Annotated in this window: 42 protein-coding genes, 14 tRNA genes, 4 rRNA genes and 1 riboswitch (2 of these 61 cut by a window edge); of the genes, 54 read left to right on the top strand and 6 right to left on the bottom strand. The window is 48.1% G+C overall.

Annotation, left to right across the window (positions count from 1 at the left end):
- On the top strand, positions 1–224 hold the 3' end of the coding sequence (locus tag JRJ22_RS26005) for a PPK2 family polyphosphate kinase (RefSeq protein ID WP_206102147.1). 598 nt of this gene lie to the left of the window's left edge; only the last 224 of its 822 coding nucleotides appear in the window; the start codon falls outside the window, past its left edge; the stop codon is at positions 222–224.
- A gap of 45 nt (positions 225–269) precedes the next feature.
- On the opposite strand, the gene pdaB is transcribed toward JRJ22_RS26005, so the two are convergent.
- Positions 270–1,076 (bottom strand): polysaccharide deacetylase family sporulation protein PdaB, encoded by an 807-nt coding sequence (gene pdaB, locus JRJ22_RS26000; protein WP_206102146.1) that lies wholly within the window; start codon positions 1,074–1,076, stop codon positions 270–272.
- Between the two features lie 118 nt (positions 1,077–1,194).
- Here pdaB and JRJ22_RS25995 point away from each other — a divergent pair, with 118 nt between their 5' ends.
- The 31 genes from JRJ22_RS25995 (at position 1,195) to JRJ22_RS25845 (ending at position 26,948) form a co-directional block, all read left to right on the top strand.
- A complete protein-coding gene (locus JRJ22_RS25995) occupies positions 1,195–1,806 on the top strand; it encodes a stage II sporulation protein M (protein ID WP_206102145.1) in 612 nt (203 codons plus the stop codon).
- A gap of 247 nt (positions 1,807–2,053) precedes the next feature.
- Entirely contained in the window at positions 2,054–2,284 is a 231-nt protein-coding gene (locus tag JRJ22_RS25990) for a hypothetical protein (RefSeq protein WP_054943997.1), read from the top strand.
- Positions 2,285–2,650: 366 nt separating this feature from the next.
- Positions 2,651–4,198, top strand: a 16S ribosomal RNA gene (locus JRJ22_RS25985).
- Between the two features lie 114 nt (positions 4,199–4,312).
- A 5S ribosomal RNA gene (rrf, locus tag JRJ22_RS25980) occupies positions 4,313–4,429 on the top strand.
- Between the two features lie 44 nt (positions 4,430–4,473).
- Positions 4,474–4,550, top strand: a tRNA-Ile gene (locus JRJ22_RS25975).
- A 29-nt stretch (positions 4,551–4,579) separates the two neighbouring features.
- Positions 4,580–4,655 (top strand) — tRNA-Ala (locus JRJ22_RS25970).
- A 143-nt stretch (positions 4,656–4,798) separates the two neighbouring features.
- Positions 4,799–7,725, top strand: a 23S ribosomal RNA gene (locus JRJ22_RS25965).
- A 56-nt stretch (positions 7,726–7,781) separates the two neighbouring features.
- Positions 7,782–7,898, top strand: a 5S ribosomal RNA gene (gene rrf / locus JRJ22_RS25960).
- The 16S, 23S and 5S rRNA genes sit together here with 14 tRNA genes alongside, the layout of an rRNA operon.
- Before the next feature lie 9 nt (positions 7,899–7,907).
- A tRNA-Asn gene (locus tag JRJ22_RS25955) sits at positions 7,908–7,983 on the top strand.
- Between the two features lies 1 nt (position 7,984).
- Positions 7,985–8,060 (top strand) — tRNA-Thr (locus JRJ22_RS25950).
- Between the two features lie 11 nt (positions 8,061–8,071).
- Positions 8,072–8,146, top strand: a tRNA-Glu gene (locus tag JRJ22_RS25945).
- 36 nt (positions 8,147–8,182) lie between these two features.
- A tRNA-Val gene (locus tag JRJ22_RS25940) sits at positions 8,183–8,258 on the top strand.
- 52 nt (positions 8,259–8,310) lie between these two features.
- Positions 8,311–8,384 (top strand) — tRNA-Gln (locus JRJ22_RS25935).
- 5 nt (positions 8,385–8,389) lie between these two features.
- Positions 8,390–8,462: transfer RNA gene (locus JRJ22_RS25930), tRNA-Lys, on the top strand.
- Positions 8,463–8,484: 22 nt separating this feature from the next.
- Positions 8,485–8,568 (top strand) — tRNA-Leu (locus tag JRJ22_RS25925).
- Positions 8,569–8,575: 7 nt separating this feature from the next.
- A tRNA-Gly gene (locus tag JRJ22_RS25920) sits at positions 8,576–8,650 on the top strand.
- 7 nt (positions 8,651–8,657) lie between these two features.
- A tRNA-Arg gene (locus JRJ22_RS25915) sits at positions 8,658–8,734 on the top strand.
- A 35-nt stretch (positions 8,735–8,769) separates the two neighbouring features.
- Positions 8,770–8,843, top strand: a tRNA-Pro gene (locus JRJ22_RS25910).
- 11 nt (positions 8,844–8,854) lie between these two features.
- Positions 8,855–8,928 (top strand) — tRNA-Gly (locus tag JRJ22_RS25905).
- 16 nt (positions 8,929–8,944) lie between these two features.
- Positions 8,945–9,018, top strand: a tRNA-Pro gene (locus JRJ22_RS25900).
- A 378-nt stretch (positions 9,019–9,396) separates the two neighbouring features.
- Positions 9,397–12,189: a phosphoenolpyruvate carboxylase gene (gene ppc / locus JRJ22_RS25895; protein ID WP_206102144.1), complete on the top strand. Its 2,793-nt coding sequence runs from the start codon at positions 9,397–9,399 to the stop codon at positions 12,187–12,189.
- Positions 12,190–12,815: 626 nt separating this feature from the next.
- The gene (sigW, locus tag JRJ22_RS25890; protein WP_054943560.1) at positions 12,816–13,382 is read left to right on the top strand and encodes an RNA polymerase sigma factor SigW; all 567 of its coding nucleotides are present in this window, start codon (positions 12,816–12,818) and stop codon (positions 13,380–13,382) included.
- Positions 13,383–13,503: 121 nt separating this feature from the next.
- Positions 13,504–14,118, top strand: coding sequence for a zf-HC2 domain-containing protein (locus tag JRJ22_RS25885; protein WP_206102143.1), 615 nt, complete (start codon positions 13,504–13,506; stop codon positions 14,116–14,118).
- A 207-nt stretch (positions 14,119–14,325) separates the two neighbouring features.
- Positions 14,326–15,156, top strand: coding sequence for a diadenylate cyclase CdaA (cdaA, locus tag JRJ22_RS25880; RefSeq protein WP_206102142.1), 831 nt, complete (start codon positions 14,326–14,328; stop codon positions 15,154–15,156).
- Positions 15,149–16,594: a CdaR family protein gene (locus JRJ22_RS25875; protein WP_206102141.1), complete on the top strand. Its 1,446-nt coding sequence runs from the start codon at positions 15,149–15,151 to the stop codon at positions 16,592–16,594. The genes cdaA and JRJ22_RS25875 overlap by 8 nt, the downstream gene beginning before the upstream one ends.
- Positions 16,595–16,704: 110 nt before the next feature.
- A complete protein-coding gene (glmM, locus tag JRJ22_RS25870) occupies positions 16,705–18,045 on the top strand; it encodes a phosphoglucosamine mutase (RefSeq protein WP_206102140.1) in 1,341 nt (446 codons plus the stop codon).
- A gap of 643 nt (positions 18,046–18,688) precedes the next feature.
- Entirely contained in the window at positions 18,689–20,521 is a 1,833-nt protein-coding gene (glmS, locus tag JRJ22_RS25865) for a glutamine--fructose-6-phosphate transaminase (isomerizing) (RefSeq protein WP_206102139.1), read from the top strand.
- A 495-nt stretch (positions 20,522–21,016) separates the two neighbouring features.
- Positions 21,017–21,595, top strand: a complete 579-nt coding sequence (locus JRJ22_RS25860; protein WP_206102138.1) for a sensor domain-containing protein — start codon at positions 21,017–21,019, stop codon at positions 21,593–21,595.
- Between the two features lie 48 nt (positions 21,596–21,643).
- Positions 21,644–22,984: an erythromycin esterase family protein gene (locus JRJ22_RS25855; protein ID WP_206102137.1), complete on the top strand. Its 1,341-nt coding sequence runs from the start codon at positions 21,644–21,646 to the stop codon at positions 22,982–22,984.
- A gap of 197 nt (positions 22,985–23,181) precedes the next feature.
- Positions 23,182–24,972 carry a helix-turn-helix transcriptional regulator gene (locus tag JRJ22_RS25850; RefSeq protein ID WP_206102136.1) on the top strand — a complete coding sequence of 597 codons (1,791 nt, stop codon included), beginning with the start codon at positions 23,182–23,184 and terminating at the stop codon, positions 24,970–24,972.
- 236 nt (positions 24,973–25,208) lie between these two features.
- A complete protein-coding gene (locus tag JRJ22_RS25845) occupies positions 25,209–26,948 on the top strand; it encodes an ABC-F family ATP-binding cassette domain-containing protein (protein WP_206105310.1) in 1,740 nt (579 codons plus the stop codon).
- A gap of 305 nt (positions 26,949–27,253) precedes the next feature.
- On the opposite strand, the gene JRJ22_RS25840 is transcribed toward JRJ22_RS25845, so the two are convergent.
- A complete protein-coding gene (locus JRJ22_RS25840) occupies positions 27,254–27,967 on the bottom strand; it encodes a hypothetical protein (protein ID WP_206102135.1) in 714 nt (237 codons plus the stop codon).
- Between the two features lie 290 nt (positions 27,968–28,257).
- On the opposite strand from JRJ22_RS25840, the gene JRJ22_RS25835 reads away from it, so the two are divergent.
- The 15 genes from JRJ22_RS25835 to JRJ22_RS25765 all read left to right on the top strand — a co-directional run bounded on the left by JRJ22_RS25835 (position 28,258) and on the right by JRJ22_RS25765 (position 47,100).
- The gene (locus JRJ22_RS25835; RefSeq protein ID WP_206102134.1) at positions 28,258–29,796 is read left to right on the top strand and encodes a response regulator transcription factor; all 1,539 of its coding nucleotides are present in this window, start codon (positions 28,258–28,260) and stop codon (positions 29,794–29,796) included.
- 33 nt (positions 29,797–29,829) lie between these two features.
- Complete coding sequence (locus JRJ22_RS25830; RefSeq protein ID WP_206105309.1) at positions 29,830–31,587, top strand: sensor histidine kinase; 1,758 nt, start codon at positions 29,830–29,832, stop codon at positions 31,585–31,587.
- Positions 31,588–31,864: 277 nt separating this feature from the next.
- Positions 31,865–33,175, top strand: a complete 1,311-nt coding sequence (locus JRJ22_RS25825) for an ABC transporter substrate-binding protein (RefSeq protein WP_206102133.1) — start codon at positions 31,865–31,867, stop codon at positions 33,173–33,175.
- A gap of 110 nt (positions 33,176–33,285) precedes the next feature.
- Positions 33,286–34,173: a carbohydrate ABC transporter permease gene (locus JRJ22_RS25820; RefSeq protein WP_206102132.1), complete on the top strand. Its 888-nt coding sequence runs from the start codon at positions 33,286–33,288 to the stop codon at positions 34,171–34,173.
- Complete coding sequence (locus JRJ22_RS25815; protein ID WP_206102131.1) at positions 34,173–34,997, top strand: carbohydrate ABC transporter permease; 825 nt, start codon at positions 34,173–34,175, stop codon at positions 34,995–34,997. Before JRJ22_RS25820 ends, JRJ22_RS25815 begins: the two co-directional genes overlap by 1 nt.
- Positions 34,998–35,018: 21 nt before the next feature.
- The gene (locus tag JRJ22_RS25810; protein WP_206102130.1) at positions 35,019–38,072 is read left to right on the top strand and encodes a beta-galactosidase, LacZ type; all 3,054 of its coding nucleotides are present in this window, start codon (positions 35,019–35,021) and stop codon (positions 38,070–38,072) included.
- A gap of 154 nt (positions 38,073–38,226) precedes the next feature.
- Positions 38,227–38,317: riboswitch (cyclic di-GMP riboswitch) on the top strand.
- 41 nt (positions 38,318–38,358) lie between these two features.
- Positions 38,359–39,258, top strand: a complete 900-nt coding sequence (locus JRJ22_RS25805; RefSeq protein WP_206102129.1) for a DUF6612 family protein — start codon at positions 38,359–38,361, stop codon at positions 39,256–39,258.
- A gap of 189 nt (positions 39,259–39,447) precedes the next feature.
- Positions 39,448–40,860: an ABC transporter substrate-binding protein gene (locus JRJ22_RS25800; RefSeq protein ID WP_206102128.1), complete on the top strand. Its 1,413-nt coding sequence runs from the start codon at positions 39,448–39,450 to the stop codon at positions 40,858–40,860.
- A 63-nt stretch (positions 40,861–40,923) separates the two neighbouring features.
- Positions 40,924–41,892 (top strand): carbohydrate ABC transporter permease, encoded by a 969-nt coding sequence (locus JRJ22_RS25795; RefSeq protein WP_206102127.1) that lies wholly within the window; start codon positions 40,924–40,926, stop codon positions 41,890–41,892.
- 3 nt (positions 41,893–41,895) lie between these two features.
- Complete coding sequence (locus tag JRJ22_RS25790; protein WP_206102126.1) at positions 41,896–42,750, top strand: carbohydrate ABC transporter permease; 855 nt, start codon at positions 41,896–41,898, stop codon at positions 42,748–42,750.
- A 129-nt stretch (positions 42,751–42,879) separates the two neighbouring features.
- A complete protein-coding gene (locus JRJ22_RS25785) occupies positions 42,880–43,371 on the top strand; it encodes a cysteine hydrolase family protein (protein ID WP_206102125.1) in 492 nt (163 codons plus the stop codon).
- 151 nt (positions 43,372–43,522) lie between these two features.
- Positions 43,523–44,659: a copper amine oxidase N-terminal domain-containing protein gene (locus JRJ22_RS25780; RefSeq protein WP_206102124.1), complete on the top strand. Its 1,137-nt coding sequence runs from the start codon at positions 43,523–43,525 to the stop codon at positions 44,657–44,659.
- A gap of 30 nt (positions 44,660–44,689) precedes the next feature.
- A complete protein-coding gene (locus JRJ22_RS25775) occupies positions 44,690–45,574 on the top strand; it encodes a hypothetical protein (protein ID WP_206102123.1) in 885 nt (294 codons plus the stop codon).
- Positions 45,575–45,606: 32 nt separating this feature from the next.
- Positions 45,607–46,410 carry a phosphotransferase gene (locus JRJ22_RS25770; protein WP_206102122.1) on the top strand — a complete coding sequence of 268 codons (804 nt, stop codon included), beginning with the start codon at positions 45,607–45,609 and terminating at the stop codon, positions 46,408–46,410.
- Positions 46,411–46,434: 24 nt separating this feature from the next.
- On the top strand, positions 46,435–47,100 hold the full coding sequence (locus JRJ22_RS25765) for a type 1 glutamine amidotransferase family protein (protein WP_206102121.1): 666 nt from the start codon (positions 46,435–46,437) through the stop codon (positions 47,098–47,100).
- Between the two features lie 231 nt (positions 47,101–47,331).
- Here JRJ22_RS25765 and JRJ22_RS25760 read toward each other — a convergent pair whose 3' ends face one another.
- Complete coding sequence (locus JRJ22_RS25760; protein WP_206102120.1) at positions 47,332–47,802, bottom strand: MarR family winged helix-turn-helix transcriptional regulator; 471 nt, start codon at positions 47,800–47,802, stop codon at positions 47,332–47,334.
- Positions 47,803–47,963: 161 nt separating this feature from the next.
- On the opposite strand from JRJ22_RS25760, the gene JRJ22_RS25755 reads away from it, so the two are divergent.
- The 3 genes from JRJ22_RS25755 to JRJ22_RS25745 all read left to right on the top strand — a co-directional run bounded on the left by JRJ22_RS25755 (position 47,964) and on the right by JRJ22_RS25745 (position 50,543).
- Positions 47,964–48,926 (top strand): alpha/beta hydrolase family protein, encoded by a 963-nt coding sequence (locus JRJ22_RS25755; RefSeq protein WP_232380956.1) that lies wholly within the window; start codon positions 47,964–47,966, stop codon positions 48,924–48,926.
- A gap of 335 nt (positions 48,927–49,261) precedes the next feature.
- The gene (locus JRJ22_RS25750) at positions 49,262–49,681 is read left to right on the top strand and encodes a hypothetical protein (RefSeq protein ID WP_206102118.1); all 420 of its coding nucleotides are present in this window, start codon (positions 49,262–49,264) and stop codon (positions 49,679–49,681) included.
- 94 nt (positions 49,682–49,775) lie between these two features.
- Complete coding sequence (locus JRJ22_RS25745) at positions 49,776–50,543, top strand: formylglycine-generating enzyme family protein (RefSeq protein WP_206102117.1); 768 nt, start codon at positions 49,776–49,778, stop codon at positions 50,541–50,543.
- Between the two features lie 18 nt (positions 50,544–50,561).
- On the opposite strand, the gene JRJ22_RS25740 is transcribed toward JRJ22_RS25745, so the two are convergent.
- The 3 genes from JRJ22_RS25740 to JRJ22_RS25730 all read right to left on the bottom strand — a co-directional run bounded on the left by JRJ22_RS25740 (position 50,562) and on the right by JRJ22_RS25730 (position 53,035).
- On the bottom strand, positions 50,562–51,185 hold the full coding sequence (locus tag JRJ22_RS25740; RefSeq protein WP_206102116.1) for a hypothetical protein: 624 nt from the start codon (positions 51,183–51,185) through the stop codon (positions 50,562–50,564).
- Positions 51,166–51,786 (bottom strand): hypothetical protein, encoded by a 621-nt coding sequence (locus tag JRJ22_RS25735; RefSeq protein ID WP_206102115.1) that lies wholly within the window; start codon positions 51,784–51,786, stop codon positions 51,166–51,168. The genes JRJ22_RS25740 and JRJ22_RS25735 overlap by 20 nt, the downstream gene beginning before the upstream one ends.
- A gap of 208 nt (positions 51,787–51,994) precedes the next feature.
- Complete coding sequence (locus tag JRJ22_RS25730) at positions 51,995–53,035, bottom strand: LLM class flavin-dependent oxidoreductase (RefSeq protein ID WP_206102114.1); 1,041 nt, start codon at positions 53,033–53,035, stop codon at positions 51,995–51,997.
- 197 nt (positions 53,036–53,232) lie between these two features.
- Here JRJ22_RS25730 and JRJ22_RS25725 point away from each other — a divergent pair, with 197 nt between their 5' ends.
- The 4 genes from JRJ22_RS25725 to JRJ22_RS25710 form a co-directional block, all read left to right on the top strand.
- On the top strand, positions 53,233–54,498 hold the full coding sequence (locus JRJ22_RS25725; RefSeq protein ID WP_206102113.1) for a peptidase G2 autoproteolytic cleavage domain-containing protein: 1,266 nt from the start codon (positions 53,233–53,235) through the stop codon (positions 54,496–54,498).
- Positions 54,499–55,041: 543 nt separating this feature from the next.
- Positions 55,042–56,052, top strand: coding sequence for a WG repeat-containing protein (locus JRJ22_RS25720; RefSeq protein ID WP_232380955.1), 1,011 nt, complete (start codon positions 55,042–55,044; stop codon positions 56,050–56,052).
- Positions 56,053–56,073: 21 nt separating this feature from the next.
- Complete coding sequence (locus tag JRJ22_RS25715; protein WP_206102112.1) at positions 56,074–56,910, top strand: stalk domain-containing protein; 837 nt, start codon at positions 56,074–56,076, stop codon at positions 56,908–56,910.
- Between the two features lie 40 nt (positions 56,911–56,950).
- A protein-coding gene (locus JRJ22_RS25710) for a tetratricopeptide repeat protein (protein WP_206102111.1) crosses the window boundary here: on the top strand, positions 56,951–57,671 show its beginning. 842 nt of this gene lie beyond the right edge of the window; the window shows 721 of its 1,563 coding nt (coding positions 1–721); it begins with the start codon at positions 56,951–56,953; its stop codon lies beyond the right edge, outside the window.

Here is a 57,671-nt window from a genome sequence, read left to right as displayed (position 1 = left end):
AGCGGCAGTACTGGAATGATTATCAAAAGGCTTATGAAGATGTTTTTCATGAGACAGGTACGGAAGAAGCCCCATGGTATTGGATCCCGGCCAATCACCGTTGGTACCGCAATTATCTGGCCTTGGCTATCGTGGTGAAGACACTGGAAAGCCTTGACCTGAGTTATCCGAAGCTGGATACCCCCACACCAGAGATTTCGGAGCTCATATCCCCGCGCCACTGATAAAGGTTCTGCCAGAAAACTTGCGGTACTGTACGGTTTACGGAATTATAGTTCTGCGGCGTCTTCCAGCCCTTTATTCAGTGAAGCGGAATCCCGGACTTCTGTACCGTCGGCACTGCTTTGGCTGATCAATTCAGAGACCGTGACGAATTCATAGCCTTGACTGCGGAGATTGTCGATAATAAGCGGAAGTGCCTCATGTGTCTGTTTACAGGAATCGCTGGCATGGAGCAGAACAATATCTCCAGGATGGGCTTTGCTGGTTACGCGCTTTACGATATTATCTACACCGATGTTTTTCCAGTCCAGGGAGTCGGTATCCCATTGAATGACCTTGTAGCCCAGATCGCTGGCCACCTGAAGCACTCTTTTATCAAAATCACCATTCGGCATGCGGATCAAATTTGGTTCTTTACCCGTTAATTCGGTTAAGACGGTATGTGCTGTTGAGATTTGAGTACGGATCTCCTCGTTGCTCAAAGTACTGTAGTTAACATGCTTATGACCGTGGCTGCCGATTTCAAATCCTGCCTCTTTGATACTTGTAACAATTTCCGGGTGCGTTTTGCTCCAGGGCGAGGAGAGGAAGAAGGTGGCCTTATCCACTTTTTTGTCCTCCAGCACCTTTAGAATCGGTTCAGGCCTCTTTTCACCCCAGCTAATGTCAAAAGTTAAGGCGATCAGCTTCTTCTCCGTTGGTACACTGTAAATCGCAGACGGGGCCGGCGAATCCGAAAAAACAGTAATATTGCCCCTCTCGACATACACAACACCAGCGGCAAGAAGCGCAGCGGCAAAGATATAAATGAACCGTTTTATCTTTTTGCCGCTGAATACATAAAAAGAATTCATACTTGCAGCGCTCCTCTCCCATGCGAAATGGCTTGTTTGTTCTAAATGTATGCTCGTACCTACCGCTTATGACCTCATCTGTCTCACAAATCGGATTAATAACTTATAGGAGGAACCTATGTTTTCATTTTCAACATTTGTCAAAGATGTAGGCACAATCCGCAAAACCTTGCTGGTTGCGCTGATTCTATTCCTGGCAGGAGGAGTGCTCGGCTGGATAGGTACCGGAAGTCTGCAGAAACTGCTCGCCCAGCAGTTAGAGGGATTAAGTGAGATCAGCGGGAATCTCAGAGATTCAGAGCACCCGCAGTGGAGCTTTTTCATATTTATATTTGCGAACAACAGCATCAAAAGTGTTGTGGTTATCTTTCTGGGTGCACTGTTCGGAGTCATACCGGCTGTATTCTTACTGATTAACGGAGGTGTTATCGGCTACTTGATTCATTTGTCAGCTATGCAGGGACAGGATCTATTTCAACTGATCGTAAAAGGACTGCTTCCACACGGAATTATCGAGATACCGGCAATAATCATCGCTTGTGCTTTTGGTCTTCATTTTGGCGGTAAAGTGATACTCAGCTTATTCAGCCCATCCCGCGGAAAAGAACAGGGAAACGGGAACTGGTCCGGGTTTATGCAGCAGACATTTACAGCTTCGGTGTGGATTGTAATTCTTCTGTTCATTGCTGCAATTATTGAAAGTACAATTACATTGTCTCTTTTATCATAAAAATTCAGGGAAATGAGCATAACATTAAAGCCATTCGAATTTGGGGGATCCTGTCAACACGACGCGCAGGCATAAGAGGCGAGGCCATAAGGGAATTTTGGAGATTATGGTTATAGTTCTTATACTCCGGTTAATTTAGTGTATCGGGTATATTCACAGCTATTCCCACCAGATGGACTAACTTCTATCACACAAACAGCAGCATTTTAGGTTTTGATCTTAAAATACCACGAAGGAGGCCAAGCATATGTTGGGAATGTTGTTCAATGAAAAGGAGTGCAAGGAGCTGGACTATGTTTTAAGAAAAGAGCTTGACGAGATGCTCCTTGACTTAAGTGATCAGCGTTTGGACCAGAATATCAGGCATGCTATTGCTAACCGATATAAAACCGTATTCCGCATGTACGCGCGTTTTGCTCCGCAGAAAGAGTTGTCGAAGTATGCCTGGGGCGGCCGTACATCCCAGTTCAAACATTGAAATAATGAGCTGCTGCTTACAAGTTTGTGTGCTTGGCCATTTAATTTAATCAAATAGGTTGACTAAAAGGGAGCGTCCGTGATACATTATATCTCGCGCTCCTTTTCGATGTTTGAATAGTAGCTGCACGGCAAGGAAAAATGAAAAATAACTTTTTTCAAAAAAACACTTGCCAAAATGATAAACACTGTGATATATTATAAAGGTCGCTGCTGAGACGCGGCGAAGTGTTAAAAAGAGAGATATTGATCTTTGAAAACTGAACAACGAGTGAGTACCTGGAGATCACTTCGGTGAGATCCAAAATTAGAGAATGCAAATTCTCGTCAGATGTTTCAAAATGAGCAATCGCTCTTTCTAAATACCAATTTGGAGAGTTTGATCCTGGCTCAGGACGAACGCTGGCGGCGTGCCTAATACATGCAAGTCGAGCGGAGCTTATCCTTCGGGATAAGCTTAGCGGCGGACGGGTGAGTAACACGTAGGCAACCTACCCCTCAGACTGGGATAACTACCGGAAACGGTAGCTAATACCGGATAATTCCTTTCTTCTCCTGAAGAAAGGATGAAAGGCGGAGCAATCTGCTACTGAGGGATGGGCCTGCGGCGCATTAGCTAGTTGGTGAGGTAACGGCTCACCAAGGCGACGATGCGTAGCCGACCTGAGAGGGTGAACGGCCACACTGGGACTGAGACACGGCCCAGACTCCTACGGGAGGCAGCAGTAGGGAATCTTCCGCAATGGGCGAAAGCCTGACGGAGCAACGCCGCGTGAGTGATGAAGGTTTTCGGATCGTAAAGCTCTGTTGCCAGGGAAGAACGTCCGGTAGAGTAACTGCTACCGGAGTGACGGTACCTGAGAAGAAAGCCCCGGCTAACTACGTGCCAGCAGCCGCGGTAATACGTAGGGGGCAAGCGTTGTCCGGAATTATTGGGCGTAAAGCGCGCGCAGGCGGCTATTTAAGTCTGGTGTTTAAACCTTGGGCTCAACCTGGGGTCGCACTGGAAACTGGATGGCTTGAGTACAGAAGAGGAAAGTGGAATTCCACGTGTAGCGGTGAAATGCGTAGATATGTGGAGGAACACCAGTGGCGAAGGCGACTTTCTGGGCTGTAACTGACGCTGAGGCGCGAAAGCGTGGGGAGCAAACAGGATTAGATACCCTGGTAGTCCACGCCGTAAACGATGAGTGCTAGGTGTTAGGGGTTTCGATACCCTTGGTGCCGAAGTTAACACAGTAAGCACTCCGCCTGGGGAGTACGGTCGCAAGACTGAAACTCAAAGGAATTGACGGGGACCCGCACAAGCAGTGGAGTATGTGGTTTAATTCGAAGCAACGCGAAGAACCTTACCAGGTCTTGACATCCCTCTGAATCCTCTAGAGATAGAGGCGGCCTTCGGGACAGAGGAGACAGGTGGTGCATGGTTGTCGTCAGCTCGTGTCGTGAGATGTTGGGTTAAGTCCCGCAACGAGCGCAACCCTTGACTTTAGTTGCCAGCAGGTAAGGCTGGGCACTCTAGAGTGACTGCCGGTGACAAACCGGAGGAAGGTGGGGATGACGTCAAATCATCATGCCCCTTATGACCTGGGCTACACACGTACTACAATGGCCGGTACAACGGGAAGCGAAACCGCGAGGTGGAGCCAATCCCAGCAAAGCCGGTCTCAGTTCGGATTGCAGGCTGCAACTCGCCTGCATGAAGTCGGAATTGCTAGTAATCGCGGATCAGCATGCCGCGGTGAATACGTTCCCGGGTCTTGTACACACCGCCCGTCACACCACGAGAGTTTACAACACCCGAAGTCGGTGGGGTAACCCGCAAGGGAGCCAGCCGCCGAAGGTGGGGTAGATGATTGGGGTGAAGTCGTAACAAGGTAGCCGTATCGGAAGGTGCGGCTGGATCACCTCCTTTCTATGGAGAATCGTCACCTGCAACGGTGACATTCAAATCGGAAGTATAACTTCCAAATAGCTTCAAACACTCACTCGTGTTCAGTTTTGAAAGAGCAAGTCTCTTTCGTATGCGTTTGGTGGCGATAGCGGAGGGGTTCCACACGTACCCATCCCGAACACGACCGTTAAGTCCTCCAGCGCCGATGGTACTTGGACCGAAGGGTCCTGGGAGAGTAGGACGCTGCCAAGCGGACAACCATTCATTGGTTGGTTCAAATGTTATATATGTTATATGGGCTTTTAGCTCAGTTGGTTAGAGCGCACCTCTGATAAGGGTGAGGTCGGTGGTTCGAGTCCACCAAGGCCCACCATATAACAATTATAACTTCATACCTTTTATGGGGCCATAGCTCAGCTGGGAGAGCGCCTGCCTTGCAAGCAGGAGGTCAGCGGTTCGATCCCGCTTGGCTCCACCAATAATTTCATTACTTGTAGTACCTTGATCCTTGAAAACTGGATACCGAAACGAATTTGCGTTTTAGAACATTCTTTAAGCTGAACTTGTGTAAACAAGTTTCAATTATAGCAATGCTGGCGATTTTCCTAACGGAAAACGCATGGTTAAGCTAATAAGAGCACACGGAGGATGCCTAGGCGCCAGGAGCCGACGAAGGACGTGGCGAACAACGAAACTGCCTCGGGGAGCTGTAAGCAAGCTTTGATCCGGGGGTGTCCGAATGGGGAAACCCAGCTGTGGTAATTCGCAGTTACTCACACCTGAATACATAGGGTGTGTAGAGGCAGACCAGGGGAACTGAAACATCTAAGTACCCTGAGGAAGAGAAAACAATAGTGATTCCGTCAGTAGCGGCGAGCGAACGCGGAACAGCCTAAACCAAGGGGCTTGCCCCTTGGGGTTGTGGGACGTCTCACATGGAGTTACAAAGGAATATGGTAGGTGAAGAGGTCTGGAAAGGCCCGCGATAGAGGTAAAAGCCCTGTAACCTAAACTGTATTCCCTCCGAGACGGATCCCGAGTAGTGCGGGGCACGTGAAACCCCGTATGAATCCAGCAGGACCATCTGCTAAGGCTAAATACTACCTGGCGACCGATAGTGAAACAGTACCGTGAGGGAAAGGTGAAAAGCACCCCGGAAGGGGAGTGAAATAGAACCTGAAACCGTGTGCTTACAAAAAGTCAGAGCCCGTTTTAGGGGTGATGGCGTGCCTTTTGTAGAATGAACCGGCGAGTTACGTTTAACATGCAAGGTTAAGGTGAGAAGCCGGAGCCGCAGCGAAAGCGAGTCTGAATAGGGCGATATAGTATGTGGACGTAGACCCGAAACCGTGTGATCTACCCCTGTCCAGGGTGAAGGTGCGGTAACACGCACTGGAGGCCCGAACCCACGTATGTTGAAAAATACGGGGATGAGGTGGGGGTAGCGGAGAAATTCCAATCGAACTCGGAGATAGCTGGTTCTCCCCGAAATAGCTTTAGGGCTAGCCTCGGTGAATGGAGTGGTGGAGGTAGAGCACTGATTGGGTGCGGGGCCCGCAAGGGTTACCAAGCTCAGTCAAACTCCGAATGCCATTTACTTCTTGCCGGGAGTCAGACAGTGAGTGCTAAGATCCATTGTCAAAAGGGAAACAGCCCAGACCATCAGCTAAGGTCCCCAAGTGTGTGTTAAGTGGGAAAGGATGTGGAGTTGCACAGACAACCAGGATGTTGGCTTAGAAGCAGCCACCATTGAAAGAGTGCGTAATAGCTCACTGGTCGAGTGACTCTGCGCCGAAAATGTAACGGGGCTAAACACACCACCGAAGCTATGGCTAGATGCTTATGCATCTGGGGTAGGGGAGCGTTGTATGTGGGTTGAAGGTGTACCGTAAGGAGCGCTGGACAGCATACAAGTGAGAATGCCGGTATGAGTAACGAAAAGATCAGTGAGAATCTGATCCGCCGAAAGCCCAAGGTTTCCTGAGGAAGGCTCGTCCGCTCAGGGTAAGTCGGGACCTAAGGCGAGGCCGAAAGGCGTAGTCGAAGGACAACAGTTTGAAATTACTGTACCACCGTAATCCGCTATGAGCGATGGGGTGACGCAGGAGGGTAGTGACGCGGACTGATGGATGTCCGTCTAAGCAGTGAGGCTGGTGTGTAGGCAAATCCGCACATCGTAAGGCTGGGCTGTGATGGGGAGCGAAAATTACAGTAGCGAAGGTCATGATCTCACACTGCCAAGAAAAGCCTCTAGCCAGGAGAAGGTGCCCGTACCGCAAACCGACACAGGTAGGCGAGAAGAGAATTCTAAGGCGCGCGGAAGAACTCTCGTTAAGGAACTCGGCAAAATGACCCCGTAACTTCGGGAGAAGGGGTGCCTCGGTAGGGTGAATAGCCCGAGGGGGCCGCAGTGAAAAGGCCCAAGCGACTGTTTAGCAAAAACACAGGTCTGTGCGAAGCCGCAAGGCGAAGTATACGGGCTGACGCCTGCCCGGTGCTGGAAGGTTAAGGGGAGTGGTTAGGGGTAACCCGAAGCTATGAACCGAAGCCCCAGTAAACGGCGGCCGTAACTATAACGGTCCTAAGGTAGCGAAATTCCTTGTCAGGTAAATTCTGACCCGCACGAATGGCGTAACGACTTGGGCGCTGTCTCAACGAGAGATCCGGTGAAATTTTAATACCTGTGAAGATGCAGGTTACCCGCGACAAGACGGAAAGACCCCATGGAGCTTTACTGCAGCTTGATATTGAATTTGGGTACGATCTGTACAGGATAGGTGGGAGCCGTAGAGGCAGGAGCGCAAGCTTCTGCGGAGGCGCCGTTGGGATACCACCCTGATCGTATCTAGGTTCTAACCTGGTACCCTAAGCGGGTACGGGGACCGTGTCAGGCGGGCAGTTTGACTGGGGCGGTCGCCTCCTAAAGAGTAACGGAGGCGTTCAAAGGTTCCCTCAGAATGGTTGGAAATCATTCGAAGAGTGCAAAGGCATAAGGGAGCTTGACTGCGAGACCTACAAGTCGAGCAGGGACGAAAGTCGGACTTAGTGATCCGGTGGTACCGCATGGAAGGGCCATCGCTCAACGGATAAAAGCTACCCTGGGGATAACAGGCTTATCTCCCCCAAGAGTCCACATCGACGGGGAGGTTTGGCACCTCGATGTCGGCTCATCGCATCCTGGGGCTGAAGTAGGTCCCAAGGGTTGGGCTGTTCGCCCATTAAAGCGGTACGCGAGCTGGGTTCAGAACGTCGTGAGACAGTTCGGTCCCTATCTGTCGTGGGCGCAGGAAATTTGAGAGGAGCTGTCCTTAGTACGAGAGGACCGGGATGGACGTACCGCTGGTGCACCAGTTGTTTCGCCAGAAGCATGGCTGGGTAGCTACGTACGGACGGGATAAGCGCTGAAAGCATCTAAGCGTGAAGCCCCCCTCAAGATGAGATTTCCCAGTATGTAAGACCCCTTGAAGACGACGAGGTAGATAGGTTGGAGGTGGAAGTGCAGTAATGCATGGAGCTGACCAATACTAATCGGTCGAGGGCTTATCCAAATTTCGAAGAACGCAGATTCGTTTCGGATTCAGTTTTCAGGCGATTAAGCCTGCCGTTTGGTGGCGATAGCGGAAGGGTTCCACGCGTACCCATCCCGAACACGACCGTTAAGCCTTCCAGCGCCGATGGTACTTGGACCGAAGGGTCCTGGGAGAGTAGGACGCCGCCAAGCGGACAATATTCCCTGATAGCTCAGTTGGTAGAGCACTCGACTGTTAATCGAGTTGTCACAGGTTCGAGTCCTGTTCGGGGAGCCATGCTCTCATAGCTCAGCAGGTAGAGTGCTTCCATGGTAAGGAAGAGGTCACCGGTTCGAATCCGGTTGAGAGCTCCACAGATTTACAAGGCCCGTTGGTCAAGGGGTTAAGACACCTCCCTTTCACGGAGGTAACATGGGTTCGAATCCCATACGGGTCACCAATTAATATTTTCTTCACCCTTTGAGGGCATACATATGGAGGCTTAGCTCAGCTGGGAGAGCATCTGCCTTACAAGCAGAGGGTCGGGGGTTCGAACCCCTCAGCCTCCACCATAATCGTCCTCATATTTGAAGAGATTATGGGGATTCTATAAGTATCCATCATAGGGGATTCGCCAAGTGGTAAGGCAACGGACTCTGACTCCGTCATCATAGGTTCGAATCCTATATCCCCTGCCAAATGCGAGCCATTAGCTCAGTTGGTAGAGCACCTGACTTTTAATCAGGGTGTCGAAGGTTCGAGTCCTTCATGGCTCACTTTGATTAAAACTTGTATTATGCGCGTGTGGCGGAATGGCAGACGCACCAGACTTAGGATCTGGCGTCGTAAGACGTGGGGGTTCAAGTCCCTTCACGCGCACCACTTATTTGCGGACGTGGCTCAGCGGTAGAGCATCGCCTTGCCAAGGCGAGGGTCGCGGGTTCGATTCCCGTCGTCCGCTCCATAATTTTGCGCCCTTAGCTCAGCTGGATAGAGCGTTTGACTACGAATCAAAAGGTCGGGAGTTCGAATCTCTCAGGGCGCGCCATTTTATATTTTTTCTATGAATCATCAATATATTAACGGGATGTAGCTCAGCTTGGTAGAGCACCTGGTTTGGGACCAGGGGGTCGCATGTTCAAATCGTGTCATCCCGATTTTCACCTTTGCGGGTGTAGTTCAATGGTAGAACTTCAGCCTTCCAAGCTGATAGCGTGGGTTCGATTCCCATCACCCGCTCCATAATTTTATACCTTTTCGGGATGTAGCTCAGCTTGGTAGAGCACCTGGTTTGGGACCAGGGGGTCGCATGTTCAAATCGTGTCATCCCGATACTTCAGTCTAGGCTGACAAAACTCTTACTCCGGTAGGAGTTTTTTGTTATAATTTATAAACTTCGCATGCCTCTCGCCGGATATCATAAACCCCGATTTCTATTATTCTTCAATCCGTGTATAATGCAATCAATACCTACACGCTGTGTAAACCTTGCACATAAATACGGATTAACTCAGACATTCTAAATTAGTATAGGAACATAAATATTTTATGACTGTATAATGAATGAATTTGGTGTATAATCGTAATTACTGCAACGCTTTACAGCGTAATAAGTTGGAGATTTCCTAGTGGTTTTACTGTATGATATGAGGAAAGCTTCAAATAGACAATGTTAAGGACATTGATCCGGAAGAGGATGGGGGGAGCAGCATGACCGAACTTACGACAGCTGTCAGCAAAAGCAATTCCAACAATCTGCTGCGGCGTGACGTACGGTTCCTGGGGAATATCTTGGGCGAAGTCTTGGTACATCAAGGCGGCAACGAATTGCTGGAGATCGTGGAGAAAATCCGCGAAACCAGTAAATCCCTGCGCTCATTGTTTTTGCCTGAACTGCACAATGAATTTAAAGAGCTGATTAATTCACTGGATCCTGAAAATCGTCACCAAGTGATACGCGCGTTCGCCATTTATTTCCAACTGGTGAATATCGCCGAGCAGAATCACCGGATTCGCCGTAAGCGTGACTATGAACGCTCCGCAGGGGACACGGTACAGCCGGGTTCTATCGAAAGTGCGATTCAGGAACTACGCGAACGGGATTTCTCTCAAGAGGATGTTCATGAGATTATGAATGGCCTGTCTTTGGAGCTGGTCATGACGGCTCACCCTACGGAAGCAATGCGGCGGGCAATTCTCGATATTCATAAACGGATATCTGACGATGTGATGGGCTTGGATAATCCAACGTTAACGTTCCGTGAACGGGAACAGCTCCGCGAGAAGCTGCTGAATGAAGTCATTACCCTGTGGCAGACAGATGAATTGCGCGACCGTAAACCTACGGTACTCGATGAAGTACGCAATGGGATGTACTATTTCCATGAGACGATCTTCCAAGTACTGCCGGATGTGTATCAAGAGCTTGAACGATGTTTGAGCAAATATTATCCGGGTCAGAACTGGCACGTGCCGACTTATCTGCGTTTTGGATCGTGGATCGGTGGAGACCGCGACGGAAACCCTTCGGTAACTGCCTCTGTTACTCTTCAGACCCTGCGTTTACAGCGTAAACTTGCGATCCGGGAATATCAGCGCATTATGCGTGAACTGATGCAGTATCTGAGCTTTAGTACAAGCATCGTCAGTGTCACTACCGAACTGTTGGATTCCATCGAAAAAGACCGGAACATCATTAACCTCAACCGGGTAGATACCTGGCGCAATGATAATGAGCCTTACCGGATCAAGCTAAGCTATATGATCTCGAAGACACAAAATGTGCTTGATGATGAGAAAAAAGGCACTCCTGAACGCTACTCATCACCGCAGCAATTCATAGATGATTTGAACGTGATTGACCGCAGCCTGCGTCACCACTATGCCGATTATGTTGCAGACACTTATATTAAGAAGCTAATCCGTCAGGTTGAGCTGTTCGGCTTCCACACTGCGGCTCTGGATGTTCGCCAGCATAGTCAGGAGCATGAAAATGCGATGGCTGAAATTCTGGCCAAAATGAACATCACGCAGGACTATGCCAAAATGCCGGAAACAGAAAAGGTAAAGCTGCTGGAATCGCTGCTTAATGATCCGCGTCCACTGACTTCCCCGTACCAGTCATATAGTGAGAGTACTGAGGAATGCCTCGCAGTGTACCGTACGATTTTTAGGGCACAAGAGGAATACGGCAAACAGTGCATTACCAGTTACCTGATCAGTATGGCAGAAGCGGCCAGCGACATTCTGGAGGTTATGGTATTCTCCAAAGAGGTTGGTTTGTTCCGCAAAGACAATGATGGAACGGTCGTCTGTACTTTGCAGGCAGTGCCGCTTTTTGAGACGATTGATGACTTGCATAATGCACCTGAGATTATGAAGAAACTGCTCAACATGCCGATTTATCGTGAAGCGGTTAGAGCGATGAACGATCTCCAGGAAATTATGCTCGGTTATTCCGACAGTAACAAGGACGGCGGCGTGGTGACTGCGAACTGGGAGCTGCGTGTGGCCCTCAAGCAACTAACCGCTACGGCGGATGATTTCGGCATCAAGCTGAAGTTCTTCCATGGACGCGGCGGTGCACTCGGGCGCGGTGGCATGCCGCTGAACCGCAGTATTCTTGCCCAGCCTGCTTCAACCATTGGCGGCGGGATTAAGATTACTGAGCAGGGCGAAGTGATTTCTTCCCGGTATTCGATGAAGGGGATTGCATACCGGAGTCTAGAGCAAGCTACCTCTGCACTGGTGACTGCAGCTATTCATGCTAGAATGCCTCAAGCTGATCTGTATGAAGCCAAATGGGATGAAATTGTGGCCCGCATCTCCGAAGTTTCATTAAACAAATACCAGGATCTGATCTTCCGTGATCCGGATTTCCTGAACTTCTTCAAGGAATCGACACCTCTGCCTGAGGTTGGAGAACTTAATATTGGTTCACGTCCTTCCAAACGGAAGAACAGTGACCGTTTCGAAGACCTGCGTGCAATTCCATGGGTGTTCGCGTGGACGCAGAGCCGTTACCTGCTTCCTGCCTGGTATGCTGCCGGAACCGGACTGCAGAGCTTCTACGAGGGGAAAGAGGAGAACCTGAAAATCATGCAGACTATGTATGAGAACTTCTCCTTCTTTACCACGCTGATTGATACACTCCAAATGGCGATTGCTAAGGCCGATCTGGTTATTGCCAAGGAATACGCCACCATGGGCAAAAATGACGAAGCCCGCCAGCGGATCTTCGGCCAGATTGAAGCAGAGTTCAAGCTGACTTCAGAACTGATTCTTAAGATCACCGGCCAGCAGGATATTCTGGATAACGTTCCGGTTATTCAGGAATCCATCCGTCTGCGCAACCCGTATGTTGATCCGCTCAGCTACCTTCAGGTGCAGCTGTTATCGGAGCTCAGAGCCCTGCGTGAAGTTGAGGGTGATGACGCGGAATTGCTGCGTGAGGTACTGCTTACGATCAACGGCATTGCCGCGGGGCTCCGGAATACGGGCTGATGCCCGGAATTTTCACAGTCTATAGGAACAGGCTCTGAATCATTTGCAGCCTGAAAATAAAAAAGCTCTATACCCAACATAAGTGCCGGTTTGAATCTGAAATCAGATTCAAACCGGCACTTATTCTATTGTAATGACATTGTCCGCAGAAGGTACAGAGTCGGGTGGGGGTTATGTAAAGCCCTGCCGAAGAAGCTGAGGGCTTGTTGAGCTTACCTGTTGAAGCTGCCGAGCTCAAGCGGCTTTCGAGTTTTCTGCCCCTCCATAGTTACCGGGAGGGAACTTGGGCGAGCAGCACTGCATAGGGTACAGGTTAGAGAAGGTGTGGAGAAGAATTTTGGAACAGTAGGAGCGGTAGCGTTCGCCTGCCTTTATTGTCAGATTTCTACCGTGCACAACGGTTATAATCAGGAAATCTGACAATAACAGCGGCCGGAAGTCCAAACATTCTTAGGAATACCGGCGTATCAGCTTACTCAATGTTAAGTTGCTTTAGCCCAAATTCCCTAGAAGGTAACAATACAATCCTTGATTTTTACTGAAACTTGAATTACGATTTAAATGCTTGTACCGTGGACATTCAAGAGATGGATTACCAAGGGCGGCAAGTCTGGGGGAGTTAACAGGTGGAGAATTTGGAAGGCAGATTGACAAAGCTCGCCTTAAAAGGCGACCAAAGGGCATTTGCCGAGCTTGTGGAACTATATAAAGACAAGATATATCATCTGGCTTACCGGATGCTGAACAACCGGCACGAAGCGGAGGATATTGTTCAGGAAACTTTTTTGCGTGTATACCGAAATTTAGACCGTTATGATGATAAACAGAAATTTTCAACCTGGATTTATAGGATTGGAACGAATCTCTGTATAGACAGGCTGCGTAAGCGGAAACCGACGTATTCGCTCGATGCTGAAATGAACGATCAGGAAGGCATTGACGGCTATTCGATGATTCCTAGTGACAATGTGACCCCTGAGACCGAACTGCTGCTCTCAGAGACGCAGGGGCTGATCTATGAGGCTATCGATAGTTTACCCGTGAAATACAGGTCAGTAATGATTTTGCGATATTTGCAGGATTTGTCGCTACAGGAGATCAGCGATGTGCTGGATATGCCGGTAACGACAATTAAGACCCGTGTACATCGCGGACGTGAATTTTTACGTAAAAAATTAGGCCCTAAATTGTAAAAATTGATGTTTTTTTTGAAACGTCTTTCCGGGAGCACCGTATGTAAGTTAAGCAAGTCTTATGCGCCCTGCCCCTTTGCCTTGAAATAATTAAATAGCACTCATGAAAGGATTGGCTCCTATGGAATGCAAACTGGCCGTCTCTATGATGCATGATTACTTGGATGACGACTTGCCCGAACTGCAGCAGAGGGAATTGAAGGAGCATCTTCTATCCTGTCCGGATTGCCGTGCAAAGTTCAAAGAACTGGAACAAACCGATATGCTGATGTTCTCCCTGATGCACCAGAACCCTGTGGCTTCAGAGGATCTTGTAGGCCGGATTATGAACTCATTACCGAAACCCAAGAAGGAGAAAGCCTTTATCACCTGGATCAAAAGACATCCTGCCCTTACGGCGGCGTCCTTATTTATTCTTGTGATGCTGATGAGCTCCGTTACTTTTTGGAATCAGGATGGGCAGCTTGTCGTTCGAGGCGCTGACCTCGATCAGGTTGTAATCAAAGGGGATACGGTGATTGTACCCTCCGGCAAAACAATATCCGGTGATCTCACAGTGGAGAACGGTAAGACCCAGGTATACGGCGAAGTTAACGGCAATGTAACGGTAATTGACGGGTCTCTCTACCAGGCATCAACAGCTCATATTTCCGGGCAAGTCAAAAGCATAGACCAAGCGGTAAGTTGGCTCTGGTATAAAGTGACGAACATGTTCTCTGAAGTTGCCTACCGTTAATACCATGGCCCTTTATGCAGAAATATTATTTGCGCCTCTTTTTCCGGAAAGATGGCGCTTTTTTGTTGCCTGGAAATTCCATTATCAGAAATCTCCAGGCAGCTAAACTTGCAACCTGAGCGTGAACGTTATAACCTAGATATGATACAGATCTTACAGACAATTTACATAAACCCAGCTAATATGAAATGACGGGGGTTTTAGGCAATGAGTTATTTTACCGACCTAACATGGAAAGAATCCATTAAAGATATAATCGATATTCTAATCGTCAGCTATATTATCTATAAAGTCCTGAACATGGTCCGCGGTACGCGGGCAGTTCAGCTGCTTAAGGGGATATTGGTGCTGGTCATCATTTGGGCGCTGAGCACCCTCCTGGATCTGTATACCCTGAAATGGCTCATGAACCAGATATTCACCTTCGGGATATTTGCAATCTTTATTATCTTTCAGCCGGAACTGCGCAGGGGGCTGGAGCAGCTTGGGCGGGGTAAGTTTTTTGGGCGGGCTTCAGAGAGTGATGAGGAGATCAGCAGATTAATCGGCGAAGTCATTAAAGCCGTGAATTATTTAGCACAGCGAAAAATTGGGGCATTAATTGTTTTTGAAAGAGACACGGGTCTTAATGAATATACCGAATCAGGCATTCCTATGCGTTCTGTCGTCAGTTCGGAGCTGCTCATCAACATCTTTATTCCCAATACGCCGCTGCATGATGGTGCTCTGATTATGCAGGAGGGGCAAATTGCTGCCGCTGCCTGTTATCTCCCCTTGTCGGAGAATCCATTCATCAGCAAAGAGCTGGGGACACGCCACCGTGCGGCCATCGGGATCAGTGAAGTGGCGGACTCCGTATCTGTTGTGGTATCAGAAGAGACCGGACAGATTTCTCTGGCGATTAATGGGCAAATTGTTCGGGATATTAAGGAAGAATCGCTCATCTCCAAGCTCCATCAGGAGCTGAGCGCATCTTCCCCGCTGAAGGAGAAGAGCTCTGCTTTCTGGAAACGGAGAGGGGGCAAAAACAATGGATAAGTGGATGAAGAATAACAACTTCAACAAAATTCTTGCTCTTGTCTTCGGCGTTATTTTATGGACAATTGTGCATGTGGATACTGCGCCAACGAATCAGACCACAGTCAGCACCCAGTCCAAAATCATTGAGAATGTCAAAATAGAACAGGTTGGCATTGATAACGATAAGTATGTATACACCTTCGATGCGGATAGTGTAAGAATGGAGGTCCGGGGGAAGAACTCTGATCTTAATTTCAAACTATCGGATGCCTACAACGTTATGGTTGATTTAAGTGATGTCGGACCCGGGGATACTACGCTTCCGCTGAATTACGACCTTCCCAGCGGAGTATCGCTGGTCGAAATGATACCACATGAGGTAAATGTGCATGTGGAGCTGCGGAATACCAAGTCTTTTCCGGTTACTCTGGTCACTAAAGGTAAGCCCGCAGAAGGCTACCAGCTGGGTACAGCGGTTATTGATCCTGCCGAGGTAGAAGTAACACTTCCGGCCAGTGAACTGGGTAATGTGTCAAAGGTTCAGGGTACCCTTGAACTCGATGGGGATAGTACGAGCATTACAGAGAAAAAAGTGAGGCTGGCGGCTTACGATAGCAGCGGTAATGAAATAAAGAACGCCGTTATTGAGCCTTCTATCGTGTCTGTAGAGCTTCCGGTTACACTTCCGTTTAAAAGCTTGCCTCTTGATGTGAGCTTTACCGGCCAGCTGCCAGGTTCACTCGTGCTGTCGCGGGTAACTCCTGAGGTGGATACAGTTACGGCATACGGGAGTGAGGAGGCGCTGGCCGGATTATCCTCTTATGAGGCATCGCTGGATTTGAGCTCCATTAAATCGGCCGGTACAGAGCAGGTAAAGCTGGACCTTAAACCGCCGGAGGGAACCGCAAAAATCGAACCCGTGGCGGTAAGTGTCACTGTCTCTGTTGCCCAAATTGCCGAGCGGACAATGGAGAATATTCCGATTAAGCTGGAGGGTGTGGGCAGAGGCCTGACGGCGGTCGTAACGGATCCCGCAGCCAAAGCTGTTACGCTGACTTTATCCGGGGCACCGACACTGCTGGATCAGCTCGATCAGGACAATATTAGCGTTGTTGCGGATGTTGGAGGACTGGCAGCTGGTGTTCATCAGGTATCTCTGCAAATCTCGATGCCGCGATTCATATCACTGGTCAATTCTTCACAGCCGCATATAGTTACTATAGATCTGCAAGCGCCAGCCACGCCGGGGACTACAGATAAACCCAATACAGGGAGCGCCCCCACCCCGGAGCCGAGCTCTGAGCCTGTCTCCGGGGTGGAGACAGATAATGAGCCTTCCAATAGCGGAGGTGCAGCTACTGCAACCCCAGCCCCTACAGCAGGCACTTCGGAGAACAGCAGTACTCCAGCCGGCAGCGGGAATGCCAATAATGCAGCGAGTACCGGCGGAACGTAACTTTTTATATGAGAACACGTCTATCTTACAGAAGTATAGTTACACAGAATCAGGATTCTTTCATACAATAATTCATTAAGCTAATGTAGCGTATTTAAAGGAGAAAAAAGATGGGTAAGTATTTTGGAACTGACGGTGTGCGCGGAGTCGCAAATCAGGAATTGACAGCTGAAATGGCCTATAGTATTGGCCGCTGCGGTGGTTATGTACTGGCAGGAAATGTAGAGAAGCCAAAAGTGGTTATCGGTATGGATACACGTATTTCCGGTCCGCTGCTGGAATCAGCACTTGTAGCCGGATTATTGTCTATTGGTGCCCATGTTATCCGTATAGGTGTTGTAAGTACACCTGCTGTAGCATATATTACCAGATTACTGAAAGCTGATGCCGGTGTAATGATTTCTGCATCCCACAATCCGGTTGAGGACAACGGTATCAAGTTTTTCGGCGGAGACGGATTTAAGCTGACGGATGAAACGGAACTGCGGATTGAAGAACTGATGGACGCAGAGAAGGATGAACTCCCCCGTCCTGTAGGCGCGGGTCTCGGTATGCTTACCGTGGACAACGACGCCAAGTACCTGTATCTGGAATACCTTAAGACAACGATTTCCAACCGTTTTGAAGGCATTAAGGTTGTACTGGACTGCGCGCACGGAGCGGCTTATGAGCTGGCCCCGCGGTTGTTCAAAGAGCTTGGTGCTGAGGTCATCTCTATTGGAGCAGAGCCGGACGGCCTCAACATTAATGACGGCTACGGTTCGACCCATCCGGAGAAGCTACGTGAAGAAGTGCTGCGTCATGGTGCAGACTTGGGACTTGCTTTTGACGGCGATGCTGACCGTTTGATTGCTATTGATGAAACAGGCGAAGAGGTCGACGGTGACTTTATCCTCTGCATCTGCGGAGATGCTATGAACCGAGCAGGCAAGCTGAAGGATGCAACGATTGTCTCTACGGTCATGAGCAACATCGGCTTCTATAAAGCAACGGAGAAGCTGTCATTGAATACAGCCAAAACTGCTGTCGGTGACCGCTATGTAATGGAAGAAATGCGCCGTGGCGGCTATAACCTGGGCGGAGAGCAATCCGGTCATGTTATTTTCCTTGATTACAATACAACCGGTGATGGGATTCTGACAGCGATCCAGCTGGTTGATACGATGAAAGCTTCAGGGAAAAAGCTGAGCGTGCTGAAGTCAATGATGACTAAATATCCGCAGGTGCTCGTGAATGTGCGGGTACAGGATAAGACCAACTACCCGAACAATCCGGCCATCGAGGCGGCGATTCAAGAGGTGGAAGGTAAACTGGGCGACAATGGCCGTGTGCTGGTACGTCCTTCGGGAACGGAACCGCTGATTCGTGTCATGGCGGAAGGTCCGGATAAGTCTGAGCTGGATCTGTATGTTGGACGAATTGTTGATGTTGTTCAGCGTGAATTGGTTTAATATACGTATAATATGATGGGCCAGCAGAGCCGGTGGACGGAGATATGCTCTTCAACTGCCGGCTGTATGGCTATTATGTGAGTTTTTTCTGCAAATTCCAAAGGTTTCAAGCATGTTTGCATTGCCAAAAGTGATGTAAGGTGCATATAATGATTAGGTGTCATTCCAGAAGGAAAGCGGGGATAGTAAGGTTACAGCAATAACAAGCGCCAGAGCTTGATCTTGCGCGGGGGAGAAGGGACGGCCGGAGCTGCCAGCTTTAAGGCAAAGGCTTGAACGGATCACGGCAGATGTAAGCTGACGAGGTGGAGGTGTTCGAAATGTTCGGCGGGGACCTCCCGGTGATGCACCAGAGCCGTAAATGGAAGCGGAAAATGAGAGGGCGACCTTTCACACAACGCTTTTGTGGGTGCAGAAAGAATTGAACTAACTCATGGGTATGCGCAAAGCGTAAGAAACGGATGTTTCTGCTGCGGCAGAGAAGAAGACTGTGCATGTCATGAACCACCTATGCAGGTGACAGGTTTATTTTGTTGAGTGTCTCAAGACAACAGAATATTTACTTATTCTCTAAACATGCCGCACGGCACGTTTCTTTCCTTATGCCGCCCACATTACGATAAATTGGACGGAGGAAAATATAATGTGTGGTATTGTAGGATATATTGGTAATCAGAATTCGCAGGGTATCTTGGTAGAGGGTTTGAAGAAGCTGGAGTATCGCGGGTATGATTCGGCAGGTATTGCCGTATTCACGAAGGATGGCCTGCAGGTTGTTAAGGCACAGGGCCGTATGGCTAACCTGGAGTCAAGACTTGAAGCCACTCCGCTGACAGGAAGTGCCGGAATCGGGCACACCCGCTGGGCGACTCACGGTAAACCATCCGATGAGAACTCCCATCCGCACACTGACAACAGTCATAAGTTCTCGGTTGTGCACAACGGGATTGTCGAGAACTACCTGGACCTCAAAGAAGAGCTGATTGCCGGCGGATGCCACTTCACTTCCGAAACGGATACAGAAGTTATTTCCCACCTGATCGCCCGTGAATATAATGGAGATATCGTTAAAGCTGTGCAAAAAGCGATCTCTTACATGCGCGGAGCGTTTGCGTTGGGCGTTTTGACTGAATATGAGCCGGATAAACTGGTAGCTGTGCGTCAGGCCAGCCCGCTGATTATCGGTCTTGGCGAAGGCGAAAACTTTATCGGGTCGGATATTCCTGCTCTGCTGGAATACACCCGCAACGTATATATTTTGAACGACGGCGAAATGGCTGTGTTGACACGGGATGCTGTCGAACTGATGACGATTGAAGGCAACTTTATTTCTCGGGAAATGATTACTGTCGATTGGGATGCTGTTACCGCAGAAAAAGGCGGCTACGAGCATTTCATGCTGAAAGAAATCCACGAGCAGCCTAAGGCTTACCGCGATACTATGCGCGGACGCATCAATGCTGAAGGTACGAAAGTGATTCTGCCAGAACTCAATCTGACTGCAGAACAAATCAAGAATATCCGCAACATCCAAATCGTTGCCTGCGGTACTGCATACAACGCTGGTCTTGTAGGACGCAACCTGATCGAGTCCCTGGTTCGTATTCCGGTTGAGAATGATATCGCTTCGGAATACCGTTACCGTGCTCCGATCGTAACACCTGAAACACTGGTTATCGTAGTCAGCCAATCCGGTGAGACTGCAGATACACTGGCTGCGCTGCGTGAAGGTCAAGCGAATGGTGCGCATGTACTGGCAATCACCAACGTGGTGGGCAGCTCCATCGCCCGTGAAGCTAATGATGTACTGGTTACCTTGGCTGGACCGGAAATTGCAGTAGCTTCCACCAAAGCTTATACTTCGCAGATTATCGCGTTCACACTGCTCGGTCTGTACTTGGCTGAAGTTCGCGGCACACAAACCGAAGAGCAGGTCGCTGAGATTCTTGCAGCCATGAACAAACTGCCTGAGCAGGTAGAAGAGGTTCTGGCACAGAAAGAGGCCATTAAGACTTACGCGGAGCAAATCTCCGGGCACAAGCACCTGTTCTTCATCGGCCGCGGCGTAGACTATGCAGTAGCTCAAGAAGGCTCGCTGAAGCTGAAAGAAATCTCCTACATTCACTCTGAAGCCTATGCTGCAGGTGAACTGAAGCACGGAACACTGGCGCTGATCGAAGAAGGCGTACCGGTTATTGCCCTGGCAACCCAGGAATCCGTCCTGGAGAAAACCGTCAGCAACATCAAAGAAGTGAAAGCCCGCGGCGCAGACGTACTGGCGATCACTCACGAAGAGCATGTAACCGATCTGCTGAGATCCGTTGATCAGGCGTTCGTTATTCCTAAGACACTGCCGCTTTTGACTTCCGCGTTGTCGGTAGTCGTTACCCAATTGCTGGCTTACTACGCTTCGCTGGCCCTGGGCCACGATGTGGATAAACCACGTAACCTGGCGAAGAGTGTAACGGTGGAGTAAGGGTGTAAGAACTGAAATTACAATTGTCAGTGAAATAAAACAATGGAACCAGTATAGAAAGTCTGGAACCGATTAATATGAGTCGAGCAGTTCTAGGGTTATTCCTAGGAACTGCTCGGCTTTTTATTTGAATTGAGAGGAATGAACCTAGCCTAGCCCCTTCCGCTTTACTATCGAGGGGGAAGGGGGCCTTGGGTTATGCCTTTATGCAGCCACGAACAGATTTTTTCTCCACGTTCACCCTCTATGTTATTGAGCTAATAAACATCATACAGCGGCGGCCGTCCACTTGACGGCCGCCGTTCGTCGTTGAACGGGGTCTCCCGCCTGGCGGGTTTCTTTCGGCTGGCAGCAGGTCATTGATTTTATCCTATTGGCTGTCGCGGATATGCCCTAACGCAAGCCCGAAAATGTCATATGACATTATTGCACTGGTAGAGTTGACGCAATAAGTCGTAGGATGCGGATATAACACAGAGAGGAGAGATGAACCTCATGAAATCAGGTTTCATCCAGAATGGTTACTTTTTATTGTTTACTTTCGTTACAGGTCTTTTTTACTTCTGCTTTTACATGGTGGCGTTGTCGTTCAGTTTAAGTCTTGCATTTACCGTAATCGGCATTCCCCTGGTTACGCGCGTATTGCGAACGACGACAACGTTCATCCAATTCGAACGGAGGCAGACGAAATTGTATACCGATATTACGACAGCGCCTTACGAGAGCAAAGTACCAACAGGTGCATCGGTCTGGGCTCAATCCAAATTAGAACTTACGGACCGACGCAACTGGCGCGCCGTCTTTTGGTTAATGCGAAAATTTTTGATTGGACTCGTTAGCCTCGTCTGTGCAGTCGTCATCTATGTAGTCCCCCTTGTGTGCCTGTTGGCACCGCTGTTGTATCGGTACATCAAGATGAATTTCATATTCATGGAGGTCGACACTTTTATAGATTCCCTTCTTATCATGGGGGTGGGAGTCGTGCTTGCAGCAATAAGCCTCAGGCTGGTTGATGGATTGGTCCAAAAAATCGGAGGTTATACACGCAGCATGATTAGGGCGCTAAACCGATAGCTGCATAGTTGCCGAACCAAGTCTTAACGAATCTAAGGAGGATTTTATATGAAAAAGAAAATGGGTATCGCCATTGCTGCTTCGATGATCACGCTGGCTGGTTTTACAGGAAATATTCATGCAACTTCGAAAGCAGGTGCTTCTCTTACAGCTCCCTACAACTCCAACCAAAAAACCGAACAGATAAAATGGTTAGAAGAGCAAGCAAGGCCCTTAAAGACAACAGATCCCACAGCATCTCTTCAGGATTTAAGTCCGCTTAAGGATATGATCGGATCAGCAGCAATTGTTGGTTTAGGTGAAGCGACGCATGGAGCACATGAAGTTTTTACGATGAAACATCGGATTGTTAATTATTTGGCAGCTGAAATGGGCTTTAAAGCCCTAGTCTTAGAAGAGGGATGGGACAGAGCTTTAGGACTCGATCGCTATGTTCTTACGGGTAAAGGGGACCCGCGCCAATACCTTAACCCTGTATTTAACACGAAAGAAATCGTAAATCTGCTTCAATGGATACGCCAATATAATGCAGATCCCAAGCATAAGTCCAAAATACGGATCATCGGGATGGATATCCAAACCGTAAACGAGAATGTGTATAACAATATCCTCGCGTATGTAAGGAAACACGATCCAAAACTTGCAACTCGTCTCGAGCAAAAGATGGAAGACCTTATTCCGGTTACCAAGGATCTAGAGACCTTTGGCGGCCTGAAAAAAGAAAATAAAGAGCGATATGTTTCCGATGCGAAACAAATCAGCGCTTTATTAGAACAAAATAAAAATAAACTGAATGGAAAATCCCGAGAGTTCGCATGGATTAAACAAAATGCCCGTATTATCGAACAATTTACGACAATGGCTGCATCCTATCCGGATAGCCTGGAAGACTTTTATTTGAAGCATGATATCGCTATGTATGAAAATGCGAAGTGGACGGAAGAACATGTAGGAAAAACAATCGTGTGGGGTCATAATGGACACGTGTCGAAAACAAATATGCTCCCTTTCGTATACCCTAAAATGTCTGGGCAGCATTTAGCAGAACACTATGGAAAACGGTATGTTACCATTGGAACATCTGTATTCGAGGGACGTTACAATGTTTATAATACCAGCCAACAATTCGGGCCATATGGAATCTTAAAACAAGATGACCCGAACAATTATGGCTACACGTTAAGACAAGTCAAATACGACCAGTTTTTTGTTGATTTACGTCAGGCAAGCGGTGTGACCAAAACTTGGCCTAACGAGCAACATCCCTTTTTCGCCGGAGTAACTACCGTGGGTCCAGATATCCCGACAATGGTTGATTTATCATTAGGTCAAGCATTCGATATCCTAGTTCATATTCAGAACGTGAAACCATCTCAATTGAATCCATAATTTTTAGATAGATCATGTTCAAGATGGCCGCTATACTAGAGCGTCCATCTTTTACTTTGTTCCATTTTCTGCAAACCTTGAGATAGATTGACTGGGGTTGATCGGTTCAGCCCAAATAACAAAATAGGCAACCGCACTAAGGAATAGACTATAATAGGATGGGAAACCAAACAGAAGCTGCTTAGGAGTGGAACGACTTGTTGGATATAGTGAAACAATGGGTTTGGTACGATTGGATTATGCTGGGGCTCCGCCTTATTACCAGCCTTTCGCTCATGCTCACGACGATACGTTTTCAAGAAGGTCTGGCGCTGCCTCTGTGGTTCGTCATTTTTTTAGAGATTGCCTCTTTCTCCATTCCATGGGTTTGTTTGCAGTTGAACTACAAATATTATTTATACACGGAACTCCTGTTATTTGGCGGACTATGCATTCATTTAACTTCGCTATTTCCGGAAGCCTATGTCACGTTCCTGGTATCCGCGTTTCTTACAGCGGCGAACAGCGCTCATCGGTCCTATCGATGGACAGCCCCGGCAACCGTCTTTATATTGCCCGGCGTTTTCTATGCGGTTGCGCCAAGCAACGGTTATTGGTTCATGGTCACCTACTACGGACTTGCTTATGTGATGGGATTCGCTTTTCATTTGTTGATCGTCAATCATCGGCAGAATACAACGATCCGCAAGCAAAATAAGGTGCTGGAGCAATATATGTCTCAAATCGAACGCATTACACTGGCAGAAGAACGAAACAGGCTGTCGAGGGAACTTCACGATACCGTCGGCCATGCATATACATCCATCATTATGGGAATGGAAACACTGCGTTCCGAGATTACTACTGATACCGGTACAGAGAGGCTGGATTCCTTGTTGGAGCTGGGCCGCCAAAGCATCGAGGACGTGAGGAATTACCTGCATCAAATGGAGTCTGCACATCAGTCGCTCTCCTTGGCCTTTTCGCTGCAAAAGCTTGGGGATGAATTTCAAGCGCATGCCCAAGTCGATGTGAACTTTAGCGCTTACGGAGAGGAGTACCCGCTGTCCCGGCAAGCGAAAATGACATTCGTTCGTTGTTTGCAGGAATCGCTGACCAATGCGGTTCGACATGGCCAGGCAACGGGAATTACCGTTACGCTGCAATTCGCGCAGCAATATACGAGGCTCGAGGTGCGGGATAACGGTAGAGGGATGGAAGAATGGCGGGAGGGCTTTGGCATGAACGCGATGAAGGAGCGGGCGATGAATCTGCAAGGTCAAGTGTCCGTCTATACGAAGCCGGGAGATGGAACGCTAGTCGTCTGTAATTTGCCCAGAGCAGCGGAAAAAGAGGAGGAGCTTATTCGTCTGCTGGTTGCTGACGACCAACCGTTTATTCGGGAAAGTCTGCGGACATTGTTTGACAATGACCCCAATTTAAACATAGTCGGTTTGGCTGAGGATGGCGAGCAAGCCATCGAGCTGTGCGAAACGCTTCGACCGGACGTTGTGCTTATGGATTTAGATATGCCGCGCGTAGACGGAGTCCAGGCAACCAAAATGATCAAGCAGCAATGTCCGCATATCCGTGTATTGATTTTAACAACGTTTCAGGATACAGACCAAGCATTGGACTTATTGCGCAACGGGGCGGACGGTTTCCTCTTGAAATCGGCTGCACCGCTGGAGCTGGCCGAAACGATTCGGCTTGTTCACCGAGGAGGTAAGCTGATCGATCAGGAGATGTCCCACAAAATATTCGAAAGATTCGAGGGGAGCGGCGAATCTCCGCAATTGAAAACAGCCGCTGATTATGAGCTCACCGTCAGGGAAGTAGAAATATTGCAGCTTGTTGCCAAAGGGCTAAGGTACAAGACAATAGCCTCCAAACTGAATTTGTCGGACGGTACCGTCAGAAACTACGCCTCCTCTGCCTATCTCAAGCTAGGCGTAAACAATAGGGAAGAAGCTTCCCAGAAAGCATTGGATATCGGGATCATTCATTAAGTTAAGACTCCATTCTCGATCAGATCGCGACACCCGGTTAATTACACAGCCTGCCGGCGATCATGGGCCGTCCTACAGTTGAGGACGGTCCATTTTTATGCGAAAGGGGAAAGATATTGAAGGCGATAGCTCGCCTAATGAAATGGTGATTGAAGTTGGCTGCAAACAGTGTTATTCTAGCTCTTCAAATACATCTAATATTAGTCACAAATTTAGTTATAAAGAAAGGTAATCCTATGATAAAAGTTGATAATTTATCCTTCGCATTTCCGCAAAAAGAACTATATAAAAACATTTCCTTTACGCTTGAAGAAGGACAACATTGTGCCTTTATAGGGACAAGCGGCAGCGGGAAAAGTACACTGATCGATATACTGATGGACCCGGAAAGATATTTGTACGAAGGCAGATTAGAGATAGACCCAACCTGCACAATTGGGTATGTAAGTCAGTTCTCACAACCAGACAAATCTCAAGAAACAACCGTTTTTGAATATATCGGCGAAAAGTTTATTAAGATTCAAAATGAAATAAACTCTATTCTCATTGAAATGGAGACAGCCACAGATATTGATCCGTTACTTGAAAAGTACCAATTAGCTTTAGACGCTTTTGATGCTATGGGCGGGGATGATTACGAAAGCAGCATTAATAAGAAACTAAACCTGGCAGACCTTATGAAGCTTAAAGATGTTAGGGTGTCCGACCTGAGTGGCGGGGAATTCAAACTTATTCAAGTGATGAAGGAAATGTTGAATAGTCCGGACTTAATGATTATGGACGAACCCGATGTATTTTTGGATTTTGAAAACTTAAATGCGCTTAAACATCTGATTAACTCTCACAAAGGCATGCTGCTGGTTGTTACGCACAACCGTTATTTATTGAATCATTGTTTCAACAAAATTATTCACCTTGAAAACATGGAGATCCAAGAGTTTGACGGGCGGTATATTGAATATAACTTCTCCTTACTCCAGACTAAAATTGAGCTGCAGGAACTTGCAGTCGCTGAAGAGGAAGAAATTAAGAGAAACGACAATATCATCGATAATCTTAGAGCTATCGCAACTTATAATTCCGAAGCATCCAGAGGGAAAGCGTTAAAAGCCAGAGTGAAATTTCAGGAAAGATTGGAAGCGCGCAGAATTAAAGCACCCTTCGTAGAGATTAAGCAGCCGAATATCAGTTTCGGTGTGGATAATGCAATGGAAGACACTGTTGTTATAAATGTTAAAGATTATAGTATTGCCTTTGATGAGCTGCTTTTAGAAAATGTTAACTTTGAGATAAAATCTACGGATAAAGTCGCCCTAATCGGTCCAAACGGCACCGGAAAAACGACTTTACTGCGGGAAATCTTTAAAAATAATCATGATTCCATTGAAATCCATGCTGATGTTAAACTGGCTTATTTATCTCAGCTTCAAGGCGAAATGCTAAAGGATTCCCATTCTATACTAGAGGAATTCATCGATGCCGGGTTCACAACTTATGATGAGATTAGATCGTATCTTTCAAACTATGGCTTTGAAGGAGAAATTGTTAATCAAAAGATAGAATCTTTATCCGGCGGAGAAAAAAACATGCTTCAATTGGCTAAAGTTGCTGCCAGTAAAGCAAACGTATTGCTTCTTGATGAACCGACAAGCCATTTAGACACCTATACACAAATAGCACTGGAGAAAGCCATTGGGGACTATCAGGGTGCGATTCTCATGATCTCTCATGATTTCTATTCTGTAGTGAATGGTATGGATTATGTCCTGATCATTGACGATAAGACAATTAGAAAAATGAGTATGCGAAAGTTTAGAAAGATGATCTATGCTAGTCATTTTGATAAAGACTATTTAGAAACTGAACAACAGAAAAAATCAGTGGAAACAAAAATAGAAGTGGCTTTAAAAAATACTGATTTTGAACTGGCAAAAGGTTTGGTTGAAGAGCTAGAAGAGCTGATTAAGCGGCTCTAAATCCTAATCCTCGGTTTACATGATAATCATCCAACAAGAATGTGAAGTCAGGTCCCGGTGATGCTTTTTTAGATCACCGGGACTTTCTTCTGCAGGTATGCGGAAATGTTGAGTTTTCGGAAGCCGCCTTAAATTATAGATAGCACAAAATCGATTGTTCTATCCAATACATAAATTCAGTGGACGGATGTTCTTGTTCAAAGCCTTTCATTCTTAAATACATGTCCCTTCCATCCGAAACATCATGCCATAAATCCGTAAATACAAAATCATATTTCTCCTTAGGCATATGTTTCTGCGCGTATTCAAACGCATCGGACTGGATGATCGTTATTTTTTGACTGTTTTTGAATTGAGGCAAAATATATTGCAAATAATTGAATAACATGTTCATTATTTTCAACAACTGTAACACGTTCAACCTGATTTTTTTCTGAGATCATATAGGCATAATAGCCAAGTCCCAGTCCAAACGTCAGTACATTACCAAATGCTTTAGCGACAGGCTCTTTCATGGTTTCAATTTCATTCGGTGTGATGGTCATCCATATTCTGTTGTTCTCTAAAATGGCCGGAAACATAAATTCCGTCTCAAAGAAACCAATCTGCGGGATTTGTCGGCCATCCTGGGTGGTGATGATGTCGTTGCAGACAAAGCCCTCGTAAGGCTTGTATTGTTCGTATTTGAGTTCGCTATTGCCGATCCGGATTGCAGGTATTCTGATATTCTTAAAATATGGATTGCTATAATACTCGTTGGTATCAAGTTGATGGATCATTTTGGTGAAATAGTTGTTGAACAAGTCCTTATCCTCAGGATTATCAACAATATCCAGTCCTAAAGCAGCTGCGAATACAACGCTAAAAGCATACTCCGCAGAGACCCCATAGTTAACAATCTCCTCAATATCCTCTTTGCTGATAAAATCCGATGTATGGTTTAGATAAACACTTAATAAAGCGAAAAGCCGATGGTCATCTTCTGTAATGTTGTCTGGTATTACTTTATTACGTTCCATATTCTCTCCTGTTGGTATGCAATTTTTAATGCCGTTAATGTTAATATATCATACGCCTGTCAAGGACCAGCATATACAGAGGATGCGCGCAATGGCTTTATTTTTGGGACAGGGTCAGTCGGCCGCCCGCCAATTGACAGTCCTCCGGCCTATACCTATAATGTAAATCAGATTATGAAAGCTGTTTCATTTTTTGGCTGGAAGTTATGGATCTGTAAGCTGAAACCCCTTTGATCAAGCGGGTTTCATTTTGTTTTTTAGCGTATTTTCGTTTCCAAAAAGGAGAAGACATGGACACAACGTTCTGTAAAATATTAGTAGTGGACGATGAGATGCTGGTACGGCAGGGGATTATCCATCTGCTGGACTGGGAAGGGGAAGGGTTTCAGATTGCGGGTGAAGCCTCCAACGGAAGAGAAGCGCTGGAATTAATTGAAATACAGCGGCCGCATATCATCCTGACCGATATCGTTATGCCCGTGATGGACGGGGAGGAGCTAATCCGGCTCGTCAAGGGGATGTATCCGGAAATTGAAGTGATCGTGCTCAGCAGCTTCAGTGAGTTCGAATATGTGCGTTCTACCTTCCAGAGCGGGGTTGCGGATTATATTCTGAAGCCCAAGCTGGAGGCGGCTTCCCTGCTTGCTGTTCTGAAAAAAACGGCGCAGCGCATTCCTCAGCTTCAGCACTTTGACTGGAGAAGCAACAAGCGGCAGTCTGCGGACTATATACTAGACAAGCTGGTTAGCGGCTATCCGGTGGAATATGATGCGGAAGAGCTGCAGACCCTATTTCCTTTTCCGGAGTTTGTGCTGCTGCTTGCGGATACGGGGGACGATCTAGCTGCCATTAGCCGCAAGGAAGAGTGGCTGGAGAGCAGCAGCCGTTCCCTGCTGCAGAGCGGCAGCCGGGTAACCTTCCGCCGTCTGTCTCCGCTGGAGGGGCATGTCCGCTTGCTCTTTAACCTGGCCGGGGAGGAGCGTGAAGCTCTAATGCATCTGGCAGAGCAGATATTCGCAGCCGGTATCCGGGCTAATATGTTCCTGAATCTGGCAGTCAGCCGAACCTTTACGGAGCTGGAGGCGCTGCATACGATCTATGCGGATGAACTGGTGCAGCTGCTGGACCGCAGATTCTTCATGCCGGAACGCTGTCTGCTGGTGGACCATGGCGGGGAGGTGCAGCCGGGACCGGTCTTTGACCAGGAGGTCTTCGCTGCTGAGCTGAACCGGCAGGAGTTCGATCAGGCTTTTACCCGGTTAAGCAGCTATGTATCCTCGATGTCCGGCCGCCGCGATACGGGAGTGTCTGAATTCAAGTCCCTCCTGTGCCACAGCATTTTTCAGATCATCGGCATGCTGCTGCAATTCCATTATGAGGCCCGTGCGCTGGATGACAGTAAATATGAGTACTTCCGCTCCATCCATGAAGCACGGCATATCGGGGAGACGGAGGAGCGGCTGCTGCAGTTTCTGCAAGATGCAACGGAATGTGTTACGAAGAACCGTGGCGGTACACCGGCGATGCAAAAGATTCTCCTGTATATCGATGAGCATTATTCACGCCAGCTTACGCTGACAGAAGTCGCCCGGGAGTTTCATTTTAACCCGTCCTATTTGTCGAATTATTTTACCCTGCACAATAAGGAAGGCTTCAACGAATATTTAAACCGGGTGCGGATCGGAAAAGCCTGCCTGCTGCTGAAAGAGAACCCCGGCCTGTCGATTGCCGAGATCAGCAGTCTTGTGGGATATTCAGACCACAGCTATTTCACCAGAGTATTCCGCAAGCTGATGGGGATTTCCCCCAGCCAATACCGGAAGGGATAATGCAGGAATTGGAAGGAGCCCGAAATGGGATTAATGGAAAAATGGCTCAGGAAGCTTAGGGACCAGAGCCTGTTCAGCAAAATTTTCGTCGTCATGGTCATCAGCATCGTGCTCGTTACAGTGCTGATTACCACGGTAACGGCGCAAATGTCGCAAAGGCTGTTTGTACAGACGTTCAGCATTACCAATTCAAAAATCATTGACCAGATAAAAACTGCATTGGAGAACTCGCATTATACTACCGTGAATACAGCAATAAATGTTGGGCAGAGCGGAGTCATCCGCAGCTTCATGACCGAGAAGGATGGCAGCTCGCTGGCTAATTTCCGGCGGTACTACAGTATGCGCGACCAGATGGACCGTATCCAGTCCGGGATCGGGGCCGCTAATATCGGCCTGTCCATACTGGGGGGGAACGGCAGAAGCTATAGCAGTGATGTGACCTACTGGTCCGGCTCTTCCGAGCAGCTAAGGAACAATCCGATTACTGCGGCTGCGCAAGAGCAGGGCGGGAAGCTGTTTTACAGTTTTATGGACGCAAGCCCGCTGAATTCAGAGAGCCGGTATCTGGTTGCCGCCAAGGCGCTGACTGCACCCGGGCTTACAGAGCCGTATGGTACGCTGTACATGTTCACGCGCGAGAGTGATTTCCGCAAGAACTACGCCAGCTTTACGAGTAAGGGCAATGATGTCATGTTCCTGGATACTGCGGGACGGATTGTATCGAGCAACCGGACGGAACAGGTCGGCAGCCTGTCTCCCGAGCTCCTGAACAGCGCGAAGCAGATTGCCGAATCAGGGCTTGCCAGCCAGGAGCTGACACTCGGCGGGCGGGAAGTCATTGTGCTGGCCGATTATCTGCCGTCCTATAACTTTTATATTGTGAATCTGATTGATAAAAACGAGACCATCGGCACGCTGTTTGATAAAAAGATGCTATTTCTGATCGGCGGGGCGATTGCAGCGGTTGCGCTGCTCCTGATCTATTTCCTGACCAAACGGCTGACGAAATCTCTGCGCACGCTGGTCAAAAAAATGTCCAATGTGACCAAAAAGAATTTCCATAACTATATGGCGGTCACCGGCAGCTATGAGACAAGACAGCTGAGTACAGCATTCAACTACATGCTAAGGGAGCTGAATGATTATGTCGCCCAGCTGGTAGAGACGCAGAAGGAGCAGCGCAATGCGGAGCTGGCCGCTCTCCAGCAGCAGATCAATCCCCATTTTCTGTACAATACACTGGCGTCAGTCAATATCCTGGTACAGCGTGGCAGCAAGGAGCAGGCGACAGAGACGATTCATGCCCTGATTTCGCTGCTGCAGAATACGATCAGCAATGTTAAAGAAACGATTACAGTCGAGGATGAGCTGATCAACCTGAAGCATTATGTATTTATTAATCAGGTGCGTAACGGTAACCGGATCAAGGTGGAGACTTTCGTCTCGCCGGACTGCATGAGCGCCAAGGTACCCAAGCTGATTCTGCAGCCTTTTATTGAAAATGCCTTCTTCCACGCCTTTAATATCAAAAGCTCGGGCTATATCTATGTCACCATCATGAAGGACAGGGATGTACTGCACTGCGAGGTGGTGGATACGGGTGATGGTATGGATCTGGACAACAAAGAGACCATCCCGGCCTCCACAAGCAGCCGCCAGCTGTTCAGCGGCATCGGCATCCGTAATGTCCACGACCGGCTGCTGCTGCTGTACGGGGAACCGTATGGCGTATCCATCTCAAGCACCCCGGGACAAGGGACAAAGGTTTCTATCAGAATACCGTGCTGAAGCAGCGCATTGAAACGATGATTATGCAGCATAATATGACAGCTACGCCGCAAGCCGGCGCCGCATACCGGCGCCGGCTTCTTGCATCTGCGAGGGCTGTTTCACCTAAAAAAAGTGCGAAAGGGGAAAAATAATGCTAATCCGCGGGTCGTGGAAGCGGATACAGTAAACAATATTATCACTATTTTAACTAAAATCATTTCTAACGAAATGAGCACCCGGGATGATATTCTTTAAAAGAAAGCACTTTCAAATACATGTTAGGGGGATCTACATCATGAAGAAAAAAGCTACCGCTCTTCTGCTCGCCGGATTTACACTTCTGACAGCTTGCTCGAGCAACGCTAATACCAATAATCAGGCTAATACCGGAGCTGAAGGAAATGCAGCTGGCGGAAACCAGAAAATCACCGTATGGGCATGGGACAAAAACTTCAACATCGCTGCAATGAATCTGGCTAAGGACGCTTATGTGGCCAAAAATCCGGATGCGCAAATCGAAGTTGTTGAATATGCGCAGGATGACATTATCCAGAAGCTGAACACAGGACTTAACTCCGGGTCCGCTTCCGGTCTGCCTAACATCGTTCTGATTGAAGATTACCGTGCACAGAGCTTCCTGCAAACGTATCCAGACGCTTTTCAGGAACTGGGAGATGCTATTAAAACTTCTGACTTCGCCGAATACAAGCTCGGACCAACCAGCTTTAACGGCAAGCAATACGGCGTACCGTTTGACTCCGGTGTTGTAGGCCTCTATGTCCGCACAGATTATCTGCAGGAAGCAGGCTATACCGTTGACGATCTTCAGGATATCGACTGGCAGCAGTACATTGAAATCGGTAAAGCCGTTAAAGCCAAAACAGGCAAAGCCATGCTGACCCAGGACCCTAACGATCTGGGGCTGATCCGCATGATGATCCAGTCTGCAGGCTCCTGGTATCTGAAAGAAGACGGTAAAACACCTGATCTGAAAGACAACGCGGTTCTGAAAGAAGCATTTGAAAGCTACAAAGAGCTGATGAATGCCGATATCGTTAAAGTCAACTCTGACTGGAGCTCGTTCCTTGCCGGCTTCAACAGCGGTGACGTTGCCTCCGTTCCTACCGGTAACTGGATTACACCTTCGGTGAAAGCTTCTGCTGACCAGTCCGGCAAATGGGCGGTAGTACCTTTCCCTAAACTCAAAAACGCAGCAAACTCTGTACATGCCTCGAATCTCGGCGGCAGCTCCTGGTATGTGCTTAACAATGACGGCAAAGAAGCAGCGGTTAAATTCCTGGGCGCAACACTCGGCTCCGACGTTGCTTTGTACCAGAAGCTTGTAACTGATGTAGGCGTTGTAGGAACATACAAACCTGCTGCTGAAGGCGAAGCCTACGGTACAGCTGATGAATTCTTCGGCGGACAAAAGATTATCGCTGACTTTGCCAAATGGACAGCTGAAATTCCGAACGTAAACTACGGCCTGCACACATATGCCATTGAGGATATCCTCAAGGTTGAAATGCAGAACTTCCTGAACGGCACGGAGCTGGACAAAGCGCTTAGCGATGCACAGTCCCAGGCTGAGTCCCAAATCCAGTAGAAACTGTAATACTTGATTGATCCGCTGTCCTTCCTACCTGCCGTCTAGTGCCAGGACGGAGGACGGCGGATTCTCCTTTTAACAAGATTTCCGCCTGCATAGAGAAAGGAATGAGAGCTGTGAACCATACCATACGCAACCGCGCTAAGCTTACCGGCTGGTTATTTATTGCCGGGGCCGTCCTCATGATCTGTCTGTTTTATTTCTATCCGATGATTCAGGCACTGCTGCTCTCGTTCAAAACGGGCGCAGGGGCTAATCTTCACTTCGACGGGTTAGCGAATTACAAGCGCCTGCTGAGTGATAAAACCTTTTTTACCGCCGTCAAGAATACCTTCTTGTTCCTGATTGTGCAGGTGCCGGTTATGATCGTGTTTGCGATGATGATTTCGGTACTGCTGAATGACAGCAAGCTGCGCTTCAAAGGTTTTTTCCGTACTGCGATCTTCCTGCCTTGCGTAACCTCACTTGTAGCTTACTCCGTTGTATTCAAATATCTGTTTGGAAATGACGGACTGATCAACCTGGCTTTATTGAACATGCACATCCTGTCTGAACCGATCCAGTGGATCTCCGATCCTTTCTGGGCGAAAGTTACGATTATTATCGCCATTACCTGGCGCTGGACGGGATACAATATGATCTTTTTCCTCTCCTCGCTGCAAAACATCGACAGTTCCATTTATGAAGCTGCACGGATTGACGGTGCTTCGGGCCCGAGACAATTTTTCTCGATTACCGTACCGCTGCTCAAACCGATCATTCTCTTTACGTCGATTACCTCGACTATTGGTACCCTGCAGCTGTTCGATGAAATTATGAATATAACCAAGGGAGGTCCCGGCAACGCGACGCTCTCCATTTCCCAATATATTTACAATCTATCGTTCAAGTACACGCCTGACTTTGGATATGCTGCGACTGTATCGTATTCTATCGTAGTCATGATCATTATATTGGCCTTCCTTCAAATCAAACTGGCAGGTGATGATAAATAATGAGAACTTTACGCCGTGCCCCAATTTATGTTTTTCTGTCCATTGTTGCGTTTGTTTCGATTTTTCCGTTTCTGTGGATGATTATCAGCGCCACAAATCTTTCAGTGGACGTAACCCAGGGAAGAATGTTACCCGGTACACATCTGTTTGACAATATCCGGAAGCTGACAGAGTCCATCAACCTTGTGCCTGCCCTGTGGAATACACTCAAAATTGCTCTGACGACAACGGTTCTGGCCCTGCTGGTTGCCTCCCTGGCCGGATACGGATTTGAAATTTACCGCAGCAAAGCGAAGGATATGGTCTTCAATCTGTTATTACTATCCATGATGATCCCTTTCGCCGCGCTGATGGTTCCGCTGTATCAAATGTTCTCGAAGCTGTCGGCTGCTGCTCCGCTTATCGGGGTTAACACAGTCGCTGCGGTTGTCCTGCCGACGTTCACTACGGCGTTCCTGATCTTCTTCTTCCGGCAGAGCTCGAAGATGTTCCCGCGGGAGCTGCTGGAAGCCGGACGGATCGATGGATTATCGGAGCTGGGCCTGTTCTTCAAAATTTATATTCCGACGATGAAGACTACTTACTCCGCTGCCGCAATCATTACGTTCATGTCCAGCTGGAATAACTATCTCTGGCCGCTGATCGTGCTGCAGACTCCGGAGAAACGGACCATCCCGCTGCTGATCTCCAACTTAGGCTCGAGCTACTCTCCAGATTTCGGGGTGATTATGGCCGCAGTTGTCATCTCCACACTTCCGACAGCTCTTGTCTTCTTCCTGATGCAGAAGCAGTTCGTTGCCGGTATGGTGGGATCAGTGAAATAATTATATGTTCTGAAGGAGGAAATGAAATTGGCAGTTACTCCAAGCTTGAGCTGGCTGGAAGATCCGGGTACCTTCAAGGTAAACCGGGTGGAGGCTCATTCGGACCACCGTTACTATAATAATATGGCTGAGGCAGAGGCCGATGCGCCGATGGATATGCGCTACAGCCTGAACGGGAGCTGGAAATTCAGTTATGCGCCAAATCCGGCGAGCCGTGTAGAAGCGTTTTATAAGGAAGAATATAATTGCACCGGCTGGGACAATATTCAGGTCCCCGGACATATTCAGCTGCAGGGCTACGGCCGGCCGCAATATGTCAATACAATGTACCCCTGGGATGGATTGATTGATCTCCGCCCGCCGCACATCTCTCCAGAGCATAATCCGGTCGGCAGCTATGTAAAGGAATTCCGCCTGCCGGAGAATATGGAGAACGGACCGCTTTTCATCTCCTTCCAGGGTGTGGAGTCGGCCTTCTATGTCTGGCTGAACGGCGAATTCGTCGGCTATGCCGAGGATAGCTTCACTCCGTCCGAATTTGACCTGACCCCGTTTATGCGGGCGGGCAAAAACAAACTGGCCGTTGAAGTGTATAAGCGGAGTACCGGGGGCTGGCTGGAGGATCAGGATTTCTGGCGGTTCTCCGGGATTTTCCGTGAGGTCTATTTGTACACTGTTCCGAAGGCTCATATCCGTGATCTTGAGGTGCGGGCGGAGCTGGATGATACTTATACGAAAGGCAGTCTGAACGTAACCATGCATCTGCTGAACACACCGCAGGAAGCAATCAGTGCCAAGCTTGAGCTGAAGGACCGGGACGGTGAAGTCTGTCTGAGCACCGAAGGAACCTTTAACGGACAGGAGCTTACGCTTTCCGGAGAAGTGGCAGATGTTCTGACCTGGAGTGCGGAGAATCCTTATCTCTATACGGTTTGTATCTCGCTATCCGGTGCAGACGGAGAGGTTGTGGAGGCCGTTGTGCAGAAAGCGGGCTTCCGCAGGTTCGAAATGAAGAACAAGCTGATGTGCATCAACGGCAAGCGGATTGTCTTCAAAGGCGTCAACCGCCATGAGTTCAACTGCCGCACTGGCCGTAATATCACGCGCGAAGATATGCTGTGGGATATCCGCACACTGAAGCGCAGCAACATCAACGCCGTACGCACTTCGCATTATCCGAACCAGACATTATGGTATGAGCTGTGCGATGAATACGGCATTTATGTCATCGACGAGATGAACCTTGAAACGCACGGTTCCTGGCAGAAGATGGGCGCGGTTGAGCCGTCCTGGAATATTCCGCACAATGACCCGAAGTGGCATGACATCGTGCTGGACCGTGCGATTAATATGGTAGAGCGGGACAAGAATCATCCGTCCATCCTGATCTGGTCCTGCGGTAACGAATCCTATGCAGGCCAAGTCATTCTGGATGTGGCGAACTGGTTCCGCAGCCGGGACAACAGCCGTCTGGTTCACTACGAAGGCGTGTTCTATGACCGCAATTACAATGCGACAAGCGATATGGAGAGCCGGATGTATGCCAAGCCGGCTGACATTGAGGAATATCTGAACGCTAGTCCGGACAAGCCTTATCTTAGCTGCGAATACATGCATGCAATGGGGAATTCGGTAGGCGGCATGCATAAATACACCGAGCTTGAGAATAAGTACCCGATGTACCAGGGCGGCTTCATCTGGGATTACATTGACCAGTCGATTCTGAAGAAGGACCGCTATGGTAACGAGTTCTTCGCTTACGGCGGCGATTTTGGCGATCGTCCGACAGATTACAGCTTCTGCGGCAACGGCATTGTTTATGCCGACCGCCAGTGGACACCGAAGATGCAGGAGGTCAAATTCCTGTATCAGAATTACAAGCTTGCGCCAGACCGGACAGGTATCCGGGTAATAAATGAAAGCTTGTTCGCAGGAACGGATCATCTGGCACTGGAGTACAGCCTGTACTGTGACGGTGAACTGCTTGGCAAGTGGACTACAGAGGTCAATGCTGCGCCGCAAAGTGAAGTGCTGGTTCCGATTGAGCTGCCACATACGGAAGGAACTCCGGGCGAATACAGCATTCAGGCTTCTCTGGTACTGAAGGAAGAAGAGCTTTGGGCTGAAGCGGGATATGAAATTGCCTTTGGCGAATCTGTCTTTGTTGTTGAGGAGACTGTAACAGAGCAACCAGCCGGTGAACTTAAGGTTGTGGTAGGTGATGTGCAGATCGGTGTCCTCGGTGAAGGCTTCACCGTTCTGTTCTCCAAACAGGTCGGATCGCTAGTGTCGCTGAACTACCATGGACACGAAATGATTGAGGCACCTCCGGCTCCGCTGTTCTGGCGTGCGACTACCGATAATGACAAGGGAACCCAGCTCGGGTACCATGCCGGAAGCTGGTATGCGGCAAGCCTGGCCCGCAAATGCGTTGAGGTCAGCCTTGAGCAGCAGGAAGGTGCAGTAACGGTAAGCTTCGATTACCGGTTCAGCATTCATGAAGAGCTGGCGTTCAAGACAGCTTATACCGTCTACGGTGACGGAACGGTCCGGGTAAGAACGCGTTACACCGGTGCTGCCGGTCTTCCGGATCTGCCCATCGTGGCTTTATCCTTCAAAATGTCAGCGGATTACAATCAGTCGGAATGGTATGCGATGGGGCCTGAGGAGAACTACATTGACCGTGCGTTCGGCGCCAGACTTGGTGTGTTCAGCCGGAAGGTGCAGGAGCTGCCGTCCAGGTATCTCGTGCCGCAGGAATCGGGTAACCGTACCGGTGTACGCCGTGTGAAGATTACCGATGAAGCGGGGATAGGCCTGCAAATCTCGGCTCCGGCAGCTGCACCGGTGGAATGTAACCTGTCCCCGTACACCGCGTTTGAGCTGGAGCATGCCTCACATCCGTTTGAGCTCCCGCCGGTTCATTACACAGTAGTGACGGTAGCCGGAAGACAAATGGGTGTAGGCGGAGACGACAGCTGGGGCGCACCGGTGCATAAGGAATACACCATTCCGGCCGAGCAAACCCTTGAATATGAGTTCTTCCTTTCCAGTGTGGGAATGGGAGAAGAATAGCGCAGCATAGCATTAAGTGTATTTTAAAACCACAAACCGGTCTTGGTCCTGAGTTGCAGGGAACTAAGACCGGTTTTGTTTTACAGGTAATTATAACCATGGTAAATTGATGAAGGGACAAACATCCTGCAATTAAAATCCAATAATCAAATGTCCGCGTTAAAGGTAAAATCCCCGAAAGAGGATGACACAAAGCCATGGGTCTAAAGCCGAAGATAGAAGGTCATGATCGCCAGGCTGCATAGGGATATCTATGATTAACGCAAGGACCCGAAAGGGGAACTACATGAAGAAGGTTTCAAAAACGGTAGGTACAATTATGGCTGCGGGTGCATTGCTGCTGTCAGGAACGGTGGGCTGGATGCCTGGTCCTGAAGTAGCCTCAGCAGCAGCGACAGCTGCCAAACCGCCTACCGTGGATCAAGTCATCGGCAAAGTAACGGCAGCTGCCAAAACGCTGAAGAATTTCCACCTGGATGTAATCAAGAAACAGGAGATTCAGACCGGCGGAGTGAAGGTCAGCAACACCAACACACTGAAGCTGGATATCAACCGTCTGCCGAATTTTGCAGCAGCAGGCAGCGTGGATATCAGTTTACTGGAAACATCCTACGATTTATATGCCAATGATAAGGAATTCTACTATCTTGTAGACGGAAGCGAACTTATTGCTGATTCTGAGGATACAGCCGCAGATACCGGAGAAGACGGAGAGGTTAGCAGCTCTGATGCAGTAACAGACGGCGACGGAGAGCCCATCGATCCTGATGCACAGTATTGGCTCGGACTGGAGAAGCAGGAATGGGAGTCTTTTTATTCCAAAGCCCAGTATGATCCTGCATCGATGCTGAATTCGGTCAAAAATGTTAAAAAGTCGATGAAAGTCACTACTGTCGGCACCCAGACCGTTCTGCAGGTTACGGTAACCGATCCGGCAGCGGCTAAGGGACTCATTGCCCTCTATGACCAGGAAAATCTCTGGGACGGCGAGACGCTGGAGCCGAAAAGCGCGACCTGGAAATTGTTCCTCAATACCAAGACCTGGCAGACAGAAAAGCTGACCGTTGATCTGAGTTATGCGCTGGCTTCGGACGGAACGAAAGATACATATACTACAAAAATTGAAGCTAAATATTCTAAGAACAACAAGGTTACAACGATTACAAAACCTGCTGAACTAGAATAATAGAACATTAGAGAGCATGGAGACACCCAGGTATGGCCCGGGTGTCTTTTTTTGTCTAATAGGGAGTGAAATCCAAAAATAGTGGAATTTCTCCCAATGGCAGGTGACTTATGTCCGGGGTCCCTAGGTTCTATAATATGAATGCGGTTACATAAAACCGAGTGATTAAGAAAAAAGGGGAGGCAAAGTATGAAAAGTATGAAACGTGTTTTAGTAGGAATCTCCACATTGCTCGTGATGTCATCTGCTCTCGCAGCGTGCGGCGGTAACTCAAATTCAAACTCGAACTCAAACGCATCAAGCCCAACTACAGCCCCGGCTGCAAACGCTACCGAAGCTCCGGCAAAGAGCAATGGCGAGAAAGTCACCATCAATCTCTGGAGCTTCACGGATGAGATTCCGAACATGACCAAAAAGTATCTGGAAATCCATCCTGAAGCGAATGTGGAGTTCAAAACCACGGTAATCGCTACTACCGATGGCGCTTACCAGCCGGCTCTTGACCAGGCGCTGGCCGCTGGCGGTAAAGATGCCCCGGACATTTATGCAGCTGAATCAGCATTCGTGCTCAAGTATACGCAAGGCGACGCTTCCAGCTATGCCGCTAATTATGCTGACCTGGGTCTGGATGACCAGTTAGTTAAGGATGCGGGCATTGCTCAATACTCCGTGGACATCGGCTCCAAAGACGGACAGCTGAAGGGTCTTGGCTATCAGGCAACTGGTGGTGCCTTTATCTATCGCCGCTCGCTTGCCAAGGATGTGTTTGGAACAGACGATCCTGCTACAATCAAAACCGAAATTGGCCCGGGTTGGGATAAGTTCTTCGAAGCAGCTGCCAAGGTAAAAGCTAAGGGTTATGGCATGGTATCCGGTGACGGAGACATTTGGCACCCGATCGAGAACAGTTCAGACACAGGCTGGATTGTTGACGGCAAGCTTCACATTGATCCTAAGCGTGAAGCGTTCCTGGATCTCTCTAAAAAGCTGAAAGACAATGGCTATTACAACGATACAACTGACTGGACAGAAGCTTGGTTCGCAGATATGTCCGGTTCAGGCGCTCAACCGGTATTCGGCTTCTTCGGTCCTGCTTGGCTCATCAACTATACGATGAAAGATCAAGTGAAAGATACAAGCGGCGACTGGGCTGTAACTGAGCCGCCAACAGGATTCTTCTGGGGAGGTACTTGGTTGCTTGCCAACCAACAAGTTACCAAGGATGATGCTAAGAAACAAGCCGTTGCTGACTTTATCAAATGGGTAACACTCGATACTTCCGAAACAGGCCTCCAATATTACTGGGCTAACGGCACTATGAAGGAAGGCGAGCAAGGTACTAAGGATAGCGTAGCTTCCTCCGTAGTTATGGGCAAATCCAATGGTGAAGTTCCATTGCTCGGCGGGCAGAATATGTTCGATGTATTTGTTCCAGCTAATGCTAACGCTTCCGGTAAGAACTTGACTCAGTACGATGAAACGATCAATAAGCTCTGGCGTGATCAGGTACGTGAGTACACAGCGGGCAACAAGTCCCGTGATAAAGCGCTTGAAACCTTCAAACAGCAAGTTAAAGACCAGCTTAACATTGAAAGCGAATAAGCGGTAGCAGAAGGGGCGGGCGAGTTTTTCCGCCCCTAATATCAATTAATATGAGGTGAGAGCATGCGCCGCAAAGGTGTTAACTATTCGAAATTCGGCTATATTTTTACCTTTCCATTTGTCCTGGCATTTCTGATTTTCTCGCTGTATCCCATTTTATATACGGCATTCATCGGATTCACCAATATGCAGGGACTCATACCGAAACCAATCCACGTTCTGGATAATCCTTTTCAAAACTTCAAAGATCTCCTGTTTGACAACCCTTCATTCAGGAAGTCTCTAATCAATACGGGAGTACTCTGGATTCTCAACTTTGTTCCCCAGATTATCCTCGCACTCCTGCTCACTGCATGGTTCACGAATGTGCGTCTGAACATAAAGGGTAAAGGCCTGTTCAAGGTTTTGCTCTATATGCCTAATATTATCACTGCGAGTACAATCGCCGTACTATTCAGCACTTTGTTTGCCTATCCGGTAGGCCCTGTGAATAGCTTTTTTGATATGATGGGATGGTCCCACGCACCGATTAACTTCCTTCAGGATAAGTCAACGGCACGTGGCATTGTGGCGTTCATCCAATTCTGGATGTGGTACGGTAACACGATGATCATTCTTATTGCTGGCGTTATGGGTATCAATCCTGCGCTCTTTGAATCTGCGGCGATTGATGGTGCTAACGGGTTCCAGACCTTCTTCCGCATTACGCTGCCGAGCCTGCGTACCATTTTATTGTTCACATTGATTACATCCATGGTCGGTGGTTTGACTATGTTCGATATTCCGCAGCTGTTCCTTGCAGGCGGACCGGATGACTCTACCCTCACCACTTCTATGTTTATCTACGGGCAAGCGTTCAAGGGCAGCTATCTGTACAACCGCGCTGCAGCAGCGAGCATGATCATGTTCGTGATTTCCGGGGTTCTGTCAGGATTCCTCTTCTACCTGATGCGTGACCGTGATGAAGCTAAATTGAAAAAAGCACAAAAAACTTATAGAAAAGCTGTCAAAGCGGCCGTGAGGGAGGTGTAGACCATGGAAAAAATTAAGAAAAGCAGTGCTGTTAACACAAAAATAAGCAAGACAATCATTTATATCATCTGTATCCTCTTGGCGGTGCTCAGTATTCTTCCGTTCTGGATCATGTTTGTCAATGCCACGCGCTCTACACCAGAAATCCAAAGCGGCCTTTCACTGCTTCCTTCTTCCCACTTAATGAGAAATCTGCAGGTGCTGCTCGACAAAAGCTTTGATCCGCTGCAAGGATTTATGAATTCATTTATTATTTCCACTTTTGCAACGCTTTGCACAGTCTATTTCTCGTCCTTGGCCGCCTATGGACTTGTGACCTATAAATGGAAGCTGCGCAAGCCATTCTTTACTTTCATTATTTGCGTAATGATGATTCCATCCCAGGCCAGCGCAATCGGTTTCTATCAGTTTATGTATAAACTGCATTGGACCAATAGCTTCCTTCCGCTGATTCTGCCTGCAATTGCAGCGCCTGCGGTAGTCTTCTTCATGCGCCAGTATCTGCTGGCAACGTTGTCCCATGAGATTGTAGAAGCTTCACGTGTGGATGGTTCCGGTGAAATCAAGACATTCAACCGGATTATCCTGCCGCTGATGATGCCAGCTGTAGCGACACAGGCGATCTTTGCCTTTGTAGCCAACTGGAATAACCTGTTCATGCCGATGATACTGCTGACCAGGAAGGAAAAATATACGTTGCCGATCATGGTAAGCTTACTTAAGGGTGATATTTACAAGCAGGAGTTCGGCTCAATCTATATGGGATTGGCTTTGACATCTCTGCCGCTGTTCGTGGTTTACTTCCTGTTATCCCGGTATATTATTGCGGGTGTAGCACTCGGAGGCGTGAAGGAATAACGAATTTTATCGGCCCGTTCAGAAGATCGCCTCATTTCAAATGAGCGGTCTTTTTTTCTTGCTTCCGTTGGCTTCACGCCTGCAATGTTGTACGATATCGGCATAACGTTTCATACAAGGAGGTTCTTAATGAAGCTGGGCTATTTGATTATCGATATGCAGGAAATCCACGTGCGGGAGCATGTGGACAAGAAAACACTGGACCGAGCCTGTGAATATATCAATTATGTCTCGGATATACTCCGGGCGAAGGACCAGCTGATCATCCACATTCAGGATATTGAAGGCATGGAGGAAGCAACGAAGGAACATTATAATATCATTCCCGAAGTTCAAGTATCGGATAGTGATCTGAAGGTAACCAAAGAGTATTCCAATGCGTTCTGGAAGACGGAGCTGGAGCAGATCTTGAAGGATCATGGTGTTGAGCTGCTGATTATCTCCGGCTTCTCGGCTGAGCATTGCGTCCAATTCACCTATAACGGGGCGAGTGAGCGCGGCTTCCGGCCGGTTCTGCTGCAAAATGGAATTCTGAGCGCACACAGCGACGTAATCATTTCTGCACACAGAGACCGCAACCTGATCTCTTATCCGGTAATCCCTTATCTGATTAATCAATAAACGTTGAAGACACCCTGTCCGTCAGCAGTAGTTGTTACTGCAGGCAGACGGGGTGTCTTTATATGAAAGCGGGATGTGCCGCTTATAGAAACTTTTTCCAATCTGCTTCGTCCAATATTAAAGATAACTATGATGAGGGGAGATTGCAGAGATGAGAAATTGGAAGCTTTCAATTGGTATTCTGGCGGCAGCGATCGCTTTAAGTCCGGGTTCCGTGTCCGCTGCGGCGGACAGCCATATTCTGTTGAATTACAAAGAGACTTTACTCGGGAGCAGCCAGGTGGTTATGGGGGGAACTACGCTTGTTCCGCTGCAGCAGCTGGCACAGACGATGGGCTATGCCCTTAGCTGGAACCAGAGCACAAAGACTGCTAAGCTCGTTCGTCCCGGACGCGAAGTTACAGTGACAGCTGGTGTGATCAACTCCACCATAGACGGTAAAGCTTCAGCCTTGACCAATGCGCCACGGATCCTCAAAGGCAAAATTTATGTGCCGCTGGTGTCGGCGGTCAGTGCAATGGGCGGCAAAACGGTGTACGACAAAAGCAGCGACAGCCTGAATATTGTGGATGAGCTCCGTTATTCGGTCGCTTCTGCCCAAGGCAGACTATACTGGGTCTCGCAAAAAAATGGTGATGTCTTCTACAGCGCTTCATCTGCCGGCAAGCCTGTGCTGATCGGCGAACTTCCGTTTGCTGATTTGCCGTACACACACGCCCTGGAAATTAAGAGCGTCGGAAAGGGAATCGACCTGCTGCTGCTTACGGATAACCACTATGCGATGTTTAATGACTTCAGCAATGGTTACCAGGCTCTGATTCAAGGCGGCAGAATTTTGAAGCAAATGGACTATCACTACAGCGGCACTTCCTATGTCAAGGCCCCGCTGTTAAAGACTTCCCAGCTCTACATGACCGATGGTGGGAACATTCAGTACATTAACAGTGATGGCAGTCTAGGGAAGCTCTTTGACCTGGAGAGTATCACAGGAACGGAAGGAAACTTCTCCGTCGAGTACGCTGCCGAAGATATGATCCTGGTGCGCCTGATGACAAACACACACTTGTATGCCATTCATACGGTGAGCGGACTAAGCACGAATCTGAGCGAGGCGTTGATCAGTACCGAAGACCGCAAGGAATGGGATCAGGCGGATGGATCGGATTCTTTTATTCTGAGTAAAATGCTGGTGCTGAAGAAGCGGGAGGGCAATGTGATGACATTCACCTATGCTACACTGCCAGACGGGAAGGTAAAGACTGTAACGTATAATGTGACTTCGCAGTAAAAACGGTGCAGATGAAGAGAGGAATTGAACGTGATGACTTACAGATATCAAACGCCAATATTGCTTGAACAGCTCCGGAGCTGGCAGATGGAGATTGCCTCGGAGGTTCCTTATCTCGAGCCCCCTACAGGACTGTATCTGGGAATCGACCGTAGTGACACAGGTTACTTTTGCACGCCTGTAGATGCTGTGAGTTTTGCCCGGACGGGCTCGGATGGAGAACACTTTGCGTTTCTGAGTGATTTTGGGACTGCCATGAGTCTGGCGGAAGCCCCGGTTATTCGTGTTATGCCGATGGAGTCTCAGCATACCCGGCTGGTAGCCCGGAATTTGTTCGATTTCTTCTGTCTGCATTTTTATGATAAATTGCTGCTGCTTGATGAGTTTAGCAGTGAGGAGGAGTATCTCGAAACTGTTCAGGAGCAGACTGACGGGCAGGAAAGTACGGAGTGGTTTGATCGAGACCGCTGGAGGCGAGAACAGGCCCAGGTAACCGCATGGGCTGCGGGACAATTTCATTTTGCGCCGATTCCGCGGGCTTGGCAATACCAGCAGGAGCTTCGTGCGGAGCGCCAGCGGAACGTTCGCGTTGCAACCAATGATACCTTGGGTGTTCTGGCGCTGAACGGACAAACGGGAATCCTCTCTGCGGAAATACCTGATCATTTAACAGCTGAGGAGGATCTGGAGGAATTACAGGTTTATTTTCGCTCAGCGGAAAAGGAAGTGAAGCTCGCATTCATCCGCAATATGCAGCATTCTGCATGTTCAGACCCGCTGCTGGTTAAATGGTGTGCCGGGGAACTGGCAGGGATGGGGATGCCGGAGATAGCAGAGAATCTGCGCGTGCGGCTGATAATTAGGCGGGAAAGAGCTGTATATCTAATCTACGGACGAGAAGCAGAGTTTATGTAGATCCGCTTGTCTCTTCTATAGGGGGGAATTTAATGACAAACCAGGATAACGAAGAAATGCTAACAGGTGGAAATGTCTCTAATGTTTATCGTTCGGGAGGCACTGTACGACGCGAATTAAAACCGGATAGTTACAGAATTCATAAACTATTAAAGCATTTAGAGAATAAAGGTTTCAGTTATGCACCAAAATTTATAGGAATCGATGAAAAAGGAAGAGAGATATTATCCTATATTGAAGGAGAAGCGGGTAATTATCCATTAAAAAAATACATGTGGTCAGATGATTGCTTAATCGAAATAGCAAAAATGCTCCGCTTTTATCATGATTCTGTGCAAGATTTTTCATTTGATGAGAGCTGGGAATTGCTAGATCTCACACCCCAACCCGTTGAAGTGCTGTGTCATAATGATTTTGCGATGTACAACATTATTTTTAATCATGAAAGGCCAATAGGTATTATTGATTTTGACCATGCGGCACCTGGTCCAAGACTTTACGACATAGCCTATACTCTCTATACTTGCGTCCCCTTAAGCAGGCTTCATCTTTCGGAATCAGGGGAAGTCATTCATTATAATTCATTTGAGCATGCTAATCGTATAAAACAAAGGGTTGCCTTGTTTTTTGAATCTTACGGTAAGGAAGTAGAAGAATATTTGGAAATGGTATTACTGCGATTAGAAGGGTTATGTAAAACAATGGTAAGAAAGAGCAGTGAAGGTGATCTTGCTTTTCAAAAAATGATAGAAGAAGGGCATCTTGAACATTATCAAAGCGATATTAAATTCATTCGGGAACATGGAAAAGAGTGGATTTGTTCAGCTAACGCCTAATGAGATGAGAGGAGGCAATTAAGTTTGAGTACTCACTACTATTTCAGTTGGTTTAATAATTCTTTTCCAGAGAAGCTGGTCCATTGTTTACATAAGGATATACAAGACAGAAAATCGCTTGTTATGATTAGCGCTGAACCGTCCGGTTATACAGGTGAGCAAATGAACGTTGAAGATATTCTTGAATGTACATGGTTAAACCAGGCTAACCTTATTTTTGATGAATATCATTTCATTGATTACCGCACGCAGAAGGAAGATGCCCGGCGATTCATTCAGGGCGCTTCTGTCATTTTGTTATGCGGTGGAGATCCGGTTTTGCAAAACGATTTTTTGGAGGATTATGAATTATCAAAGGTTATTAAGAACAGCAATGCCGTTATAGTGGGTGCCAGCGCCGGAGCGATAAACATGGCTGCAAAATGGTTAAGCTTGAATGATACTGATGAAGTTGAATCAAGTACTATTTATGATGGTATTGGCTTGGATCATTTTGCCTATGAATCTCATTCTAAACGTGACTATGCTACGTTTGTTCAAGGTTACCTGTTCCCCTTGTCTGAAGAGATTGATGTTTATGCGGCAGAACAGGAAAGTGCAATGCGTGTGAAGGACGGCATTATTGAAATAATGGGTCCTGTATATTTAATTTCCCACTCCAAGATTCAGAAATTGGCTGAGACGCTCTAATTAGGCTTACAGCAAATCATCTCAGGTCTTAATATCCCCAGGACTTATTATTGGGCAGCAATGATAAGTTTTTTATTAAACAGCATGGAGCAGTTTGCCAGTCGGGAACTGCTCCTTTTTGATAAGCTAACGGGCAGTTATCTTGCTTTTGGAAAACAAAAGCCCCCTCCATTGTTTTGGTGGAAGAGGCCGGTTTAATTCACGTTCAAAATATTTGCTTAAAATACGCGATCATGGCGTCGGGGCATTATAAGATGCTGCAGACCCTTTTTTTGTTCTTTCCGCCAGCTTCGTAATCGATTCCACGTCTTGATCGGTTAATTGATCCAGAAAATGTTTGCGTATGGCCATGGAGACGATGGGACGGGCATCATTCAAGGCTGATTTGCCAACGGGAGTAATAATGACCTGAACACCGCGATCGGTGTCTAATGGCTTCCTCATCACCAGCCTGCGTTTCTCCATCCGCGTCAGATGATGTGACAATCGGCTCTTATCCCAGTCCATGGATTCGGCCAGCTCCTGTTGGCGAAGGCTGCCGTCCCCCACAAGGTCTAACCGATCCAGTACTCCATAATCGCCCTCTGATAGTCCGGTGTGATCGGACATCTCTTTGATTACGCGACCGAAGATGCTGTGAAAGGAGCCTTTCCACTTATACCATAATTGAATTTCTTCTTCGTTCAGTTCGCTCTTATCCATATAATCATCATATCATAGTTGACGTGTCAACGTAAACATGCTACAGTTATTTAAGATTGACACGTCAACCAAACTAATAAAAGAAGGAACCATCCTAAAAAGGGTGGTCCAAAAAAAGGAGTGTGTTACTAATGCAGGCTAATCCAAAGGGAGAGCGTTCCATGAGCAAGCCGTTCACTGAAGCTGCCGGTATTCCTGTCAACGATCCCACCCCTGTTATAACCTTCAGCCCCGTGGTGCTGTCGGTCCCAGGTCGGATTGTGGATTTGCAGATCAAGGTCTCTGCGCCCTCGACGGGGAGCGACCTGCCCGTAATTCTTCTGTCGCACGGCCATGGGCCTTCGAACTTCGTATCATCCCTACACGGCTACGGGCCCATCGCAAACTTCTGGGCAGCTCACGGTTTCGTCGTGATCCAGCCCACTCACTTGGACTCGAAGGCGCTGGGCCTGCGTGAATCGGATAACCCAGAGGCACCGTTGTATTGGCGGTCCCGAGTGGAGGACATGCGCTACATTCTCGATCACCTGGACCAGATCGAGGCTGCTGTTCCAGGGCTCGGCGGGCGACTAGACCAAGGCCGGATCGCCGCAGTCGGGCATTCAATGGGTGGGCATACGGTAGGAATGTTGTGTGGACAGGGCGTTACGGACCCGGTGGACGGGACGAAGGTGAACCTGGCCGACCCTCGGATCAAGGTGGGTGTACTGTTGGCAGCGCCGGGCAAAGGCGAGGACCTCGCCGCATTCGCATCCGAGCACTACCCAGTCTTGGGAACAACTAGCTTTGCTGCAATGACAACGCCAGCTCTCGTCGTCGTGGGTGAGAACGACTGGAACCCCGCGTTCTCCGATCGCAAAGATTGGCGTGCTGATGCGTACTTCCAGAGCCCCGGCCCCAAATGCCTGTTGACACTGTTCGGAGCAGAGCACGGGCTCGGTGGGGTGTCCGGATACGACGCGAAGGAAACGACCGACGAAAACCCCGAGCGCGTGGCTATGCTGCGAGCGCTCGTCTGGTCCTATCTCCGTACCGCGTTCTACCCTGAAGACCCCGCCTGGCCTGCAGCGTGTGCCGCGTTGATGGATACGCCTAATCCGCTGGGTATTATCGAATGTAAATGAAGCTTTAAAGAAGCACACGATACTATTATACAAAGAGTAAAAATACAAATGTTCATTGGGCGGACTGGTCATACCCTCACCGCCTCACGCTTGGTTGCGTCGTGATATTGTCGGGGACAAGGACAAATTCATCCATTAGAAGCCGCGAATAGCGCGGCTTTTTTATTTTAGTGATGCAAGATCTTGTCCAAGGCTCAGGACAAGTCCTTGTATTCATTCCCGATTTAGGATAAGAACTTGCATTAATTGCCTAAGTGGGAATTTGGCATTAAGCTAGCGATCGGCTGCTTTTATTAAACTAACGGGCAGTTTAGATTTTAAGAAAAGAGGTGTTCGTGGTATTATTTGTAATTATTGGTTGTGAAATAAATGGATTATTTGAAAATGGGGGAAATCAAAATATGGGACGTAAAATTCAACTAATGGAAACCTACGTAAATATCGACTTTGGAAACTCACCCTTTTTAAAATTAGATAAAGGATTGCAAATTCCATACTCTTCAATCATAGGAATAACAACAGGTAGACCGATACCAAATGCTTTTAAACTATATGGTGCTTTATTAGGAGAAATGAGAAATGGGTTATTTAGATCAGAGGGTGGTTATCAACTGCACTTTTTTGAGAATGAGCTTAAAACTCTTCATTTAGATTTGAATAGCTTTAAAGTTGGTAAGTTCAAAATATCAAAGTTGATCATTGGTGTTGAAAATCCTGAAGAAATAAGTAAAAACATTTCCGAAAGAGTAAAGTGATAATTAGTTGATGAACTGTTCTTTGAACTAACGAAGAACGATAGCGTAAAGAGCAGACTGCTAATGAAAAGAATTGAAGCGACAGGGGATCAATATGACAATGGGGAAGTACGAAAGTAACGGTGAGCATTTAATAAAAGACTTAATAAATTTGATGGTACCAATAGAAAGTGGGACCGTTGAATTACGCGATTATATTAATATGAATAAATGGCTTAGTTCTGATTACACTTTAGCTGACCCTGGAAGAAAGAGTGATAGAAAGGTTGTCACATGGACTGCATCAATTGAACCTTTCTATGTAATGAAGTATCAGGTAACACAGCATTTGTATCATTTTGTCATGCATGATGATGTAGAACCTAATGAAAATAAACAGCCAATAACGGATGTTTCGTGGTTAGATTCGCTTGTCTTTTGTAACAAATTGTCCAGAATACTTGATAGGACTGAATGCTACACAATCGCACATGAAAGTGAGAAGACTATCTATAACAAAGATGCGAATGGCTTTCGATTATTAACAGACGCTGAATGGCAGTATGCATGCAAAGCGGGAACCAAGGGATATCGGTATGATGAAATTGATAAAATTGCATGGTATAAAGGGAACTCTAATGGATCAGTCCAGCAAGTCGGAAAGCTGCTTCCTAATCCTTGGGGGCTTTACGATATGATCGGGAATGTCTGGGAATGGTGCTGGGATCTGTATGATACTAAACGTTATGGGAACTATAGGGTCTTTCGGGGAGGCAGTTGGGCTGAAGTCGAGAACAATTGTGGATCTACAATTAGAAGGAAAAGCATGCCTGATTTTAAGACGGATGACCTTGGCTTTAGAATAGCATGCGGAAAGTATTAATGAATTAATGCGTCTTTTTTATGACGTTTCCCCTATAATCCGCTTGATCCCTGTCTCATAAAAAGGGTACATATTCTCAAGTTCCATAATATGCGTTTGGATGGGCACTCCATACATTAAAGCAAATAATTGAGATACTACTTCATTATACTGGGAAGGATGTATCGTTTTTATCTCCGAGAGATGGTAGATAAACACTTGCTGCAGGCTCAGCGGCTCTACCTGTTGTTCAAATGCTTCCTTATTAAACAAATAATACTCATAAGGTGAAGGCTCGATAGCGGGTGGTTTTTCGGTAAGCTTACTGTAATATTGAATGAGTGATAACATGATTTTTTTACCGGGAACCGTATCCTCACAAATCGATTGAAATACGTTATACAATCCTGCTTCACCTGTATACCTTTTGCGGTGTATATCAAAACTTCTATCATAAAGCCACTTACAAATAAAGTAGTCTAACACCTGTTCTTTGTAGCTGAAATTTTTAAAAAAAGTTACTTTAGTTGTATTAATGTTAGAACACAGTTCTTCAAGGGTTAAATCATTAATACTTTTCATTCTCAGCAGACGAAGCATCTCTTCCAGAATAGAAACCCTCAGAAGAGCTGCCTTTTTTTCTCTAATCCCGAAATTCTCCATCTATTTGCTCCTTCTTGGATCTGCTTCTAATCCAGGCTACACCGTTTACTAGCAAAATAGCGATAACCACAATATAAAATACTACCGTTGATATACTTTTGATAATTGTAAAAGTACTTGCAACAAATACAAGGCTTATTGGAACTGCCGCTTTGTACGCAAGCATCGTGAATATCATAATGTTCTCCAGGTAATCAAATAACATTGCAGCTATTGGGAGGGCTAATACGGCTTTTGATAAAGAGGAGTATATAGGTAATGCCGATGTATTCTTCACCTTATTATATAGACGAATCAGCAAAATGAAAGTAGATAATCCAGTCAAGCAATTTAGGATAGGAAACAAAATATCGAGGGGTAACTGCACATGCAGATAGAGTGTATAGCCTTCTTCAGATAACTGAGTTAGAAACTTATGCGCATACTCATAAGTATACCCCAAAGGATTCATATCAAAGATCAGGAGACCGCCAGCCTCCCGGCTTGTTCGTGGAATAGAATAGTTCTGCATGATGGCATAAATAGATTGGGACAATAATAGAAACAGCAACCATAGCTTAACCGTTACAGCTTCAAGACCTTTAGCCAGCCTATTTATCATGAGAAGACCTCCAGGGATTTTAATTTACTTCGGTAAATAAATTAACTCAAGTTAATTATAATATATGGGGAAGCCGGCTCAAAGTCAACATCAGGACAGGATAGTTTCAATAAATGAATTATTAGGGTGTCAAACGCTAAAAAAGAGATGTTCCATGAGCCGGATATACGGCCATTAGAACATCTCTTTGGTTCGTTATTAATAAAATTTAGCCCCGGGCCAGCTCTTGGCGTACGATCGGAGCCACCTTGGTTCCCAGCAGCTCAATAGCGCGCAGAACCTCACGGTGCGGCATGGTGCCGACATTGACATGCAGGAAGAAGCGGGTCACGCCGAGATTTTTATGCAGCAAAATAATTTTCTCCGCCACATATTCGGAATCGCCGACATACAGCGCCCCGCGCAGGCTGCGGGCATCGTCGTAAGTGGCACGGTTATAAGTCTGGCCCCAGCCGCGTTCGCGTCCGATAACATTCATCTGTGCTTGGGTGGAAGGGTAGAACAAGGCAGCAGCCTGCTCTGTAGTTTCTCCGACAAAGCCGTGGGAATGGGTTGCAATCTGCAGCTTGTCGGGGTTATGCCCGGCCGAGGCAGCAGCCTCCTTGTATAGCTTAACCAGCGGAGCGAACCTTTCCGGCATTCCGCCGATGATGGCGAACGCAACTGGAAGGCCCAGCATGCCTGCGCGGATCGCCGACTCGGGATTTCCGCCTGTCGCAATCCACACCGGCAGCGGGTCCTGCACAGCCCGCGGGTAGACCGGCAGGTTATCAATGGCAGGACGGTGGCCGCCGCGCCAGGTTACCTTCTCGGAGGCACGGATCGCCAGGAGCAGCTCCAGCTTTTCTTCGAATAATTCGTTATAATCGTCCAGGCTGTAGCCGAACAGCGGGAAGGATTCAATAAAGGAACCGCGCCCTGCCATAATCTCCGCCCGGCCGTTCGAGATGCCGTCGAGGGTGGAGAATGCCTGATAGACCCGGACCGGATCATCCGAGGACAGTACCGTGACGGCACTGGTAAGCCGGATGTTCTTGGTCATTGCCGCTGCAGCAGCCAGTACTACGGCAGGCGCGCTTCCGGCGTAATCGGCGCGGTGATGCTCTCCTATTCCATATACGTCCAGCCCGACCTGGTCGGCAAGTACGATCTCCTCTACCGCTTCACGCAATCTTTCGGCATGGCTGATTACTTTGCCGGTCACCGGGTCCGGTGTGGTTTCCAAAAATGTGCTGATTCCAATCTCCATGTTCGTCTGCCTCCTTCTTCATGAATCTATTTTACTATACTTTTTAATGTTTCTCAACTTTAGTAAGTGAAATGAGTGGTCTTTAATTGGAGGTATAGGAGAATGCGCCAATTTGGAACACTTGGACCGATTTGCCGTTACTGGCCTTCACCATGGGACATAGCTTATTGTATTACGGACGAAAGCGGTGATCAGGAGTGGAGAATGGGGCAGGAAATATGGCGGAGGCTGCAGCCGCTCATTCGGAAGGCTATTCTACACAAGCCGGCGGGGAGAGCTCCCATGCCGAGGGCAGCACTACGATTGCCAGCGGCAGTGCGGCACATGCTGAAGGGCATCTTACGCAGGCAACGAACGATACGGCCCATGCGGAAGGCACGGCAACGACAGCCAGCGGAGAAGCATCGCATGCCGAAGGATATTTAACCCGTGCAACCGGCAATAGTACGCATGCAGAGGGAGCAGTGACGCTGGCAGCCGGAGCGGAGGCTCACGCCGAAGGCAACAGTACCCAGGCTTTGGGCGATCATTCGCATGCTGAAGGGCATACCACGACCGCTAGCGGCACAGCCGCTCATGCGGAAGGGGCAAACACGGTGGCAGGCGGCTCGTTCGCCCATGCGGAAGGTGTAAGCAGCGTCTCCAGCGGGGCTTATGCCCATGCAGAGGGCGCGGGCACCACTGCCGATGGCCAGGCTTCCCACGCAGAGGGATTCATGACCCAGGCCTTTGGGGCGAATTCCCATGCCGAAGGCGAGAACACGATGGTTATGCCGGTTCACGCAGGTGCGCATATTATGGGCCAGAACGGTACCACCCGGTTTGCCTACTCCTGGCATCTGGCGAACGGGCTGACGGTGGGACCCAGCCTTAATTCTGCAGTGATCGAAGGAGCAACAGGCAATTTGTATTTGGATGGTACAGTCATTTCCCCGGCAGCGGCCGATTATGCGGAGATGTTCGAAACGGCTGACGGCCTGGCACTGGAGCCTGGATATTTTGTCACCTTTGACAGTGCCGGCGGGAAGATCCGCAAGGCCACCTCCGGGGATTCCTATATTCTCGGTGTAGTGAGTGCAAGACCGGCGATCCTGGCGGATTCAAGCGATCTGCGCTGGCATAAGCTGTTCGTCACGGATGAGTGGGACCGGATTCTATATCAGGAGGTAGAGGTTCCGGAGGTCAGAGATCCGGAGGGCAACGTGCTCCGCACCGCTACAACCAAAACAGAGCCGGTCTTAAATCCCGACTGGAACGCTTCACAGGCCTATATCCCGCGTACCGAAAGAGAGGAATGGGTCGCGGTAGGCATCCTCGGCAAGCTGCTTGTCCGCGATGACGGCACTTGCCAGCCGGGAAGCTACTGCATGCCGAATGATGATGGAATTGCGACTGCCGCCCCAACCGGGTACCGTGTATTGAACAGAACGCGTGATGACCAAATCCGTATTTTTGTGAGATAACTGAATATGTATGTTTTCGCAGAAACGGATACCGTCCTAATGAACGGTACCCGTTTCTTTTTGCGTGACGTCAGGATTTCCCCTTCTTGACGGCAAGCTGCACGATCATAATGACAAGAACAAGCAGTGCAATAAGCTGATCTGTACTCATGGTCCTTTCCTCCAATCCTGCTTCAGGATGGCTCTATCGGACCGGTATCTCCTCTCCAGGAGCGGCTTGGTTTCCCTAATTCAGAATATGAGACTCTACATGCCGTTAGTACTTTACGGTGTAAATAATTAATGCCGCTTTTTTCCACAGGCAGGTTACTTCTTACGTAAGTTCAGGTTCCAGCGAAACTTTTGTTGCCTTACATGAGTCTATAAGATGGGAGTGTGGCAGGAAAAAAGTTACAAATACTCAAGGGAAGCATTGAAGCTATATATAGAGGAGGTAAAGATATGAATAGGTTAAAAGGGTTTGGATTAATGCTGATTATCTTCAGCCTTGCAGCTATGATAGCGGGAACCGGCTGGGCGGCAGCAGCTCCGGCAACTATATAAGTGTCAGGAACACCGCTTGATTTCGAGACCGTGAAGCCCAATAGTGATGCACAGTTTCATGACGGGCTGCTATTCGGCTTACAGTCCAGCGGTAAGCTTGTCTATTACAATCACAACGGCCAGGAGGCGTTTATCCTTCCGGCAAATATAGTGCCGGTTACCGATTTTGCCGAACAGCGTGCCGTGGTGAGAAATACTGATACCGGCCTGTTTGGATATATCAACACCAAAGGGAACATAGCGATCCCGTGCCAGTTTGCTTCGGCCTGGGGCTTCTCAGGGGGTGTAGCTTATGTGAAACAGAACAATGCTGCCGGGGAAGCGCTAATTGACCGGAAGGGCAACCTAGTAACCTCATTAACGGAATCATTCAGCTCAGAGTTCTATTTCTCGGAGGGTCTAGCGATGGCTTACGCCCCCAACGGCAGCGGACGGATCGGATACATCAACACTGCAGGCAAGCTGGCGATCCCTTATAAATATTTTTCTCACTCCAGACCATTCTCCGGCGGGTTAGCCCTGGTCGAGAATTCCGCAGGTCTGTATGGCTATATCGATAAGTCTGGTAAGACAGTTATTCCCTTTAAATATACCTCCGGAGGCGATTTCTCGGAAGGTCTGGCGGCCGTACAGAATGCTAAGGGGAAATGGGGATTTATCAACCGGAAGGGGAAGGTTATGATCCCTTTTATGTATGACAATGCCGGTAATTTCAGCGAAGGGCTGGCCCATGTCTATAATGTCAGCGGCAAAGTTGGCTTTATTAATACCAGAGGCAAGCTGGTTATCGGCTACCAGAAATACAACAGCGCGTTTTCTTTTAAAGAAGGCATAGCCCTAGTCGGCATCAGCAATCCGGCTGACAATACCAAGGACAAGTACGGTTACATCAACACCAAAGGGGAATTATTGACTAAGCTTATCTACACGCGGGAATCCTCCTCTTTCAGCGGCGGCTATGCCGTGGGAGTGACGGATCTAGGCACTGGATATATTCTAAATAAATTATAGATAGGAAGAGGGTATCCGTTAATGAACCATTTCGTGCGCAGAATGCGGGCTTTGCTGATCTTCATACTGGTTGCTGCAATAGGTGCAGGTACAGCATTCACGCCCGCCAGGGCTTCCGCTGCAGGGAACAGAGGAGAGCAGCTGCTTCCGCTGTTTATTAACGACAGTTATGTACTGTTTCCGGGCAAGCTGGCTCCTTATATCAAGAACAATAAGCTGATGATGCCGATCCGGGCGTTCTCCGATGTTATTGGTGCAACATTGACTTATAATTCTACAGAGAAGAGCTATACCTTTTCTTTTATGGGCCAATCGGTCAGCGGTCTGAAAGCGGGAGTGATGAACGCCGTATTCGATAACGGGCTTGAAGCGCCGCTTGGTGTAAAGCCGGAGGTGAAGGAAGGGACGCTGTTCGTTCCGATGAGCTCAGTGCTGGAGACCTCAAAATCTATCCGTTGGGAGAATATGGGGAACCGGATCAATAAGGTATCCGGGGTCATCGATGGCAGACGCGGGGTAATCTTGCCGCAGAATACGCCTGTACAACAGCAGGTTCCTTTTGTCTATACATTAGAGACGTTAAACAATTTGCATCCATTATTCCCGGTTCGGTTGAACCAGACTGCGGTTACAGGCGGCGGATATAAGCTGCAGCTGGAAACACTGAATAACGCTCCGTTTAATTTAGGCAAAAATAGTGTAGTATTGGAATTGGTTGCAGTGGATTTCAAAGGCAGCAGCAAGACATTGAAGGGAATAGGGCCAGAAGCCAAGACGGTAACCGCCGGGGCCTCCTCCTTTACCTTTAATGTGCCTACAGAGGCGGAATATGTTATTTTCCGTTCGCATACGAAGTAAACAGGCTTCCAAGATTATTAGAGAGCAGGTTCAAACACAGATGACAACAGACGAACAACAACAACGCTACCGCTTCAGTGAGGCGCCGTTCTGGGAGCTGCAGCGCAGTTATTATGAGCAGCTCGGAATGCAGGCCTGGACCAATGATCAGGTGCCGCAATATATTACCAGCAACCCGATGATCGGAACGGCTTATGCGGAGATGATCCTCGGATTCCTGCAGGACCGGACCGTTAAGGGGGAGCCGGAAGAGCCAGTTATCATCCTGGAGATGGGAGCGGGGGCAGGCCGCCTTGCCTTCCATGTATTGCAGAAGCTATTCGAATTGATTGAATATGCGGGAATAGCTCTGCCTCCGTTCAAATATGTCATGAGCGACCTTCCGCTCAAAAATATAACCGGATGGCAGCAGCATCCCGGGCTGGTTCCTTTTGTGGAACAGGGAATCCTTGATTTTGCACAGTTTGATGCTGTGGCTGATGGAGAGCTGAAGCTTATCGAGAGCGGCAGAGTAATCCGGCCCGGCGATCTGAAGCAGCCGCTGCTGGTCATCGCGAATTACTTCTTCGACAGTATTCAGCAGGAGCTGCTGTATGTGGATGAAGGTAAAATCTTTGATTGCGAGGTGTCCCTGCGCTACCCGGACAATGCCGCTGACCTGACCACTTCCCAGGTGCTCAAAGAAATCGTGCCGGAATACCATTACAGCCGTGCAGCCGGATATGAAGAGCAGGCCTACCCGTATCATGAGGTAATTTCGC

This window comes from Paenibacillus tianjinensis, assembly GCF_017086365.1.
Taxonomy (GTDB): Bacteria; Bacillota; Bacilli; order Paenibacillales; family Paenibacillaceae; genus Paenibacillus_AQ; species Paenibacillus_AQ tianjinensis.
The sequence above is the reverse complement of the archived record's forward strand: the minus strand, read 5'-3'. Positions and strand labels throughout refer to the sequence as shown.

Coding starts and splice junctions, on each gene's coding strand:
- pdaB (WP_206102146.1), bottom strand. CDS start 1,076: ATGAATTCTTTTTATGTATTCAGCGGCAAAAAGATAAAACGGTTCATT.
- JRJ22_RS25995 (WP_206102145.1), top strand. CDS start 1,195: ATGTTTTCATTTTCAACATTTGTCAAAGATGTAGGCACAATCCGCAAA.
- JRJ22_RS25990 (WP_054943997.1), top strand. CDS start 2,054: ATGTTGGGAATGTTGTTCAATGAAAAGGAGTGCAAGGAGCTGGACTAT.
- ppc (WP_206102144.1), top strand. CDS start 9,397: ATGACCGAACTTACGACAGCTGTCAGCAAAAGCAATTCCAACAATCTG.
- JRJ22_RS25885 (WP_206102143.1), top strand. CDS start 13,504: ATGGAATGCAAACTGGCCGTCTCTATGATGCATGATTACTTGGATGAC.
- cdaA (WP_206102142.1), top strand. CDS start 14,326: ATGAGTTATTTTACCGACCTAACATGGAAAGAATCCATTAAAGATATA.
- JRJ22_RS25875 (WP_206102141.1), top strand. CDS start 15,149: ATGGATAAGTGGATGAAGAATAACAACTTCAACAAAATTCTTGCTCTT.
- glmM (WP_206102140.1), top strand. CDS start 16,705: ATGGGTAAGTATTTTGGAACTGACGGTGTGCGCGGAGTCGCAAATCAG.
- glmS (WP_206102139.1), top strand. CDS start 18,689: ATGTGTGGTATTGTAGGATATATTGGTAATCAGAATTCGCAGGGTATC.
- JRJ22_RS25860 (WP_206102138.1), top strand. CDS start 21,017: ATGAAATCAGGTTTCATCCAGAATGGTTACTTTTTATTGTTTACTTTC.
- JRJ22_RS25855 (WP_206102137.1), top strand. CDS start 21,644: ATGAAAAAGAAAATGGGTATCGCCATTGCTGCTTCGATGATCACGCTG.
- JRJ22_RS25845 (WP_206105310.1), top strand. CDS start 25,209: ATGATAAAAGTTGATAATTTATCCTTCGCATTTCCGCAAAAAGAACTA.
- JRJ22_RS25840 (WP_206102135.1), bottom strand. CDS start 27,967: ATGGAACGTAATAAAGTAATACCAGACAACATTACAGAAGATGACCAT.
- JRJ22_RS25835 (WP_206102134.1), top strand. CDS start 28,258: ATGGACACAACGTTCTGTAAAATATTAGTAGTGGACGATGAGATGCTG.
- JRJ22_RS25830 (WP_206105309.1), top strand. CDS start 29,830: ATGGAAAAATGGCTCAGGAAGCTTAGGGACCAGAGCCTGTTCAGCAAA.
- JRJ22_RS25825 (WP_206102133.1), top strand. CDS start 31,865: ATGAAGAAAAAAGCTACCGCTCTTCTGCTCGCCGGATTTACACTTCTG.
- JRJ22_RS25820 (WP_206102132.1), top strand. CDS start 33,286: ATGAGAGCTGTGAACCATACCATACGCAACCGCGCTAAGCTTACCGGC.
- JRJ22_RS25815 (WP_206102131.1), top strand. CDS start 34,173: ATGAGAACTTTACGCCGTGCCCCAATTTATGTTTTTCTGTCCATTGTT.
- JRJ22_RS25810 (WP_206102130.1), top strand. CDS start 35,019: ATGAAATTGGCAGTTACTCCAAGCTTGAGCTGGCTGGAAGATCCGGGT.
- JRJ22_RS25805 (WP_206102129.1), top strand. CDS start 38,359: ATGAAGAAGGTTTCAAAAACGGTAGGTACAATTATGGCTGCGGGTGCA.
- JRJ22_RS25800 (WP_206102128.1), top strand. CDS start 39,448: ATGAAAAGTATGAAACGTGTTTTAGTAGGAATCTCCACATTGCTCGTG.
- JRJ22_RS25795 (WP_206102127.1), top strand. CDS start 40,924: ATGCGCCGCAAAGGTGTTAACTATTCGAAATTCGGCTATATTTTTACC.
- JRJ22_RS25790 (WP_206102126.1), top strand. CDS start 41,896: ATGGAAAAAATTAAGAAAAGCAGTGCTGTTAACACAAAAATAAGCAAG.
- JRJ22_RS25785 (WP_206102125.1), top strand. CDS start 42,880: ATGAAGCTGGGCTATTTGATTATCGATATGCAGGAAATCCACGTGCGG.
- JRJ22_RS25780 (WP_206102124.1), top strand. CDS start 43,523: ATGAGAAATTGGAAGCTTTCAATTGGTATTCTGGCGGCAGCGATCGCT.
- JRJ22_RS25770 (WP_206102122.1), top strand. CDS start 45,607: ATGACAAACCAGGATAACGAAGAAATGCTAACAGGTGGAAATGTCTCT.
- JRJ22_RS25760 (WP_206102120.1), bottom strand. CDS start 47,802: ATGGATAAGAGCGAACTGAACGAAGAAGAAATTCAATTATGGTATAAG.
- JRJ22_RS25755 (WP_232380956.1), top strand. CDS start 47,964: ATGAGCAAGCCGTTCACTGAAGCTGCCGGTATTCCTGTCAACGATCCC.
- JRJ22_RS25745 (WP_206102117.1), top strand. CDS start 49,776: ATGACAATGGGGAAGTACGAAAGTAACGGTGAGCATTTAATAAAAGAC.
- JRJ22_RS25740 (WP_206102116.1), bottom strand. CDS start 51,185: ATGGAGAATTTCGGGATTAGAGAAAAAAAGGCAGCTCTTCTGAGGGTT.
- JRJ22_RS25735 (WP_206102115.1), bottom strand. CDS start 51,786: ATGATAAATAGGCTGGCTAAAGGTCTTGAAGCTGTAACGGTTAAGCTA.
- JRJ22_RS25730 (WP_206102114.1), bottom strand. CDS start 53,035: ATGGAGATTGGAATCAGCACATTTTTGGAAACCACACCGGACCCGGTG.
- JRJ22_RS25715 (WP_206102112.1), top strand. CDS start 56,074: ATGAACCATTTCGTGCGCAGAATGCGGGCTTTGCTGATCTTCATACTG.